Annotated in this window: 51 protein-coding genes and 1 tRNA gene (1 of these 52 running past the window's edge); 15 read left to right on the top strand and 37 right to left on the bottom strand. The window is 57.9% G+C overall.

The annotated features are described in order from the left end of the window. The 5 genes from E1297_RS29390 to cpdR form a co-directional block, all read right to left on the bottom strand. Positions 1 to 606, bottom strand: the 5' portion of a protein-coding gene (locus tag E1297_RS29390) for an alpha/beta fold hydrolase (protein WP_209016063.1). 414 nt of this gene lie to the left of the window's left edge; 606 of the gene's 1,020 nt are visible here — the first part of the coding sequence; it begins with the start codon at positions 604 to 606; the stop codon falls past the left edge of the window. A gap of 29 nt (positions 607 to 635) precedes the next feature. After that, complete coding sequence (locus E1297_RS29385; protein ID WP_209016062.1) at positions 636 to 1,364, bottom strand: hypothetical protein; 729 nt, start codon at positions 1,362 to 1,364, stop codon at positions 636 to 638. A gap of 4 nt (positions 1,365 to 1,368) precedes the next feature. Further along, positions 1,369 to 1,494 (bottom strand): type B 50S ribosomal protein L36, encoded by a 126-nt coding sequence (ykgO, locus tag E1297_RS29380; protein ID WP_006932207.1) that lies wholly within the window; start codon positions 1,492 to 1,494, stop codon positions 1,369 to 1,371. Positions 1,495 to 1,655: 161 nt separating this feature from the next. After that, a tRNA-Val gene (locus E1297_RS29375) sits at positions 1,656 to 1,730 on the bottom strand. Between the two features lie 135 nt (positions 1,731 to 1,865). Next, positions 1,866 to 2,225, bottom strand: coding sequence for a cell cycle two-component system response regulator CpdR (gene cpdR / locus E1297_RS29370; RefSeq protein WP_155144532.1), 360 nt, complete (start codon positions 2,223 to 2,225; stop codon positions 1,866 to 1,868). A gap of 277 nt (positions 2,226 to 2,502) precedes the next feature. Between cpdR and E1297_RS29365 the strand changes: the two genes are divergently transcribed. Both E1297_RS29365 and hisN read left to right on the top strand, forming a co-directional pair. Beyond that, positions 2,503 to 3,351 carry an N-formylglutamate amidohydrolase gene (locus E1297_RS29365; RefSeq protein ID WP_368669729.1) on the top strand — a complete coding sequence of 283 codons (849 nt, stop codon included), beginning with the start codon at positions 2,503 to 2,505 and terminating at the stop codon, positions 3,349 to 3,351. Between the two features lie 313 nt (positions 3,352 to 3,664). Next, complete coding sequence (gene hisN / locus E1297_RS29360; RefSeq protein WP_155144529.1) at positions 3,665 to 4,456, top strand: histidinol-phosphatase; 792 nt, start codon at positions 3,665 to 3,667, stop codon at positions 4,454 to 4,456. Here hisN and E1297_RS29355 read toward each other — a convergent pair. After that, positions 4,442 to 5,527, bottom strand: coding sequence for an alpha/beta fold hydrolase (locus E1297_RS29355; protein ID WP_155144527.1), 1,086 nt, complete (start codon positions 5,525 to 5,527; stop codon positions 4,442 to 4,444). The two genes, hisN and E1297_RS29355, sit on opposite strands and share 15 nt — an antisense overlap. A gap of 105 nt (positions 5,528 to 5,632) precedes the next feature. Continuing rightward, entirely contained in the window at positions 5,633 to 6,022 is a 390-nt protein-coding gene (locus E1297_RS29350; protein WP_196223437.1) for a hypothetical protein, read from the bottom strand. Positions 6,023 to 6,297: 275 nt separating this feature from the next. Here E1297_RS29350 and E1297_RS29345 point away from each other — a divergent pair, with 275 nt between their 5' ends. Next, positions 6,298 to 6,744 (top strand): Hsp20 family protein, encoded by a 447-nt coding sequence (locus E1297_RS29345; protein WP_155144524.1) that lies wholly within the window; start codon positions 6,298 to 6,300, stop codon positions 6,742 to 6,744. Between the two features lie 81 nt (positions 6,745 to 6,825). Here E1297_RS29345 and E1297_RS29340 read toward each other — a convergent pair whose 3' ends face one another. The 5 genes from E1297_RS29340 to E1297_RS29320 all read right to left on the bottom strand — a co-directional run bounded on the left by E1297_RS29340 (position 6,826) and on the right by E1297_RS29320 (position 10,650). Then, positions 6,826 to 7,890, bottom strand: coding sequence for a low specificity L-threonine aldolase (locus E1297_RS29340; RefSeq protein ID WP_155144522.1), 1,065 nt, complete (start codon positions 7,888 to 7,890; stop codon positions 6,826 to 6,828). A 50-nt stretch (positions 7,891 to 7,940) separates the two neighbouring features. Next, on the bottom strand, positions 7,941 to 8,525 hold the full coding sequence (locus tag E1297_RS29335; protein ID WP_155144520.1) for a DoxX family protein: 585 nt from the start codon (positions 8,523 to 8,525) through the stop codon (positions 7,941 to 7,943). A gap of 30 nt (positions 8,526 to 8,555) precedes the next feature. Further along, on the bottom strand, positions 8,556 to 9,347 hold the full coding sequence (locus tag E1297_RS29330; RefSeq protein WP_196223436.1) for a DUF2063 domain-containing protein: 792 nt from the start codon (positions 9,345 to 9,347) through the stop codon (positions 8,556 to 8,558). Continuing rightward, entirely contained in the window at positions 9,337 to 10,233 is an 897-nt protein-coding gene (locus tag E1297_RS29325) for a DUF692 domain-containing protein (RefSeq protein ID WP_155144516.1), read from the bottom strand. Before E1297_RS29325 ends, E1297_RS29330 begins: the two co-directional genes overlap by 11 nt. A 117-nt stretch (positions 10,234 to 10,350) precedes the next feature. Further along, positions 10,351 to 10,650 carry a DUF2282 domain-containing protein gene (locus E1297_RS29320; protein ID WP_155144514.1) on the bottom strand — a complete coding sequence of 100 codons (300 nt, stop codon included), beginning with the start codon at positions 10,648 to 10,650 and terminating at the stop codon, positions 10,351 to 10,353. Positions 10,651 to 11,256: 606 nt separating this feature from the next. Here E1297_RS29320 and gltB point away from each other — a divergent pair. Both gltB and E1297_RS29310 read left to right on the top strand, forming a co-directional pair. Continuing rightward, positions 11,257 to 15,993 (top strand): glutamate synthase large subunit, encoded by a 4,737-nt coding sequence (gene gltB, locus E1297_RS29315; RefSeq protein WP_155144512.1) that lies wholly within the window; start codon positions 11,257 to 11,259, stop codon positions 15,991 to 15,993. A gap of 87 nt (positions 15,994 to 16,080) precedes the next feature. After that, entirely contained in the window at positions 16,081 to 17,511 is a 1,431-nt protein-coding gene (locus tag E1297_RS29310) for a glutamate synthase subunit beta (RefSeq protein WP_155144510.1), read from the top strand. Between the two features lie 48 nt (positions 17,512 to 17,559). On the opposite strand, the gene E1297_RS29305 is transcribed toward E1297_RS29310, so the two are convergent. The 3 genes from E1297_RS29305 to E1297_RS50855 all read right to left on the bottom strand — a co-directional run bounded on the left by E1297_RS29305 (position 17,560) and on the right by E1297_RS50855 (position 20,399). After that, positions 17,560 to 18,660: a DUF459 domain-containing protein gene (locus E1297_RS29305; RefSeq protein WP_155144508.1), complete on the bottom strand. Its 1,101-nt coding sequence runs from the start codon at positions 18,658 to 18,660 to the stop codon at positions 17,560 to 17,562. A gap of 84 nt (positions 18,661 to 18,744) precedes the next feature. Further along, complete coding sequence (locus E1297_RS29300; RefSeq protein ID WP_244327931.1) at positions 18,745 to 20,004, bottom strand: lytic murein transglycosylase; 1,260 nt, start codon at positions 20,002 to 20,004, stop codon at positions 18,745 to 18,747. A gap of 272 nt (positions 20,005 to 20,276) precedes the next feature. Then, positions 20,277 to 20,399 carry a hypothetical protein gene (locus E1297_RS50855; RefSeq protein ID WP_256372790.1) on the bottom strand — a complete coding sequence of 41 codons (123 nt, stop codon included), beginning with the start codon at positions 20,397 to 20,399 and terminating at the stop codon, positions 20,277 to 20,279. 206 nt (positions 20,400 to 20,605) lie between these two features. On the opposite strand from E1297_RS50855, the gene E1297_RS29295 reads away from it, so the two are divergent. The 3 genes from E1297_RS29295 to E1297_RS29285 all read left to right on the top strand — a co-directional run bounded on the left by E1297_RS29295 (position 20,606) and on the right by E1297_RS29285 (position 23,476). Further along, complete coding sequence (locus E1297_RS29295) at positions 20,606 to 21,619, top strand: SIS domain-containing protein (RefSeq protein ID WP_155144506.1); 1,014 nt, start codon at positions 20,606 to 20,608, stop codon at positions 21,617 to 21,619. 154 nt (positions 21,620 to 21,773) lie between these two features. Then, positions 21,774 to 22,541 carry a motility protein A gene (locus E1297_RS29290; RefSeq protein WP_155144504.1) on the top strand — a complete coding sequence of 256 codons (768 nt, stop codon included), beginning with the start codon at positions 21,774 to 21,776 and terminating at the stop codon, positions 22,539 to 22,541. Positions 22,542 to 22,624: 83 nt separating this feature from the next. Continuing rightward, positions 22,625 to 23,476, top strand: coding sequence for a flagellar motor protein MotB (locus E1297_RS29285; RefSeq protein WP_155144502.1), 852 nt, complete (start codon positions 22,625 to 22,627; stop codon positions 23,474 to 23,476). Between the two features lie 15 nt (positions 23,477 to 23,491). Here the strand turns inward: E1297_RS29285 and E1297_RS29280 are convergent, their stop codons facing one another. The 10 genes from E1297_RS29280 to E1297_RS29235 all read right to left on the bottom strand — a co-directional run bounded on the left by E1297_RS29280 (position 23,492) and on the right by E1297_RS29235 (position 34,814). Next, complete coding sequence (locus tag E1297_RS29280; RefSeq protein ID WP_155144500.1) at positions 23,492 to 23,944, bottom strand: NfeD family protein; 453 nt, start codon at positions 23,942 to 23,944, stop codon at positions 23,492 to 23,494. Between the two features lie 2 nt (positions 23,945 to 23,946). Beyond that, positions 23,947 to 24,945 (bottom strand): SPFH domain-containing protein, encoded by a 999-nt coding sequence (locus E1297_RS29275; RefSeq protein WP_155144499.1) that lies wholly within the window; start codon positions 24,943 to 24,945, stop codon positions 23,947 to 23,949. A 138-nt stretch (positions 24,946 to 25,083) separates the two neighbouring features. After that, positions 25,084 to 26,115 (bottom strand): ferrochelatase, encoded by a 1,032-nt coding sequence (hemH, locus tag E1297_RS29270; protein ID WP_209016067.1) that lies wholly within the window; start codon positions 26,113 to 26,115, stop codon positions 25,084 to 25,086. A 211-nt stretch (positions 26,116 to 26,326) separates the two neighbouring features. Continuing rightward, positions 26,327 to 27,565: a phenylacetate--CoA ligase family protein gene (locus tag E1297_RS29265; RefSeq protein ID WP_155144495.1), complete on the bottom strand. Its 1,239-nt coding sequence runs from the start codon at positions 27,563 to 27,565 to the stop codon at positions 26,327 to 26,329. A 41-nt stretch (positions 27,566 to 27,606) separates the two neighbouring features. After that, the gene (locus tag E1297_RS29260; protein ID WP_244327930.1) at positions 27,607 to 28,467 is read right to left on the bottom strand and encodes an ABC transporter ATP-binding protein; all 861 of its coding nucleotides are present in this window, start codon (positions 28,465 to 28,467) and stop codon (positions 27,607 to 27,609) included. Positions 28,468 to 28,519: 52 nt separating this feature from the next. Then, entirely contained in the window at positions 28,520 to 29,851 is a 1,332-nt protein-coding gene (locus E1297_RS29255) for an ABC transporter substrate-binding protein (protein ID WP_155144494.1), read from the bottom strand. A 107-nt stretch (positions 29,852 to 29,958) separates the two neighbouring features. Beyond that, a complete protein-coding gene (locus E1297_RS29250; protein ID WP_155144493.1) occupies positions 29,959 to 31,035 on the bottom strand; it encodes a branched-chain amino acid ABC transporter permease in 1,077 nt (358 codons plus the stop codon). Positions 31,036 to 31,044: 9 nt separating this feature from the next. Next, on the bottom strand, positions 31,045 to 31,998 hold the full coding sequence (locus tag E1297_RS29245; RefSeq protein WP_155144492.1) for a branched-chain amino acid ABC transporter permease: 954 nt from the start codon (positions 31,996 to 31,998) through the stop codon (positions 31,045 to 31,047). A 15-nt stretch (positions 31,999 to 32,013) separates the two neighbouring features. Then, positions 32,014 to 32,832, bottom strand: a complete 819-nt coding sequence (locus tag E1297_RS29240) for an ABC transporter ATP-binding protein (protein WP_155144491.1) — start codon at positions 32,830 to 32,832, stop codon at positions 32,014 to 32,016. Further along, positions 32,829 to 34,814, bottom strand: coding sequence for an AMP-binding protein (locus E1297_RS29235; protein ID WP_155144490.1), 1,986 nt, complete (start codon positions 34,812 to 34,814; stop codon positions 32,829 to 32,831). The genes E1297_RS29240 and E1297_RS29235 overlap by 4 nt, the downstream gene beginning before the upstream one ends. A 204-nt stretch (positions 34,815 to 35,018) precedes the next feature. On the opposite strand from E1297_RS29235, the gene E1297_RS29230 reads away from it, so the two are divergent. Together E1297_RS29230 and E1297_RS29225 are read left to right on the top strand one after the other, a co-directional pair. Further along, positions 35,019 to 37,007 (top strand): PAS-domain containing protein, encoded by a 1,989-nt coding sequence (locus E1297_RS29230; protein ID WP_209016061.1) that lies wholly within the window; start codon positions 35,019 to 35,021, stop codon positions 37,005 to 37,007. 3 nt (positions 37,008 to 37,010) lie between these two features. Continuing rightward, complete coding sequence (locus tag E1297_RS29225) at positions 37,011 to 37,745, top strand: response regulator transcription factor (protein ID WP_155144488.1); 735 nt, start codon at positions 37,011 to 37,013, stop codon at positions 37,743 to 37,745. A gap of 10 nt (positions 37,746 to 37,755) precedes the next feature. Here the strand turns inward: E1297_RS29225 and E1297_RS29220 are convergent, their stop codons facing one another. The 4 genes from E1297_RS29220 to E1297_RS29205 all read right to left on the bottom strand — a co-directional run bounded on the left by E1297_RS29220 (position 37,756) and on the right by E1297_RS29205 (position 43,609). Beyond that, entirely contained in the window at positions 37,756 to 38,538 is a 783-nt protein-coding gene (locus E1297_RS29220) for a class I SAM-dependent methyltransferase (protein ID WP_196223435.1), read from the bottom strand. A gap of 167 nt (positions 38,539 to 38,705) precedes the next feature. Then, positions 38,706 to 41,372, bottom strand: coding sequence for a TRAP transporter large permease subunit (locus E1297_RS29215; protein ID WP_155144484.1), 2,667 nt, complete (start codon positions 41,370 to 41,372; stop codon positions 38,706 to 38,708). A gap of 19 nt (positions 41,373 to 41,391) precedes the next feature. Beyond that, positions 41,392 to 42,432 (bottom strand): TRAP transporter small permease subunit, encoded by a 1,041-nt coding sequence (locus E1297_RS29210; protein WP_155144482.1) that lies wholly within the window; start codon positions 42,430 to 42,432, stop codon positions 41,392 to 41,394. A 76-nt stretch (positions 42,433 to 42,508) separates the two neighbouring features. Then, positions 42,509 to 43,609, bottom strand: a complete 1,101-nt coding sequence (locus E1297_RS29205; RefSeq protein WP_155144480.1) for a TRAP transporter substrate-binding protein — start codon at positions 43,607 to 43,609, stop codon at positions 42,509 to 42,511. A gap of 190 nt (positions 43,610 to 43,799) precedes the next feature. On the opposite strand from E1297_RS29205, the gene E1297_RS29200 reads away from it, so the two are divergent. From E1297_RS29200 to E1297_RS29190, 3 genes are read left to right on the top strand one after another with little or no spacing between them, the layout of a single operon-like run. Beyond that, a complete protein-coding gene (locus tag E1297_RS29200; RefSeq protein ID WP_209016060.1) occupies positions 43,800 to 45,161 on the top strand; it encodes a cache domain-containing protein in 1,362 nt (453 codons plus the stop codon). 5 nt (positions 45,162 to 45,166) lie between these two features. Next, on the top strand, positions 45,167 to 45,838 hold the full coding sequence (locus tag E1297_RS29195) for a response regulator transcription factor (RefSeq protein ID WP_155144477.1): 672 nt from the start codon (positions 45,167 to 45,169) through the stop codon (positions 45,836 to 45,838). 42 nt (positions 45,839 to 45,880) lie between these two features. Then, complete coding sequence (locus E1297_RS29190) at positions 45,881 to 46,639, top strand: gamma-glutamyl-gamma-aminobutyrate hydrolase family protein (protein ID WP_155144475.1); 759 nt, start codon at positions 45,881 to 45,883, stop codon at positions 46,637 to 46,639. 2 nt (positions 46,640 to 46,641) lie between these two features. Here the strand turns inward: E1297_RS29190 and E1297_RS29185 are convergent, their stop codons facing one another. Beyond that, positions 46,642 to 48,471, bottom strand: a complete 1,830-nt coding sequence (locus E1297_RS29185) for a DUF1007 family protein (protein WP_368669728.1) — start codon at positions 48,469 to 48,471, stop codon at positions 46,642 to 46,644. Between the two features lie 238 nt (positions 48,472 to 48,709). Between E1297_RS29185 and E1297_RS29180 the strand changes: the two genes are divergently transcribed. Beyond that, complete coding sequence (locus tag E1297_RS29180; RefSeq protein WP_155144468.1) at positions 48,710 to 49,777, top strand: Glu/Leu/Phe/Val dehydrogenase dimerization domain-containing protein; 1,068 nt, start codon at positions 48,710 to 48,712, stop codon at positions 49,775 to 49,777. Between the two features lie 86 nt (positions 49,778 to 49,863). Here the strand turns inward: E1297_RS29180 and E1297_RS29175 are convergent, their stop codons facing one another. From E1297_RS29175 to E1297_RS29145, 7 genes are all read right to left on the bottom strand, one after another. Continuing rightward, positions 49,864 to 50,415: a hypothetical protein gene (locus E1297_RS29175; RefSeq protein ID WP_155144466.1), complete on the bottom strand. Its 552-nt coding sequence runs from the start codon at positions 50,413 to 50,415 to the stop codon at positions 49,864 to 49,866. 193 nt (positions 50,416 to 50,608) lie between these two features. Beyond that, the gene (locus E1297_RS29170) at positions 50,609 to 51,667 is read right to left on the bottom strand and encodes an alcohol dehydrogenase family protein (protein ID WP_155144465.1); all 1,059 of its coding nucleotides are present in this window, start codon (positions 51,665 to 51,667) and stop codon (positions 50,609 to 50,611) included. Continuing rightward, entirely contained in the window at positions 51,660 to 52,151 is a 492-nt protein-coding gene (locus E1297_RS29165; protein ID WP_244327933.1) for a TetR/AcrR family transcriptional regulator, read from the bottom strand. The genes E1297_RS29170 and E1297_RS29165 overlap by 8 nt, the downstream gene beginning before the upstream one ends. A gap of 87 nt (positions 52,152 to 52,238) precedes the next feature. Next, positions 52,239 to 53,150 (bottom strand): LysR family transcriptional regulator, encoded by a 912-nt coding sequence (locus E1297_RS29160; protein WP_155144461.1) that lies wholly within the window; start codon positions 53,148 to 53,150, stop codon positions 52,239 to 52,241. 40 nt (positions 53,151 to 53,190) lie between these two features. Further along, positions 53,191 to 54,783, bottom strand: a complete 1,593-nt coding sequence (locus E1297_RS29155; protein ID WP_155144459.1) for a gamma-glutamyltransferase family protein — start codon at positions 54,781 to 54,783, stop codon at positions 53,191 to 53,193. 131 nt (positions 54,784 to 54,914) lie between these two features. Then, positions 54,915 to 55,892 (bottom strand): WD40 repeat domain-containing protein, encoded by a 978-nt coding sequence (locus E1297_RS29150; RefSeq protein WP_155144457.1) that lies wholly within the window; start codon positions 55,890 to 55,892, stop codon positions 54,915 to 54,917. 13 nt (positions 55,893 to 55,905) lie between these two features. Further along, the gene (locus E1297_RS29145; RefSeq protein WP_155144455.1) at positions 55,906 to 56,985 is read right to left on the bottom strand and encodes a GTP-binding protein; all 1,080 of its coding nucleotides are present in this window, start codon (positions 56,983 to 56,985) and stop codon (positions 55,906 to 55,908) included. A gap of 243 nt (positions 56,986 to 57,228) precedes the next feature. Between E1297_RS29145 and E1297_RS29140 the strand changes: the two genes are divergently transcribed. Further along, positions 57,229 to 57,671: aminotransferase class I/II-fold pyridoxal phosphate-dependent enzyme (locus tag E1297_RS29140; protein ID WP_155144453.1), on the top strand; the 443-nt coding region annotated here is incomplete at its 3' end.

Here is a 57,671-nt window from a genome sequence, read left to right as displayed (position 1 = left end):
CGCGGGAAGGGCCAAGGTCCGGCAAAACACGGCACCAATGACCGGCCAGGATGCAAGGTTATAGTACCAGTTTACTCCACCGGGCCATGGATGGGTGGCAGGTGCCACGAATACCAGCCCCTTGACCACATCCGGCCGCAACAACCCGAGTGCTGCAGCCGTCGCTGCTCCGAGAGAGTGCCCCACAACAATCGCGTTTGTGATCGCCAGTTCATCCAGAAGGGCGGCGATCCGCATCGCCTGCGCTTTTGGAGAAGCATCCGCTCTCAATTGGCGTTCCGAGTACCCGAGACCGGGGCGGTCAATGAAAAGCCTGGGAAACCGAGCTTCCAGCTTCCCGTCAAAAGCCAATTTCTGATCATGAAGATTACCGCTCGCCCCATGCAGAAAAACCAGAACCGGCAGCGTTCCGCCGCCGCCATCAAGCCCCTCTGCCACAAAATGAAGACGGCTCCCGGGACGCCCGCTTGAAAACCGACCCGATGGCGGGAAACGGGCCGCTATACGACGGCAACGAATAACCGTGTATATGAAAAGGCCACCAAGGAGTGCCAACAGAAGTACCGGAATGAACATAGCCGCAAGCTGAACAGGTGTTTCAGTCATTCAGGGAACAATAAGAAAAGGGAGCTGGATCAAATCGGCTCGCCCTGTTCCTCAAGCTCGAGTTCCTCAACCGCAGTCCTGGCGTTTTCCAGTCCCGGATGAATTTTGAGAGCTTGCCGGAACGAGTCCAGCGCACGATCCTCGACGCCTAACCGTCGTTGTATGATGGCCAGACCGGACAAGGCTCCCCAATGGCGCGGCTCCAGCGCCAGAGTGCGTTCAATATCGGCAAGTGAGCTTCCATAGTCCTGGCGCATGTAAAACACGGTCGCCCGGCGGTTCCAACCTTCCGCAAAATCCGGTTTGAGGGTCACGATCACATCCAGCAGGTCGAGGGCCAGCCCGTGATCATCCGCCTGCATGGCCTTGCTTGCGCGCTGCATCAACACGTCAACCGTGTCGCTGCCGCTCTTGAGCCAGATTTTCTGGATTTCGTTGGCAATCGCCTCGGTGGTTTGCGGGTCCCCGGAAATGGCCAGCTGCTCAAACAAGGCATCAAGCACTTCGAGATCCCGGCTGCCGTCCGCAACGGTTCCGGCACCTTCTTCAATCTCAAGCTCGGGCAACGTGTCCAGATCGTCAACCGACGGAAGCTCGGACTCCGGGCCAAGGTCGGGTGTCGGCTGCGCTTGCGCGGCCAGCGCGCTCACAAAAACAAACAGGATAAACACAGAAAACCGCATACATGCCAGTATGGAGGCTTGTATGCGGTCGTCAATGTCAAAAACGGAAAAACCGGCCGCGCCGACGGGGCGCAAGGGATTACCCCTGACGAGCCTTGAAGCGCGGGTTCTTCTTGTTGATGATGTATACGCGGCCCTTACGGCGAACCATGCGGTTGTCGCGGTGGCGGGTCATCAACGCTTTGAGCGAGTTCTTGATCTTCATTGCACTGTTTCCCTGAAAGGGCCTGTTTCGTCTAAACCTGAAACGAGCGCCGAAGCGCTCGCACGTGATGATGGCTATCCCGAAAACAGCAGCACAAGAACCTTTGCGCTATTTTACCGGTCACCACCGCGCGCCTCTCAGAGACCTAAAAAGCGCAAAAATGGTGGGCGTGACAGGGATTGAACCTGTGACCCCTTCGATGTCAACGAAGTGCTCTCCCGCTGAGCTACACGCCCGAATTCCTCGGTATCACCGCGCCGCAGCGCCGTGGTGGGGAGCGATATAACGGGGTTCGGTATGGTGTGCAAGTCCCCATTTTCAATTCTGCCGTATAAAATTCACAAGTCCGGCAGAACTTTCCACAGGCGGGATCAAGCCGCCAGCATGCGGTCCACTTCCTTCACCAGATCCTTCAAATGAAACGGCTTTGACAGCACTTTCGCGTCCTTGGGAGCTTCCGATTCCGGATTGAGCGCAACGGCGGCAAAGCCGGTGATGAACATGACTTTCAAATCCGGGTCCAACTGGGTCGCCCTGCGCGCCAGTTCGATGCCATCCATCTCGGGCATGACGATATCGGTCAAAAGGAGCGAGAATGGTTCTTCCTGCAAACGCTCATACGCGCTTCGGCCATTGTCGTAGGAAACGACGTCATGTCCGGCATTTTCCAGCGCCTTGGCCAGAAACCTGCGCATGTCGTTATCGTCTTCCGCCAGAAGGATTCGTGGCATGTCACGCAACCATTTGCTTCGAATTGTGAAAGTTCGGCAATGTGGGGATCCCCGCTGGATCTTTGCCGGTTATAGTCTGAATCCTAAGTAAAGATAGGGTGAATTCAGCCATCCAGGTCCTCGCTCTGCTTTTTGTGGACTGGCCGGGAAATTCTTGGCACCATGGTGCCATATCAAAAGAGGGCATGTCTTGGCAGAAAACCAGATTGATGAGCTCCACTCCGACCGGCCCGGCGAAACCGCGCGTGCCGATTTTAACGGCCAACCCGCTTTCGAGATCCTTTCCCCAGCAGACCAGCACCTGCCTTTCGTATTCAACTCCCCCCATTCAGGCAGGCAATATACTGACGCTTTCCTTGAAGCCTCGCGCCTGGATGAGGTCTCCATCCGGCGTTCGGAAGACGCATATGTCGATGATCTGTTTCGATCCGTGGTCGAAATAGGTGCCCCGCTCCTATGCGCGCATTTCCCCCGGGCCTATCTTGATGTCAATCGCGAGCCCTACGAACTCGATCCGAAAATGTTCGACGGGCGGCTGCCATCCTATGCCAACATCCGCTCTATCCGTGTTGCCGGCGGCTTGGGGACTGTCGCGCGGGTGGTTGGCGAGAACCAGGAAATATACAAGCACCGCTTACCGGTCGCCGAGGCGTTGAACCGTGTGGAAGACATCTACAAGCCCTATCACTCGGCGCTGCGGCGGCTGCTCGCACAGACACATGTCACGTTCGGCCACGCGGTCCTGATCGATTGTCACTCCATGCCCTCCTCGGTGAAATGCCAGTCTTCGAATACCCGGCCCGATTTCGTGCTCGGTGACCGGTACGGCACGAGCTGTTCCGAAGACCTGACGAATTTCGCCGCCGGGCTGCTGCAGGATCTCGGGTACAGGGTCAGCCGCAATAAACCCTATGCTGGCGGATTTATAACGGAGCACTATGGCCGGCCTGCACGGGGGCTGCACGCGCTCCAGATCGAAATCAACCGGGGTCTTTACATGAACGAGGCGACACAGCGCCCGCACTCGGGCTTTTTGGAACTCTCCAAAAACCTTCGAGCCTTTGTCATGGAGCTGACCACCACAACGGACTCCGATTTCGTCACCGAAGCGATCGCCGCCGAATAAACCGAATAAATTGTGGAACCAAAAAAAAGGCCGCACTCAAAAGAGGCGGCCGGAGTCTAGGGAGGAAACGCCCAAGGAGGGCGGCGCAGCCAGGACACATATCCTTTCGCGCTGCAACAAATTCGCACCGCAGCGCACAAACGTCAAGTCTGAGCATTAATTTAACCTGCATGAATTATTTGCAATCTGCCTTTTTGTTATACAAATCGCGTCAATTTTCCGGATAGTCATTGCTGAAGGACGCAATTCTCGTACAAGAAGCGCCGAAAGTATTCCAAAGCTCGGTCAGCCATTCAAAAAAGAAATGTCAGATATGCAGAAAGAACATAGCTTACCAGAGTTTCTTGTCCGGCTTGCCGATGCGTCTTCGAAAGCAATCATGCCGCATTTTCGCTCGGGCTTCGCGGTCGAGAACAAACTGGACTCTGGTTTCGACCCGGTCACAGTTGCAGATCGCAACGGCGAAACCGCCATCCGGACGCTTATCAACGAGGTTTATCCCGGTCACGGTATTCTTGGCGAGGAACACGGCTCCGAGAACCTCGATGCCGAGTATGTCTGGGTGCTGGACCCGATCGACGGCACCCGGGCGTTTATCACCGGCTTGCCCACATGGGGCACACTCGTCGGTCTCAAGAAAGACGGAAAGCCGCATTTGGGCATGATGGCACAGCCCTATGTCGGCGAGCGCTACTTCGGCGACACACAACGCGCATGGTACGAGGGCCCCATTGGTAGCCGGGAGCTCGGCACACGTCCATGTGACGACCTGAAGGACGCCGTAATGTGCACGACGTCTCCGGATCTCTTCACAAACACCGAACGGCCCAGGTACAATGCCGTGGAATCTAAGGTCAAATTGGCCCGGTACGGGACGGACTGCTACGGCTACTGCATGGTAGCAGCGGGTCAAATGGATCTTGTGATCGAATCCGGCCTGCAACCCTATGACATTGTAGCCTTGGTCCCGATCGTTGAAGGGGCTGGTGGCGTTGTCACCACCTGGACAGGTGGCAATCCCGCTGATGGTGGACAAATCCTTGCCAGCGGCGATCCGCGCTTGCATGACAAGGTTCTGACAATGCTTGCATCAGCCGCCTTGTGAACCGCCTGATGCCTTCAATTCCGCTTCCATCTCTACGCCCGGGATGAACGCATCGAAGGCTGCGAAGAACTGCTCGCGAAAGCGGTCTTGCTCCATCAGGATTTCATGCTCAGAACCGGCAATCTCGAGATAGCCGGCATTTTTCGTGCGCGAACACAGCTCTTCGGTCGCCGATGTGGAAACGATCCGGTCGTGGCCGGCCGTAATAACAAGGCAGGGCAACACAACCGATGGCCCGAATTGACGCGCTTTAAAAGAGCGGATCGTTTTTGCAGCCGCATGCAACCATCCGATTGTCGGGGCCCCGATACCCAGCTCAGGGTGCGCTTCTAGAACACCGTTAAAACGCCGAAACCGGACCGGGTCCGAGGTTTGCTTGTTCTCGTCATATGGAACAAGTACGTTTGAATTGCCTCCAGGAACGAAAAAACGCCCAAGACCAGCCCAATACAGACACCGGGCCATAAAAAACGCCAGCCTCTCAGAAACGGTCAAGGCACTGTCCAAGCCTTCCGGTGTCCTGGCTCGCCCCAAGAGCCCAAGGCTGATCCACTTTACGACCATTCTTGCCGACCGGTGCAAACCTACGACAATTCCAAAATCGGGCAATCCGGTAAGCGGCGCGCAAATCACCGCCCGATCAAGCAGTGTGCGCAACCGCTGCGTATCCGACAGCAAAACCGCCCCACCGGTGGAATGCGCCAGCGCATAGTGCGGCCCCGCATACTCTGCCAGAGACACGTCCCTCAAAATGGTACGAAGATCTTCGCGGTACTTTGCAAAATCCGGCACATGCCCTTTCCAGCGGTTCTTCAACAACCGATCGGAACCACCCTGCCCGCGCCAATCAAACGCCACCACGGCGAAACCACGTGCCCGCAGGTCTGAAACCATCTCGAAATACTTTTCGATGAACTCTGCGCGGCCCTGAAGCAAGGTCACTGTGCCCTTGCGTCTGCCACCCAAAGCCGGCCAATGCGCAAACCGCAGCGAGACGCCATCCGGGGTCTTCACAAGACCGGACGTCGCCCCGGGAGGAACCGGATTATCGGGATGGTGAACCAGGCTCATGCGTAATCGGACCGCTATCCACTATTGCTTTCGATAAATAACGGCCCTTGTCCGGCATCACAACACCAAAGCACGCCGCATGATTGCGAGCCTGCTTCACTTACCTCACCAATGACGCCTCTTTCCAACCGGACGCATCCGCAGGATTTCAGCGTTGTGGGCATCGACCACCATCCTCACGGGATGACCGCGCCAGCCACGCGCACGAACGATGTAGACACTTCGTTTACGGTCCAGGATTTCGATTTTCCGGAAACCCCGGTGGCGGAGACTGCGGCGAACCTGCCGGGGCTTCAAGCGCTCATAGTGCCAGCCCGGCCCGGCATACCAGCCACGCTCACCTCCACGCCGGTAGTCAACATCCATGATGGCTTGCTGTTGTTTGGCACCCCGAATGCCTTGCACATCCGCCTGAGCCGGACCGGACATCAGGAGTGCAAGCGCTACAAGACCTGCTGCAACCGAACCCGAAAACACCGATTTTGAACAGTTCATCATTCTTCTCCCCTGCAACGGCCGGCCAACCTGCCAGCGATGCTCAGGAAGATGGCATCCGGCCTTTGAACGGGACCGGAAAGACTTGTTCATGTGCGGTTCACGTTCCCGGACCACACCTGTCAAAAAACCTCTTGAAAGAAAAAACGGGCACACCCATCTGTAGTTTGCGGATGCCAGACGGGTCTGCGCCACTCGATCTCCCGCCGTGGACTAGGGGGAGCTTCGGGAACCTAACGCTTAAACCTTGTTGCTCAAAGAAGAGGACAATCAAAATGCGTCATTTCGACTTTACCCCACTCTATCGCTCGACCGTTGGATTTGACCGGCTGTTTTCCATGCTTGATTCAGCTGGATCGGATACTCCGAGCTATCCTCCCTACAATATCGAACGCACAGGCGAAAACGCCTATCGCATCACGATGGCTGTTGCCGGTTTCGGTGACAAGGACTTAACTGTCGAGGCCAAGGAACACGTTCTCACCGTCAAGGGTGAAAAAGCTGAAGACGATGATGGCCGCGAAGTCCTGTACCGCGGAATCGCGTCCCGGACTTTCGAACGCCGGTTCCAGCTTGCCGAACATGTGCGTGTGGACGGCGCCAATCTCGAAAACGGCCTCTTGCACATTGACCTTGTGCGCGAGCTTCCCGAAGCGATGAAGCCCCGCAAGATCGAAATCGGCTCAGGCGCTCAGAAACAGATCGAGACCAAGGCTCATTAAAGGCCTGTAGGCAAAGATACACATGAGTTGGCGCCCGAAAATTCGGGCGCCTTTTTGCTGGCGAGTACCGCAAACCTGCAACTATCCGGATTTGTCTTCGGAAAGAACGCCAAGAAAGGCATCTATTTCGGCATCGGTGGTGGCGAAACTGGTGACCATCCGCAGACAGGTCTCATCAGCAGCAGGCTTTTGCTCTTCCGGCAAATCATCGGCTGGCCATTCGTAGAGCTGCGCGCCGGCGGCTTGAAGAGCCGAAAACCGGCTTTTGTCTAAAATGGGAAACACTTCATTGGCCTCGACCGGCCAGGCCGTGCGCCCTCCAGCAGAACGTATTCCGGCTGCAAGACGGGTCGCCATCGCATTGGCATGACGGGCGGTTTCCAGCCAGTGATCCTCTGAAAAATACCCGTCGAATTGTGCCGCGATGAACCGGCTCTTGGAAAACAGATGACCGGCGCGCTTGCGGAAATACTCAAATCCGCGTGCCGCGTGAAGATCAAAGAAGACGACAGCCTCCGCGCACCAGCAGCCGTTTTTCGTTGCCCCGAAGGACAACACGTCCACACCGGATTTCCAGGTCATGTCCGCAGGCGACGTGTTCAGGGAGACGAGCGCATTGGCAAACCGCGCACCATCCATGTGAAGAGGCACATCGCGCTCTCGCGCCACCTCCTTCAGGTTTGCGATCTCGTCTAGAGTGTAGACAGTTCCCGATTCCGTTGCCTGTGTGATCGAAATTCCTGCAACCTGCCCATGATGGACGACACCATCTGGGAAGGCCGCCATGGCCTTGCGCAAATCGTCCGCCGCTATCTTGCCGTTTTGCCCCGGAACAGACACCAGCTTGCTACCGCCGGACATGAACTCCGGACAATTGCATTCATCGACCTGAATGTGGGCGTTGCGATGGCAAAAGACCGCACCGCCGGGCCTGGCGTAGGCCGCGAGTGCCAATGCATTCGCGACCGATCCGGTGCCAATAAAAAACACCGCCACGTCCCGTTCGAAGATCTCGCTGAAACGATCCGTTACGGACCGGGTGAGCCGGTCCGCACCGTAGGCCGGGGCAGCACCGTTGTTATGCCGGGCCAGAGCATCCATGACAGGCTGCGTGGCGCCGAACCAATTATCGCTTGCAAAGTTCATGGCCCGGTTTTTCGCAGCATTGCCGCAGAGCCACAAGCCGGTTTTTGCGCTCAGACGCCGCGCGGCCCTTTGCGATAGAAATGCCCCAGCAAGGCGTCGACCGAAATCACACCCGGGCCTTTCAGCATCGGTACCAGCAGCACAAAGCACCACAGCAGCCGGTCATCCGAAATGATGCTGTAGGGATCGCCATCAAAGAAGGCTCCGATGGTCTTGGCATCGACCCCATGTCCGGTGATGTCGACATATGTCATCACACAAATAAAGACGATCATACCGAGGCTGGCCGCCCGGGTGAACAGACCCACCACCACGAGGATCGGCAGAACCAACTCACCCCAGGTCCCAAGAAGCACAATCAAGCCATACGGAAAAAATGCGATCTGGCTCGTATCATAGCTGACCTGTTCCATGAGTTGCGGGAACATTTGCGCATATGCCCCCGTGCTTGGGGCCAAAAAGCCAAAAAAACCCGCTCCGATTTTTGTCAGAGCCGAGTTCCAGAAAAAAACGAGAAGGATCGACGCAAAGACCAACCTTGCAGCCAATCCCAGAAACCAGCCGCTCGTCAAACGTTCAAGGCCACCGAAAATTCCCCAATAGAGCCGAATAAGAAAATTGATCAAGGCAGACATAAAGCACTCCCACTTCCACTCGACAATTTATTAGCCGTCCCGATCCGGAAGGCGAAAACCTGTCAGCGCTTCCGACCCTAGAACACTCTGAAACGACTGCTCAAGGTTGAATTCTTTCACATTCTGCTCCGCATGGATTGCGGAATTCTGCAGAGTCTGACCTGATGCTAGCGCATCCCAGAACGCAGCCCCCCCAGGCGGCAACAAGGACAGCTGGACATCAACATCCGGCCGGGACACCAAAACGGCTTCCGCGCAGGACAGATCTATCTCCGGCGGCGCGTCCCGCTCGAAGCGGTTGGCCCTCAGCAAGGACAAGACCGGCCACCGGGAGGCCAGGCAAGCGGCCGCCGGATGGCGCTCAAAAGTCAAATGACCAATGTCACCGGGATCAATTTCCGCAAGGCGCATCGGGTTCAGCACCGCCCGGTCTTCAGCGTGATAGGCTTCCACCCAGAGCCACTCCAGCCGCGCGACATCTGCAAGATACGGATAGTCCGCCAGCGGCGGAAACGCCTCCACGAACCCGGGAAATGCCGCACCGTACCACATCAGCACCGGCGATTCGGGCGGGTGCCGGGCAATGAAAGCCTTGGCGAGTGCCCGGAAATACTCTTCCCCGAGAAGTTCCATGATAGCCGGGAAAGTCTGGGACAGAGCGTCAATCAGGCTCACCAGAACATTGTTGCGGTAAACGTTAAACCGTTTGGGAGCCGGCTTGCCACCGGGACCGATAACGCCTTCCGGCATATGTCTTTCAGGGTCGAGCAAAGCTGCGGCGAAATCGGATTGATCCATATGCAGTCGCGGGTCAGCCGGCATTGTGCAGCACCTGACGCCTGGACGTTTCAAGGACAGTCTCGGCCCGCCGGACTTCTTTAAAGAGCACAGGCCATGACGGGACATCATTGTCCCACTCGATCAATGTCGGCGTTGCACCGAGGTTCGCAACCACGTCCTGATAGAGTTTCCAGACTGCCTCGTCGACCTCGCGGTCATGGGCATCAATCAGTAGCGGCCGACCCTCATCATCCACATCGGGTGCATGGCCGCCCAAATGAATTTCGCAGACCGCGTAAAGAGGGAACTCAGCCAGATAGTCTTCCGCAGAACCTTGATGATTGACGCAAGAGACGTGCACATTGTTCACGTCCAGAAGCAAGCCGCAGCCTGTCCGGGTCACGATTTCGCGCAAAAAGGCAAGTTCACTCATGTCGCTTTGGCGGAATGCGGCATATGTCGAAGGGTTCTCGAGCAGCATCCGACGCCCGACCGCCTCCTGAACCGCGTCGATGTGATCACAGACCCGGAGCAGCGTTTTGCGATTGTAGGCAACCGGCAGCAAGTCGTTCAGATACACCGTGTCATGGGTTGACCATGCAAGATGTTCTGAAAACAGACCCGGTTCATATCGGCGGTTGAGCTCCCGGAGCCGGGCAAGATGTGCCTTGTCGAGCGGTCCGTCTCCGCCGATGGACAGCCCGACACCATGCAGGGACAGGGGATATTCCGACCGGATCGCTTCCAGTTGGCGATGCGGCAGGCCTCCGGCTCCCATGTAGTTTTCCGCATGCACTTCGAAAAACCCGATATCCGCACGGGTTTCCAGAATTTCCGGCACATGTTCAGGCTTTAAGCCCGCACCAGCCCGGCAGGGAACCGGACTTGCAATGCGCGTGCGGGTGTTCAATTGAGAAATCTGGGTCATAGCACGGCCCAACCGTAGCCCGTGTTCAGTCTATTGATCGGGAACCGGTGCACCGGGCCTCATGGCCCGGCTCACTGATTACACTGTCATGCGGGAACACATGAACAGGCTGTGTGATCAGGCTTCCGGCAGGTCGCGGTTCAGTTCGGTCAGGGAACCCTTGCGGTCTCCCGGCAATGCCATGGCCGTGCAAGTGCCTTTAGGAACAAGTGTCCAAGCATTGCCCTGATAATCGACCGTGGACGTGCCAGCGCATGTCGTTCCCGCACCAGCCTTGCAGTCATTCTGGCCTTTCAGGGAGACGCCATAGCATTTTTCCTTGGCTTGCGCGTTTGCTGCTGTTGAAGCTGTCAAACCGGCAACAGCCGTTGCCACAGCACCGGCAACAATGGCGGCGGACATAGCCTTATGCTTCATTTTTTCCACTCCTCTACCTTGGATAAGTTCCTATATTCGACTTGGTGGCGTGACGCTTTCGGGCGCCGGACCACATTCCGAAAATGATCAGTTGGAAGTTCAATGTGAAATCAAACGCATGTGACCAAAACGCGAGGCCCGGTTGACCTCAACGTCACACGTGAAAGATTGTTGCAAAACGTAAGGTCAAACGAACCATAAAGACCGATTGTCACTCTCCGGATGAAACATTTATAATTCGCCGGTGGATAATCGCTCTTGCCCATGGTTTCCAAATCTGGCATGGTCGCGCCACTCGGAATAGGACAGGATCACTGTCCCTTTACCGCCCGGACAACAAGAACAGATCACGGGTGGCGAGAACAGTGAAACGGGGCAGCCAGGGAGGATCTTGAACGGCAGCCTTGGGGAGGCAGCGGTATCCGGCCGGATTACCTGCTGCGGCAACAAAGCGGATCACCGGTTTGGACAGATCCGCTGAAAACTTCGACAGAGCCGAGGCTTGAGGCCAGGGTCGTCGCACGAGCCGCATCTCTGACGAGATGCGACCCGAACGCAACCCGACCGCCCAAACCGAGGCAATCAGTGGGAACTATGAGGGCGCTTATGAATATGACAGAGCTGACGACCAGCACCGCATTGCAGGCCGGGGCATTGAATACGGACAAAACGGCCGTATTGCCGACAGCTCTTGCCAAACGACGTAACGCTGCCACTGAAAACGGGCTCTATAACCCGTCCAAGGAACATGATGCCTGCGGCGTCGGCTTTATTGCGCACATGAAGGGCGAGAAGTCTCATCGTGTTGTTGCCGACGGCCTGCAAATCCTTGAAAACCTTACCCACCGGGGCGCTGTTGGAGCCGACCCGCTGATGGGCGATGGTGCGGGGATGCTGGTACAAATCCCCCACGACTTCTTTGCCGGTCAGCTGTCCCAACAAGGCGTAACGCTGCCGGAATCCGGGCACTACGGGGTCGGGTTCCTGTTCCTGCCCCAGTCCGGCGACCTGCGGGCCAAGTGCCTCGAGATTGTCGAACGTGTGATTTCCCAGGAAAACCAGTCGCTGATCGGATGGCGCGACGTACCGGTCGACAATTCGAGCCTGTCGAAAGCCCCGGACATCGCTGCCACCGAACCGGTTTCCAAACAGGTCTTTATCAAGAGGGCCGAGACTGAAGATCAGGACGCGTTCGAACGCCGCCTCTATGTGCTGCGCAAGGTGATTTCGAACACTGTTCGCGCCGAAACCGATGCCGTCGACCATGGCTTTTATATCGTTTCGATGTCGAGCCGCACCATTGTGTACAAGGGCATGTTCCTCGCCTATCAGCTCGGTGCCTATTATAATGACCTGAAAGACGAGCTGTTCACCTCGGCACTTGCCCTGGTACACCAGCGGTTCTCCACCAACACATTCCCGTCCTGGGACCTGTCGCACCCCTATCGTATGGTCGCGCATAATGGCGAGATCAACACGCTGCGTGGCAATGTAAACTGGATGGCAGCGCGTCAGGCGTCGGTGTCCTCGGCGCTGATCGGAGACGATATCTCCAAGCTTTGGCCGATTTCCTATGAAGGACAGTCCGATACGGCCTGTTTCGACAATGCGCTGGAATTCCTCACCATGGGCGGTTACTCGCTGGCCCATGCGGCGATGATGCTGATCCCGGAAGCCTGGGCCGGCAACCCGCTGATGGATGACAACCGCCGCGCCTTCTACGAGTATCATGCAGCCCTGATGGAGCCGTGGGACGGCCCTGCCGCCGTGGCCTTTACCGATGGCCGCCAGATCGGCGCAACGCTCGACCGCAACGGTCTGCGCCCCGCGCGTTATATCGTGACCGACGAAGGCTACGTGATCATGTCTTCGGAAGTCGGCGTCTTGCCGGTCAAGGAAGAACAGATCGTCCAGAAGTGGCGTCTGCAGCCGGGCCGCATGCTGCTGATCGACATGGAAGAGGGCCGCATCGTTTCCGATGACGAGATCAAGCGCCAGCTGTCGACGGCAAACCCTTACAAGGACTGGCTGCACCGTTCGCAGATCGTGCTTGAGGACATGCCGGCGGTGCGCGGCCGTGCGCCGGTTGCAGGCGAGGCCCTGCTCGACCGCCAGCAGGCCTTTGGCTACACGCAGGAAGACATCAAGCTCCTGATGCAGCCGATGGCCACCATCGGTCAGGAAGCCATCGGATCGATGGGAACAGACACCCCGATCTCCGCGCTCTCCGACAAGTCGAAGCTGCTTTACACCTATTTCAAGCAGAACTTCGCACAGGTGACCAACCCGCCGATCGATCCGATCCGCGAGGAACTGGTCATGAGCCTCGTGTCCTTCATCGGACCACGGCCGAACCTGTTTGACCTGAAGGGGCTTTCGACACGCAAGCGTCTCGAGGTCCGTCAGCCGATCCTGACCAATGATGATCTGGAAAAGATCCGGGCAATCGGCGACATCGCAGACAACCAGTTCTCGGCCAAGACGCTCGACATCACCTATTCCGCTGATCGCGGTGCGGATGGCATGGAATCCGCGCTTGCTGAATTGTCTGCCAAGGCGGAAAAGGCTGTTCTGGACGGATACAACATCATCATCCTGTCCGACCGGCTGATCAACCGGACCCGGATTGCGATCCCCGCACTTCTGGCAACGGCTGCGGTTCACCATCACCTGATCCGCAAGGGGCTCAGGACATCGGTTGGTCTTGTCGTTGAAACCGGGGAAGCACGCGAAGTTCATCACTTCTGTGTGCTGGCAGGCTACGGTGCCGAAGCGATCAACCCCTATCTCGCCTTCGAAACCCTGATGTCGCTCCATGAGGAAATGGACTTCCCCGAGCAGGTCGTAGCCGAAGAAGTGGTCGCCCGCTACATCAAGTCGATCGACAAGGGGATCCTGAAGGTCATGTCCAAGATGGGCATCTCGACCTACCAGTCCTATTGCGGCGCACAGATCTTCGATGCGGTGGGTCTGTCGACCGAATTCGTCAACCAGTACTTCTTCGGCACCGGCACCCAGATCGAGGGAATCGGGCTTGAAGAAGTGTCCCTCGAAACGGTTGAGCGTCACCGGGCCGCTTTCGGAGATGCAGCGATCCTGCGCCGCTCGCTCGACATTGGTGGCGACTATGCTTACCGGATCCGGGGCGAAAGCCACATGTGGACCCCGGACTCCATCGCCGTGCTTCAGCATGCTGTCCGCTCCAAGCTGCCCGATACCTATCGCGAGTTTTCCAAACTCGTGAACGAGGAAAGTGGCCGCTATGCGATCCGGGGCATGTTCCGGCTGAAAAGCGCGGAAGAACTTGGCCGCGCGCCAATTGATCTTTCCGAGGTTGAGCCCGCCGAAGACATCGTCAAGCGCTTTGTCACCGGGGCCATGTCGTTCGGATCCATCTCGCGCGAGGCCCATACCACGCTGGCGATTGCCATGAACCGGATCGGCGGCAAGTCCAACACCGGTGAAGGCGGCGAGGAACTGGAGCGGTTCAATCCGCTGCCGGATGGCTCCTCGAACCCGGCCCGCTCCTCGATCAAGCAGGTGGCTTCGGGCCGGTTCGGCGTGACGACCGAATACCTTGTCAATTCCGACATGATCCAGATCAAGGTCGCCCAGGGTGCCAAGCCCGGCGAGGGCGGTCAGCTGCCCGGCCACAAGGTCGATGCGGTGATTGCCAAGGTTCGTCACTCGACACCAGGCGTCGGCCTGATCTCGCCGCCACCGCACCATGACATCTATTCGATCGAGGATCTGGCACAGCTGATCTACGACCTGAAGAACGTCAATCCGGCAGCCGATATTTCGGTCAAGCTCGTCTCCGAAATCGGCGTCGGCACCGTTGCGGCCGGCGTTGCCAAGGCACGTGCGGATCACATCACCGTTTCCGGCTATGACGGCGGCACAGGCGCTTCGCCGCTGACCTCGATCAAGCATGCTGGCAGCCCTTGGGAAATCGGCCTGGCCGAAACCCAGCAGACACTGGTCTTGAACGGCTTGCGTTCCCGCGTGGCGCTTCAGGTCGATGGTGGTCTGCGCACGGGCCGCGACGTTCTGGTCGGCGCGCTTCTGGGGGCGGACGAGTTCGGCTTCTCCACGGCGCCGCTGATTGCCGCAGGCTGCCTGATGATGCGCAAATGCCATCTCAACACCTGCCCGGTCGGCATCGCGACCCAGGATCCGGTCCTGCGCAAGCGCTTCAAGGGTACTCCGGAGCATGTGGTCAACTACTTCTTCTTTGTGGCCGAAGAGCTGCGCGAACTGATGGCCGCACTCGGGGTTTCCAGGCTCGACGAGATCATCGGCCGCTCCGAGTTCCTCGACAAGAACGCGGCGATTGCCCACTGGAAGGCGAAGGGTCTCGACTTCTCCCGGATCTTCTTCAAGCCGGATGCAAATCCGGAAGAAATCCGCTGGACCGAACGCCAGCAACACCCGATTGACGATATCCTCGACAGGCGTCTGATCGCGGCGGCGGCTCCTGCTCTGGATCACAAGGAACCGACCGTGATCGAAGAAACGATCTGTTCCGTGGATCGCTCGGTCGGTGCCATGCTGTCGGGAGAGATCGCCAAGCGCTACGGCCAAAAGGCTCTTCCGATTGACACTCTGACAATCAATCTCAAGGGAACAGCCGGTCAGGCCTTCGGTGCGTTTGTCGGCAGAGGGGTGACCTTCAACCTGCAGGGCGATGCCAATGACTATGTCGGCAAGGGCCTGTCAGGCGGGCGGCTGATCGTGCGGCCTCCTGAAAACGCCCGGATCGTTCCCGAAAATTCGATCATCGTCGGAAACACGGTTCTGTACGGCGCGACGGAAGGCGAATGCTACTTCCGCGGTGTTGCCGGCGAGCGGTTCGCGGTTCGAAACTCCGGAGCAATGGCGGTTGTCGAAGGCGTTGGCGATCATGGCTGCGAATACATGACCGGCGGCGTGGTTGTCGTGATCGGCCAGACCGGCCGGAACTTCGCCGCAGGCATGTCGGGCGGCATCGCTTATGTTCTGGACGAAGACGGCAGTTTTGGCAGCCGATGCAACCTTGCCATGGTCGACCTTGAACCCGTCAGTGAGGAAGATGATCTCCTTGAGGAGCTTCATCACCATGGCGGCGACATTGAACACAAGGGCCGGGTTGACGTGTCGGCGGACATGACCAGACATGACGATGAACGCTTGCGCAGGTTGCTGTCCAACCATGTCAAACTGACGAGCTCCACGCGCGCTCAGGAGATCCTGGACAATTGGGCAAGTTACCGGCCGAAATTTGTCAAGGTGATGCCGCTTGAATACAGGCGGGCCTTGCGCGAAATGGAAGAGCAGCGCCTTGGCATGGTCGCGGCCGAGTAACTCAGAAACGACGACAGCACGCACGGCTCTCCGGCGCCCGCCGCCGGATTGCAGCCGACCTGAGGATTAAGAATTGAGGAGGTTACCTTGGGCAAGGTTACCGGTTTTTTGGAAATTGACCGCCAGGAGCAAAAATATCAGCCGGCGTCCGACCGCATCCGCCACTTCCGGGAGTTCACGATTCCCTTGAACGATGGCGAGGTGGCCAATCAGGCCGCCCGCTGCATGGATTGCGGCATCCCCTTCTGCCACGGCCCAACCGGCTGCCCGGTCAACAACCAGATCCCGGACTGGAATGATCTGGTCTATCAGGGCGACTGGGATCTGGCGCTGCAGAACCTGCATTCGACCAACAATTTCCCGGAGTTTACCGGGCGGATCTGCCCGGCACCGTGTGAAGAGGCCTGCACGCTCAACCTTGAAGATGTGCCGGTGAACATCAAAAGCATTGAGCAGGCCATCGCCGATAAGGGCTTCAAGGAAGGCTGGATCGTCCCTGAACCGTCAGCAACGAAAACCGGCAAGGCAGTCGCAATCATCGGTGCAGGTCCCGCCGGTATGGCGGCGGCGCAACAGCTTGCCCGGGCTGGTCATACCGTCCACCTGTACGAGCGCGAACCCAAGGCGGGCGGCCTGCTGCGCTACGGCATTCCGGACTTCAAGATGGAAAAGCACTATATCGACCGGCGTGTCGTCCAGCTTGAGGCGGAAGGCGTCACCTTCCACTACGGGGTGAATGTCGGCGTAAACGTATCGCTTGATGAATTGGCAGAACGCCATGATGCGGTGATCCTGTGCGCCGGTGCCGAACGCCCCCGCGATCCGGGTGTCGGCGGCATGGAACTGGAAGGCTGCCACTGGGCCATGGACTATCTCGTCCAGCAAAACCGCCGTGTTGGCGGAGAACCCGAAGGCGACGCTGCACCAATCTGGGCTGGCGGCAAGCATGTGGTTGTTATCGGCGGCGGTGATACGGCTTCCGACTGCGTGGGCACATCATTCCGTCAGGGGGCCTTGTCGGTCACCCAGCTCGATATCCGTCCGATCCCTCCTGTCAAGGAAGACAAGCTGACGATCTGGCCCTATTGGCCAACCAAGTTCCGCACATCCTCCTCTCAGGCAGAAGGGGCCGAACGCGAGTTCTCCGCAGCAACGCTTGCCCTCGTCGGGGAAGACGGTCACGTCACAGGCGTCAAATGCGCCCGCGTGGACGAAAACCGCCGCCCGATCGAGGGGACGGAGTTTATCTTGCGCGCAGATCTGGTGCTGGCGGCCATCGGCTTTTCAGGGCCGTTGCTGGAGACGTATATCGCGCAGGCCGATGGCAAGCTCGAACTCGATGGCCGGACAAACGTCAAGGCCGACACTGAAAACTACAAGACCAGCATCGACAAGGTGTTTGCAGCCGGAGACGTGCGCCGCGGACAGTCCCTTGTTGTGTGGGCCATTCGCGAAGGCCGGCAAGCCGCACGTGCAGTTGATGAATTCCTGATGGGTTCCACCAACTTGCCGCGCTGAAGACAGCCACAATTCTGGAACAGGCAAAGGCGGCGCAAGCCGCCTTTTTCACAAGCCGGACGGCAATGGCTCGCCAGGGAGACGGATCGCGTTATCGACCCGGCCGGGCACCTGGGGCAAGGGCTGCCCTTCGATCAGAAACTTGTAGCCAAGCGTTTCCCGGTCCGCATCTGGTGTTTGTAGGTCGGCGCCGAGAAGCTCGACTTCCGGAGATGACGTGCGTCCGGTCAAGACGATAAAGTCGGGATCATCTTCGATGCCTTCGAACGCAAGACCTCCGTAGCCTCCCAAAAGCCTGGACAACTCGCGCTCGACAAAAAAGGCGACCTTCCGATATCCCGCCCAGGAAAAATCAATCTGGTTTTTTGTTCTGAGCCGGGTGCGCTTGCCGTCAACATCCGGCCCGAAGGAACTGTATCCGCTTTCATCGTCTAAAAAGACATCCCAGATATCAATATAACGAACCCGGGAATCCGATGTCTGAAGCTCGCTCAAAACATTCAGCTTCTCGAAAACCAGATTGACCCGATCGGCTCCTGTTGGTGGCATGCCCACAAGGACCACAGGCAACCGCTCCCGGCGGATCGCCCGGACCAGATTTTCAAGCTTGCGTTCATATTCGGAAAACCAACCGGCGGACGCATAGCCGATTTCCGGATCTCCGGGAAACGGTTTGTCCAGATCTGCCCGCCCGATCATCACGACAACAGCCTTGACATCCGCTCCGCGAATGCGAGCCAGTGTCTTGGCGATCCAGTCGGCCGGTTCGGCGCCGGCAAAGCCCTGTTCATCTTCGGTGAGCGGGTCTGTCCGGACGTTTGGCTGGTCAGAAAAATCGTAGCGCAACCCGGCTTCCAGCCCACGTGCCATTCGATCTCCGACAACAAGGATGACACCGGCATTCTCGTCCTTGGGCACTTCCACAAAAACGGGTGGCGCAGTGGAAACGCGCCGCTCCGCACGCGGCGCGGAACTGCGTGCCGGCCTTTGCTGAGCCGGAATGCGCCGTTCAACCCGTCGCGGTTCCCGCGTGAGCATCTTTATAATCGGCCTGAAAGGATTTATCCGTTGAAGGCGTTCTCCGACCCCTTGTGCCTCCGCCGGGCTGGCGATCAGAGCTGGCGCAACAAGAACGACCGCAGCGGTCATGCAAACCGCAACGGCAAATGACGCCAGTTTCCGAAGCACTCTTTTCACAACCCAACCCGGACACTGCTGAAATCCAGGTACAGTTTAGCTGTCGCGTCTGATTTTGGCCAGCAATACGACCGAAGGATAGCCGTCCGGGATTAATCCACGCGCGCGCTGATAGGCCCGGATGCCTCGCCGGGTTGCCGGACCGACCCTGCCATCGACGTCTCCGACATTGAACCCCCGCCGGTTGAGAGCTTGCTGCAATTCCGCTGTTTCCGAGCGATTGAGCGGCAAGTGTTCGCGTGACCAGTCGGACGCCAGCGGTCCGCCGCCAATGATACGGTCTGCAAGATGCCCAACGGCCAACGCATAGGCGGTCGCATTGTTATATCGCTTGATCACGTAAAAATTCCGCAACATCAAGAATGCGGGACCGTTGACCCCTGCTGGCATGACAAGAACAGCCCGGTCATCGGGACGTGGAAACCCTGCGCCATTGGCGCGGGTAATGCCGCGCCGCCGCCACTCTGCCAATGTCAATGTGGTGTCGTCATCGGCAAGGGTAAAATCAAACCCGGCGGGGAGGCTCACTTCGTAGCCCCACGTTTTGCCAGTCTGCCATCCGTGCTTTTTCAAATAGTATGCTGTGGAGGCAAGCGCATCTTCCACTGAAGTCCAAATGTCGCGCCGGCCGTCGCCATCATAATCCGCCGCATAGGCCTTCCAGCTTGATGGCATGAATTGGGTATGTCCCATGGCCCCGGCCCAGGAACCTTCCATGTCTTCAAAACGCACATGCCCAGCCTGTACGATGGACAAGGCGGTAACCAATTCACGCCGCCAGAACTCCTGACGGCGGGGAGCTGCATATGCCAGCGTTGCCAGCGCCTGGATTACGTTGTGACGCCCCATGAAGCCACCATAATTGGTCTCCATGCCCCAGATTGCGAGGACCGCCTCACGATCAACTCCATATCGCGCCTCGATGTTTCTCAGAGCGCGGTCATATTCGACCAGAAGCTCGCGGCCACGTTCCACCCGCGTATCGGAAACAGCAGATTCGAGGTATTCCCAGATCGGCTTGACGAACTCCGACTGCTTGTTCATCAGCCGCAAAGTATCGCTGTCAGGCTCCATTCCCGAGAATACGTGATTATAAGTTTGACTTGAAATTCCCGCAGACCGCGCTGTCGGCCAGAAGTCAGCGACAAACCGGTCGAATCTTGGATCGGCAAAAGCGTTTTCGGCGAATGCTCCCACACCACAGGCGAGAATGACCGCGATACGAAGGCCGCGCGCCAAAGCTGAAACGCGCGCATCTTTTCGGGGCATTTGACCTGATACCTCACAACTCTTCATCCAAGGCCTCCTGCTGCCCATTGATGTGAAGCCGACGCAAGATGTGATCGGCTTTTGTCAGTTTTCAGCGGCGAAATCATGACAAAACTCAATGCCGTCTCCTGAATCCGGCTTCGAATGTGATGGACGTGTAGCCGCAATTTAATTCTGCACTGCCAACAGTTCGGACGGTATACTGCGTCTCAAATTACGCGTTCTTTTTGCAAGAGCAAATCAAGGGGACTAGTTCCTGCAATGTCGGCGCAATCATTTCCAACTTGAGCATTTTCCGGTCAGTCGAGCTTGTTGCCTATCAGACCTCCGTTCCGAGTGTTCAGGGCCAGAGTTTCCGCAGCATCAGCCTCAAGGCACAACACTCCAAAATCGACATTGGCAATGTGCAACACCTGTAGCATTCTTGGTCCGTCAGCAACCTTTAGACATCTCGTCGCCTCCGGCCAGCCTCGCAAAACATCGTTAACCAACGGTTTCTGACCATGTTGCCAAAGCCACACTCCCCCGAAAATACAACAGCCTGCATTGTCTCGACACTTGATACAAAAGCATGCCGGGCGTAGAGACTGGATTAGATGATTTAAATTGATTTCAGAGAGACGTTCGGATGGTAGATCCCTTTGCAGTTGAGCAGCGTGAGTATGAAATGACGCGCGAATTTCAGAGTCTGGTATCAGCTGAACGGACATTGGAAACGGAAGTCGCGGGATTGAGTGCCCTGCGAGCTGCGCTCAAAGACGGTTTGTCTGGTCCATTTGTCCAAGCCGTCGAGCTTATCTCCAAGATCACTGGCCGGGTGATTATATCCGGCATCGGCAAGAGTGGTCACATTGGTACCAAGCTGGCCGCGACACTCGCTTCGACCGGGACACCGGCCAATTTTGTGCATGCCAGTGAAGCGAACCACGGTGATCTCGGGATGATCACTGAGGAAGACGTTGTAATTGCCCTGTCTTGGTCCGGTGAAACACAAGAACTTGCCGGGATCGTGGCCTATACCCGGCGCTTCAAGGTTCCGTTGATCGCGATCACATCGCGGGCGGACAGTACCCTCGGCAAGGCATCCGATGTTGTTTTGAAATTGCCCAACGTGACCGAGGCCTGTCCTCATGGTTTGGCACCGACGACCTCTGCCATTGTGCAGCTCGCAATTGGCGATGCCTTGGCGATAGCGCTTTTAGAATCGCGCGGTTTCACCGCTCAGGATTTCCGCACCTTTCATCCCGGCGGGCGATTGGGCGCAAGCTTGAAAACCGCAAAAGATATCATGCATTCCGGCACTTCCTTGCCCTTGGCACATGCGAACACTCCGATGCGGGACGGCCTTGTTCTGATGACACAAAAAGGCTTTGGTGCTTTGGGGGTTACGGACGAGCTGAACCGTTTGATCGGCGTGATTACAGATGGCGACCTGCGCCGCCATATCTCAACCAATTTTCTGGAAATGACGGTCGGTGAGATCATGACCAAAGACCCGAAAGCCGTCTCCGAAGACATGTTTTCGGCAGCCATTCTGGAGCTTGTCAACGCGACCCAGATCACGTCGGTTTTCGTCGTGGAGGACAACCGGCCAATCGGGATCATCCATTTGCACGACTTGCTTCGGATAGGTGCCGCATAACCCGCAAACACCTTTACTCCGGCTCTAAGGAACTGTTAATTTTGAACCCTAAACCGCAGGTTTTGGATGTGCGGTTAGGGTTTGATTAGTTTCAGCCCTTTTACAATGCTCAGGTCTGGCCGGACATCTCCGGACAAGCTAGCTGGTGTGCGGTATGGATATTGCGACGCTTATTGGGATTATCGGCGCGTTCGTGATTGTGATCACGGCAGTCTTTATCGGCGGCAGTTTTGCGCAATTCATTGATTTGCCAGCCGTTCTGATCGTGTTCGGAGGTGCGTCTGCTGCGACTTTGGTGCGGTTTCAGCTTTCCGACATCACGACGGCGTTCAAGACCGGGTCCAGGGTTGCGCTGGCAGGAAAAAGCACTACTCCCAGAGATCTGATCGCGGAAATTGCGCATCTTGGCGAGATTGTCCGCAAAACCGGACCGCTCGGCCTGGAAAACGTCGATGTCTCCGATCCGGTCCTTGCCAAAGGCGTGCAGTACATCGCAGATGGCTATGAGCAGGCGTTTATCCGCGAATCAATGGAGCGCGAGCGCGACCTGCAGTTGTCGCGCCTGTCCGAAGGACGAAGGGTGTTCAAGGCTCTGGGCGACTCGGCACCGGCCTTCGGAATGATCGGCACGCTGATCGGACTGGTCCAGATGCTGGCCAACATGGACGACCCGGCCGCAATAGGTCCATCCATGGCAGTAGCGCTTCTGACAACACTTTACGGAGCACTTTTGGCGAACGTCGTCTTCTTGCCTTTGGTTGACAAGCTTGATGCCAAATTCGACGCCGATGAACTGAACCAGACCCTGATCATTGATGGCGTGATGCAGATCCGGGAATCCAAAAGCCCTGCCCTTATCAAGGAAATGCTGGTGGCATATCTGCCGGAGAACCACAGGTCCGAGTTCGAAGACGCAGCATAAACGCGCAAGCGATGCGAATAGGGCGTGGAAGCCAAGACCGACAAGAGAACCGTTTCCAGCTTTCGGCAACAGGATAATTAAACATGGCACGAAAAAAGCCGCAGGATAGAGGAGCGCCCGCATGGCTCGTGACATTCGCGGATCTCATGTCTCTTCTTGTGTGCTTTTTCGTACTGATCATTTCCTTTTCGATCCAGGACAAGGAAAAACTGCAGGTCGTTGCCGGCTCGATGCGCGAAGCGTTCGGGGTCAAGGACACCTCCCGAAAAACCGGGATTATTGAAGTCGAAGGCATTCCGATCCGCAAATACATGAAGGATATCAGCCAGGTTCCTCAGGAACTGGATTCCGACTTTTCCGCCGAGCGCCACGACAAGCAACGCAATCAGGGACCAGAAGCCAACACGCATGAGGCCTCCGAGGCGGACATCGAAAAACCGCGCCAATTCGCAACAGCTGCGGCATCACTCCGGCAGGCTTGGCAGGAAATGCCAGAGATCACGGAGCTTTCGACCAATATCATTCTGGAAGAAACCGAAGACGGTCTAAACATCATGCTGGTGGATCAGGATGGCCGGTCGATGTTTCGTGAGGGATCCAAGTATCCCTACGAGACCACGCGGCGTCTGATTGCAAAGATGGCGCCCATCCTGTCGCAAATGCCGAACCGGATCGAGATTACCGGCCATACAACGGCCGGGCGGCAAAGCATCAATCCGGGCTATACGAATTGGGATCTGTCGAGCGAACGGGCCAACAGTGCACGGCAGGTGCTGACCGAATACGGTGTGCCCGGCAACCAGTTCTTTGCCGTTGTCGGCAAGGCGGACACCGAGCCGCTCTTCCCGAATGATCCCTATCTCGCGTCAAACCGGCGGATCGAAATTCTCCTGAAAGCGGAGGACCCGCCAATTCCGCCGGGGCACCGGCCCTGATCAGGGTCACCTAACTCACTTTGCCGCCAGTTCGACTACCAGCTTGACACCGTCGACACGGATCACCGTCACCCGTGTTCCGGCTGGCGCATCCGGACCGGTGATCCGCCAGACCGTATCGTCTATGGAGAGCTTGCCTTCGCCTTGCGAAATCGGGGCCGCCAGTACAAATTCCCGTCCTACATAACGGCTTCCCCGCCGGTTCAGGGCCGGATCGCCTCCCTTTTTCGCAGCTTTGCGCACCCATCTGCGCCCGACAATCAGGCTGGTGATTGCCAGAACCAGAAAAATGATAACCTCTGTCTGCCAGGACAAGTCCACGAACAGGGCAACCGCGCCAACCAGAATGGCCGAAATACCGAACCACAAAAAGATCGTTCCCGGCGCAAGAACCTCAAGCGCCAGCAGCAACAGTCCAAGGATCCACCAACTCCATGGGCCAAGCTCGTTTATGAGTCGCAGCACCATGATCAATCCTGGCGATCATTGCGTGGGGTATTTGTCACCGGTACACCGGAGCCTGTCCGGTCTTGCTTGACCGAACCTTCGCCAAAGGTTTCCTTCGCGATCTCGCCGATCCCCGCCAGACTGCCAAGCAGAGACGACGCCTCCATCGGAAGGATCAGGGTCTTCTGGTTTCTTGACGTCGCCAATTCCTTGAAGGCCTCGACATATTTGCTGGCGACAAAATAGTTGATCGCCTGCACGTCGCCATGCGCGATCGCCTCACTCACCATCTGGGTCGCCTTGGCTTCGGCTTCCGCCTGACGTTCACGCGCTTCCGCGTCGCGATAGGCAGCCTCCCGGCGGCCTTCCGCTTCCAGGATCTGGGCCTGTTTCTGACCTTCCGCCTGTAGGATTTCGGCCTGACGGCGCCCTTCCGCGTCGAGGATCGCCGCGCGTTTGTCACGCTCGGCCTTCATCTGGCGCGCCATCGCGTCCACGAGATCGCGCGGCGGGTTGATGTCCTTGATTTCGATGCGCGTGATCTTGATGCCCCAGGGCTCGGCCGCCGCATCGACAACCTTCAGGATCCGCGCGTTGATCTCGTCCCGATGGGACAACAGCATGTCCAGATCCATAGACCCCATCACGGAGCGGATGTTGGTCATGGTGAGGTTCAAAAGCGCATTTTGCAGACCCATGACCTCATAGGCAGACCGGGCAGCATCAAGAACCTGATAGAATGTCACGCCGTCGACCGTCACGGTCGCATTGTCGCGCGTGATGATCTCCTGGGAGGGCACGTCGAGCACCTGCTCCATCATGTTCATCTTGTGTCCGACACGATCGACAAAGGGAATGATGAAATTCAGACCTGGTGTCAGCGTCTTGCGAAACCGCCCAAAGCGCTCGATCGTATAATTAAATCCCTGGGGTACGGTCTTGACCCCGGATATGATCACGAGGATCACCAGCACCAGCAGAACAAGAATCACGATATCCGAAGCGTGTAGGTTCAAGGGCATGAAAAGTCTCCGCAATTAGCCACCCGGACGGGACGGGAGTATGCCGCGCCTTGGGTGTACACACCAGATTTAGTATGCGCCTTCATACAAAAAAGGAGCGCCTTGCGCCCCTTTTACAACCCATCCGAGATCCAACTTCTAGATCCAGCCCGACAGTTCCCGCCGGACAATGTGATCGATCACCTTCATTCCGAGGTCGCTATCGTTGAGACAAGGGATATGGGTGAAGTGCTCACCGCCGTTTTCCTCGAAAATCTCACCAGCTTCGCCAGCGATCTCTTCGAGCGTCTCAAGGCAATCCGAGACAAAGCCGGGGTTCATGACGGCGATTTTTTTGACGCCATCCTTGGCCATCTGTTCTACCGTTTTGTCAGTGTAGGGTTGCAGCCATTCCTCGGGGCCAAAACGCGACTGGAAGGTCGTCTGAAGCTTTTCCTTATCCCAGCCAAGTACGTCCCGCATAAGGCGCGTGGTCTTGTGGCAATGACAGTGGTAAGGGTCGCCGCGCCGGAAATAGGACTGCGGAATGCCGTGGTAGGACGTCAGGACGACATCCGGCTGGAAGTCCAGCGTGTCGAGATGCCGTTTGACCGATTCAGCGAGAGCCTTCACATAGACCGGATCGTCGTGATAGGGCGGCACCGTGCGGATCGCAGGCTGCCACCGCATGTCGAGAAGGGCTTTGCATACTTCGTCGTTGACGGTCGCGGTTGTGGTTGCCGAATATTGCGGGTAGAGCGGAAACACCAGAATCCGGTCGCACCCCTGCTCCCTGAGCGCTTCCAGACGCGAGCGGATCGACGGATTGCCGTACCGCATCGCCCAATCGACATGCAGTTTGCCGTCGCTTGTGCCCATCATGCCGGCCAGCTTGTCCGACTGGCTGCGTGTAATGGTGCGCAGGGGCGACTCGTTCAGCTCATTGTTCCAGATTTCCTCGTAAGCCTTGCCGGATTTTCCGGGCCGGGTCATCAGAACGATCCCGTACAAAATCGGATACCAGACGGCTTTCGGCCATTCGATCACCCGTTTGTCTGACAGGAATTCGCGCAAATAGCGCCGCATTGGCCAGTAGGTTGTTGCGTCCGGGGTGCCGAGATTGACCAGCAGAACCCCGACCTTGCCCGTTTTCACTTTAGGGTGGCCGTCGGGAAGGTGCACATCCCGCATCTCCAGGTCCGGATCGGCGGAAAGCGGGGCGGTTGGCTGGACGTTCATGGTCATTCCACATACTAGCGGGTTTGTTTGGCGCATAGATAGCGTTTTGCACTCCACACGCCAAGTGTCGCTAAGCTTACGCATACCGGCCCGGCCAGATCATGCGGAAGCACCACAAATCGTCCATGCCTGCCCACGCGCACGGGCCCGACCGGTTTCGCCCCTATCCGTAGTCCCTCTCGTCGGAAATCACCTTGCCATCATTCGGCAGCGAGCCGGAAGGCACAATGTCGACGTCACCCCGCAAGCTCGTGATATCGCGCAAACTGTCTGCAAGACCGTCCTTGTTCACCGCGTCCGGTTCATTCGCTTCCACCGAAAGCGTCATGACATCGCTTTCGCCTGCCCGGCTCACAACGAGACGCGCCTTAATGACGGCTTCATAACGGGCCACCAACTCGGCAATCTGGCCCGGGTCAACAAACATGCCCTTGACCTTCGTGCGTTGATCGGCACGGCCCATCCAGCCAGCAAGGCGGATATTCGTCCGGCCGCACTCCGATGGGCCTTCAAGCACCTTGGACAAGTCTCCGGTTCCAAAACGGATCAGCGGATAAACCGGGTTGAAATTGGTGACAACCAGTTCGCCGACTTCGCCGTCTTCGACAGGATCGCCAGTGCCCGGACGAACAATTTCAACGATGTAGTTTTCGTTGACGATCATGCCCTCTCTGGCACTGCTTTCATAGGCAATGACGCCCAGGTCTGCTGTCGCGTAACACTGTTGAACGCGAATACCACGGTTTTCGTAGTCTTCACGCAGAGACGGAAACAATGCGCCCCCGGACACCAGAGCCTTGGTGATCGATGACAGGTCCCTGCCCTGCTCCAAGGCGCGGTCAAGCAGTACCTTGAGGTAATCCGGCGTGCCGATGAAGCCGCTGGGTTTCAGGGTTTCGATTGCCTCGACCTGCATGTCGGTATTGCCGATCCCGGCGGGAAACACGGTGCAGCCCAGCGCCCGCGCGCCACTGTCGAGGATGAAGCCCCCCGGCGTAAGGTGATAGGAAAACGCATTGGCGACCAGATCACCTTTCCGGAACCCGGACGCGTGGAGCGCTCTTGCACCATTCCACGGATCATCGCCCGGGGCTTGCGGCTCCCAAATCGGCCCCGGAGACATGAAAACCCGCTCGACTCCCTCCAGTGTTCCGGCAAGAAAACCACCAAATGGCGGATCGTCCTTTTGCCGCTGCATCAGTTCGGACTTTCGCAAGACCGGTAACCCGGCCAGGGCCTTACGCGACGTGACAGCGTTCAAGTCTGATCCCTCAAGATGCACCGCCCAGCCGGGCGCGGCTTTGGCCGCTTTTTCCAGAAACGCCGGCAATTTGCCAAACAGGTCCTGTTCGCGCTCATCACGGCTTCGCCGCTCGAGCGCGTCATAATGTTCACTGGTCATGGTTTACTCCGCGTGTTGAGCAGCCCGGGGCCCGAAGGTCCTCAAGCCAGCCAGCGCTTCCTTCTCTTGTAATGCTTGACGTTCTTGAACGATCTGCGGCCCTCACCGCCAACGCCGAGATAGAACTCCTTGACGTCCTCGTTCTCCCGCAAGGCCTTGGCATCCCCGTCAAGAACAATCCGGCCGGATTCGAGAATGTAGCCATAGGTCGCGTATTTCAGGGCGACATTGGTGTTTTGCTCTGCGAGCAGAAACGACACACCTTCATGCTCGTTAAGCTGGCGGACGATTTCGAAGATCTCTTCGACCAGCTGCGGCGCGAGCCCCATGGAGGGCTCATCCAGCAGGATCATCTTCGGCCGGCTCATCAACGCCCGGCCAATGGCGCACATCTGCTGCTCCCCGCCCGAAGTATAGCCCGCCTGGCTCTGCCGCCGCTCCTTCAGACGCGGGAAATAGGTGTAGACCATTTCAAGATCGGACCGGATCGCGGAAGCCCCGTCCTTGCGCGTATAGGCACCGGTCAGAAGGTTTTCTTCAATGCTGAGGTGCCCGAAACAATGACGGCCCTCCATCACCTGAATGCAACCGCGCCGGACAAGATCATTCGGGGAAAGGGCCTGCACCTCCTCCCCCTCGAACAGGATCTTGCCTTTCGTAACTTCGCCACGCTCGGCCCCAAGCAGGTTCGAAACGGCTTTCAGGGTTGTTGTCTTGCCGGCGCCATTCGCCCCGAGCAGAGCCACGATGCCGCCCTTGTCCACGGTCAGCGAGACGCCTTTCAGGACCAGGATCACGTGGTCATAGATTACTTCGATGTTATTGACCGACAGGATCGTCTCGGACTGCGCGAGCGGCGCCGTTGATTTGCCCGGGCCTGCCATTTCATGTGTTGCGGTCATCTCACCCTCCGGAAAGGTCCCGCCGCTCTCTTGCGGCGGGACAGGCTGCCGATCAGTTGTTCGGGCAGGGTTCGGTGCGCTTCGGCCAGGGCGCGTTTTTCTCCGCATATTCCTGGGCCGCTTCCACAAGCAGCGGACGCACCACATCGGTCATCGGTTCGATCCAGTCGGTGACCTTGACGAATTTTTCGCCATCCCATTCCTGGATGAAGACCGGATTGCTCCCTGAATGGTCCTCACAGGTTACCTTCATCGGATGGGCAAACCCGGAAAGCCCGAGTTCGGCAAGACGCTCTTCCGTGAGATCAAGCGCTTCCAAGCCCATCCTCATGTCTTCACCTGTAATGACCTGCTTGCCGGTCAATTGCTGAGCCGTGCGAATGCCCTCGGCAACAATCACTGAATTCAAGACCCCGCGATTGTAGATAGTCCCGCCAATGCTTTCGGGATCTGTCTGGCTCTTGTTCGCGTCAACCACATAGGTCTTGATGTCCTGGATCGCCGGGAAGTCCGATCCCACCCCGGAGAAGTTCAGCGCCTTGTATCCGGCGGCCGCCTGCCCTCCGGCGGCTGCATCAGCTTCACCGGCAGACCACCAGACACCAATGAACTTGTCCATCGGGAAACGTGTCTTGACCGCTTCCTTGATCGCGGTCGGGTTCATTGCACCCCAGCCCCACATCACCATGTAGTCCGGACGGTCCCGGCGCACATTCAGCCACTGCGAGGACTGGTTTTGCATTTCCTTGCCCGGTACCGGATATTGCAGGAGCTCGAAGCCGTACTTGTCTGCAAGCTGCTCCAGAAGGGGGATCGGCTCCCTGCCGTATCCGGCATCCAGAAAGATGTAGCCGATCTTCTTGCCCTGAAGGTTCTCAAGCCCGCCTTCCTGTTCGCCGATATACTTGACGACCACCGATGCGCCGTCCCAATAGGTGTCCGGTACATTGAATATCCAGGGAAACACCTCGCCCACGGCTGCCGCAGACAGGCCGTAGCCCATGGACAGGACCGGGATCTTGTCAACACCGGCTTTCGGGATCAGCTGCAAGGTGATGCCGGTGGAATAGGGATTATAGACCAGAGCCCCCTTGCCCTTGGTGGCCTCGTAGCACTCTACGCCTTTCTGGGCATTGTAGCCGGTCTCGCATTCCTCGATATCAAGCTTGACGCCACCGATACCGCCATCGCGTTCGTTAAGCATGACGAGATAATCGCGCATGCCGTTGGCAATCTCGATACCGGATGCGGCAAATGGCCCCGTGCGATAGGTCAGCAGCGGCACATAATTTGTGTCCTGCGCGGCTGCGGGCAGACTGAAACCTGTGGCGCCAAGGCTGAGCGCAAGGGCCGTTCCGAGCGCCAGTTGCTTGATCTTCTTCATCTCTTTCCTCCCATTTGGGTGTTGGCACCCCAACTCCGTCGAGCCGTCTTTGCCATTCCTCCCCGAACCGGCCCGCAGTTCGGATGGCATATGTCCGGGCTTGGCCGTCAATAAGGGAAAGGCCAGACCCTCAGCTTCTGCTTTCCGATCTGCCAGAGCCTTGCAAAGCCATGAGGTTCGACAATCAGAAAGAAGATGATCAGCCCTCCGACCACCATGAAGGTCAGGTGCTCGACCGTTTCAGCAGCCACATCCAGTCCGATCATTCCGGGAATGAATTTGAGGAACACCGGCAAGATCCAGATGAAGGCTGCCCCCAGAAAGGACCCGCCGAGACTGCCAAGCCCACCCAGGATCACCATGAACAGGATCTGAAACGAAAGAGTGATCGAATAGGATGACGGCTCGGCCGCATTCAGCCAGAAGAACACCATCATCGCCCCCGCTATACCGCATATGTAGGAAGACACTGCAAAAGCCATCAACTTGGTCTGTAGGGGGCGGATTCCCATCAGTTCGGCGGCAATATCCATGTCACGGATCATCATCCATGATCGTCCAATCCGGCCGCGCAGAACGTTTGCGACCAGAAATGCAATCAGAACCGTGACCGACAGCACCACGAAATAACGCGCCAGGGGCGTTGCTTCGGCCCCGGAAATCGCGATCCCGAACATTTCGCGCTTCGGCACTTCGATCGCTCCGGACGCATTGGAGTTGTAGAGCCACGGGATCCGAATGAAGCACCACTCCAGGAAGAACTGCGCCGCCAGTGTCGTCACGGCAAGATAAAGCCCCTTGATCCGGAGGCTCGGCAACCCGAAAACAGCACCTATCGCGGCTGAAAACACGCCTGACACGAGGACGAGGAAAATCACATTCACGTCCGGAAAGATCGTCGTCAGCTTGTAGGCCGCATATGCCCCTACCCCCATGAACGCGCCGGTTCCAAGAGACAGCTGGCCGCAAAACCCGGTCAGAACGTTGAGCCCGATTGCCGCAAGCGAGAACACAAGGAACGGGATCATGATCGAGTTGAGAAAGAAGTCGTTCCCGGTCAGGGGAATGACCACGAAGGCAACGGCAAGGATGACGGCAATGCCGATGCGGTCCTGCCGGATCGGGAACATCGCCTGATCGGCCTGGTAGGATGTCTTGAACTGACCTGCTTCGCGATAGAACATGTTGCTGCCTTACACCCGCTCAATGATTTTTTCGCCGAAGAGGCCTTGTGGCCGGAACAGCAGGAACACCAGCGCGATGATGTAGGCGAGCCAGGATTCGATCCCGCCGCCCACAAGTCCGCCCCAGTAGATCTCGCCGATCTTTTCGCCAAAACCGATGATCAATCCGCCAATAATCGCCCCCGGGATCGAGGTGAAGCCGCCGAGAATCAGCACCGGCAGCGCCTTGAAGGCGACGATCTCAAGCGCAAAGGACACATCCGATCGCGCGCCCCACATGATGCCCGTTGCCAAGGCGACAAGGCCAGCGGCGAACCAGACAATGGCCCAGATCTGGTTGAGCGATATCCCGACCGACAAGGCCGCCTGATGGTCATCGGCGACAGCCCGAAGTGCCCGTCCGATCCGGGTCTTGTTGAAGAACACCGCGAGTGCTCCCACCATCAGAACCGCAATGACGGCAGCTGCGATATCGATGTGCTGGAGAATGACCAGCCCGCGTTCGCCGAACTCGAAAGCCGTCGATCCGGTCGGCAGTCCGAGTTCTTCGGCAATCATCCGTTTCGGCTCACCGCCAAACACGAATTCTCCAAAACCGATCAGGAAGTAGGTCAGTCCGATGGTCGCCATCAGCAGAATGATGTCCGGCTGGTTGACCAGGGGCCGCATGACCACCCGCTCCACGCCATAGGCAAGAACTCCCATGACGCCGATGGTCAGGATCAGCGCGAGGATCGCCGGAACCCCGCTTTCATGCAGCCCGACCAGCGTCAGGCCCGCAAACACTACCATGATCCCTTGCGCGAAATTGAAAACGCCGGAGGCCTTGAAGATCAGGACAAACCCGAGTGCAATCAGCGCGTAGAGAATACCGGACACAAACCCTTCCCAGAGCACCTGCAGGAAGAAGTCCGGCATCTCGACCATCTGCACGAAGGGATCGACAAAGATTTCGTAAAGCATGCTGGGTTCCCTCCCCTAGTGGCTCACGCCCAGATAGGCATCGATCACGGCCTGACTGGCCTGCACGTCCTCGGGAGGGCCGTCGGCAATCTTCTTGCCGTAATCGAGAACCACGACCCGGTCGGACAAGTCCATCACGACCCCCATGTCATGTTCGATGAGCGCGATGGTTGTGCCGAATTCCTGGTTCACGTCGATGATGAAGCGGCTCATGTCCTCTTTTTCCTCAAGGTTCATGCCCGCCATCGGTTCGTCCAGCAGCAACAGGTCAGGCTCCATGGCAAGTGCCCGGCCAAGCTCGACCCGCTTTTGCAGACCGTAGGGCAGCTTGCCGACCGGTGTCTTGCGGATCGCCTGGATTTCCAGAAAGTCGATGATGTCTTCCACCTTGCGGCGGTGTTCGATCTCCTCACGTTCCGCCGGTCCCCGCCAGAGCAGCTGCCAGAAGAAATTCCGATGCATCTTCAGCGACCGCCCGGACATGATGTTGTCGAGCGTGGTCATGCCCTTGAAAAGCGCAACATTCTGGAACGTCCGGGCAATCCCCTGGCTTGCCGCCTCGTAGGGCTTCATTTTCCGCCGGACTTTGCCCTGCCAGGTAATGGTGCCTTCCTGAGGATGGTAGAAACCGTTGATGACATTCAGCATCGACGTCTTGCCCGCGCCATTCGGACCGATGATCGCCCGGATTTCCCCCTTGAGAATATCGAAAGAGATATCGGTAATGGCTTTCACGCCGCCAAAGGACAGGGAGACATTGCCGACACGTAAGAGTTCCTCGCGCTCGGACGGGGCGACTTCAGGCAGCATGTCCTGACCGACATAGGCGTTCATTCCGCTGCCTCCTGCATTCCCGCGCTGCTGTCATGAGCCGGCATGTCCCTAATCTCGACCGTTGCCTCGATTGCCCCCTTGCGGCCGTCCTCGAAGGTCACTTCGGTCTTGATGTGTTTGCTGACCGAACCGTCATAGAGCGCTTCGATCAGGGGCTCGTAACGCTCCGCAATGAAGGACCGGCGCACCTTCTGGGTCCGGGTCAGTTCCCCGTCATCGGCATCGAGTTCCTTGTGCAGCACCAGAAACCTGCGGATCTGGGCCCCGGCCATCATCGGCTCCTGCGACAAGTCCCGGTTCACCTGATCCACATGACCCTCGATCATCTTGTAGACATCCGGGTGGGCGGCGAGTTCCTGATAGCTCGCATAATTGACGTTGTTGCGTTCGGCCCATGACCCGACTGCCGTCAGGTCGATGTTGATGAACACACAGACCTGATCGCGCTCATTGCCGAAAGCGACCGCTTCCTTGATGTTCGGAAAGAACTTGAGCTTGTTCTCGATGTATTTCGGCGCAAACAGAGACCCGTCTGTGAGCTTACCGACATCCTTGGCCCGGTCGATGATCTTCAGATGCCCATTGTCGGCGATGATCCCCGCGTCCCCGGTATGGACCCAGCCATCTGCCGTCTTGGTCGAACGGGTCGCTTCGTCGTTCTTGAAATAACCGACAAAAACCCCGGGAGACCGGTACATGACCTCGCCTGTGTCGGCGATTTTCAGCTCCACGTCCGGCGCGGGCTTTCCGACAGTGTCGCCAAAAATCTCGCCATCAGGCTGCAGCGTGATATACACGCTGGCTTCGGTCTGGCCGTAAAGCTGCTTCAGATTGAGGCCAAGCGACCGGTAGAACCTGAAGATTTCCGGCCCGATTGCTTCGCCGGCCGTATAGCCTACCTTGAGGCGCGTGAACCCCATCCGGTTTTTCAAGGGGCCGTAAACCAGTGTCTCGCCAAGCCGGTAGAGAAGCTTGTCGGAGAAGGCGACCTGTTCTCCATTCAGGATTTTCTCCCCGGCGCGCTGCGCGACACCCATAAAGATGTCGAACATCTTCTTCTTCAACCGGCCCGCATCTTCCATGCGGACCAGGATCCGGGTCAGCATCATCTCGAAGACACGCGGCGGGGCAAAAAAATAGGTCGGGGCGATCTCAAGCCGGTCGACATCAATGGTGTCCAGACTTTCCGGGCAATTGACGCAATAGGCAGCCGTAAAAGCCTGCGCCAGCGAAAAGACGTGATCCCCGATCCACGCCATCGGCAGATAGGCGAGGACCTCCTCACTCTCATCCAGCTTGTCAAAGGCATTGCCGTTGCGGGCGGAGATGATCAGATTGTCGAAGGACAGCATCACGCCTTTCGGCCGTCCAGTGGTGCCGGAAGTATAGAGCATAACCGCAAGGTCGGAGCCTTTTGACCGGGCTAGCCCCGCTTCCCATAGGTCCACGGCACCCGGTGTACTTTCCAGAGCCTTCCGTCCCTGTTCCTGCACGGAAGCAAACTCGTGCAGATGCGTGTGGTCGTAGTCTCGCAGGCCCCGTGATTCGTCATAAATGATCTCGGTGAGGGTGGGCACCTGCCCGCTCATACCGAGCAGCTTGTCGACCTGCTCCTGATCCTCGACGATGGCAAAATGCACTTCGGCATGGCCGAGCACATAGGCCATCTCTTCGGCAACCGAATCGGCATAGACCGGCACCGGAACGGCCCCGATCGCCTGGGCAGCAACAATCGCCCAATAAAGGCGCGGCCTGTTGGCCCCGACAATGGCAACCTTTTCACCGGGTTTCAGGCCCAGCTGCTGCAATCCGACTGAAAATGCACGTATTTCATCCAGCACCTCGGACCAGGTCCAGCTTTGCCAGATCCCGAAGTCCTTTTCCCGAAACGCTGTCCGGGCTCCGAAGTCCCGCGCATTGCGCAGGAGAACCTTCGGAAAGGTGTCCTCACCGCCTGAAGCGGCACCGGCCATCCCTGCCATAGCGTGTTCCATCCCTCAAGGTTCGCCCCGTTTGCCGGGGTCGAATTTTGGATTTCATGAAACTACCGCTCAGTCCCGGCATCAAGCCTTTTGTTGTCAAAGCGCTCGTTTCAAGTGTCCTTGAAGAAAATGCTAGGGATCCGTCATTTCGCCAGTATGTTTCAATTGTGACGAATTGTTTCAAATGCCGCTGGCCAGACGGCTGTGCGTCTGTTTACTCTGGGTACCATGGAGGAAACACATCACCTCAGGGAGCAGCTTGATCTGATGCAGGCTGCCCTTGATCACATCAATCAGGGCTTCTCGGTTTTCGATGCCAACTTGCGGCTTGTGGCCTGGAACCGCGGGCTTTGGGACATGCTTGATTTCCCGCAACATCTGGCACAACGCGGCACCCATCTGGGAGACTTCTTGCGGGTCAATGCGGAGCGCGGCGAGTATGGTCCGGGTGATATCGAGGGCAAGATCGAGCGGCGGCTGGAACGGGCCAAGCTGTTTGTTCCGCACTATTTTGAAAGGATCCGCCCAAATGGGCAGGTGATTGCCGTCAGCGGCACACCGCTGCCGCAAGGCGGGTTCGTCACCACCTATTCCGACATCACCACAGAACGGCACCGGCAGGAAAAACTGGAGCGCACGGTAGAGGAACGTACCCGCGCGCTCCGGCAGAGCGAGGACTGGCTCCGACTCGTCACGGACAATATTCCGGCCCTGATTGCGTATCTCGGTCCTGGTCCCCGCTTCCGTTTTGCCAATCGCCGCTATGCAGACTGGTTCGGACAATCCGTCACCTCGATTGTGGGACGCACGGCTGAAGAAGTCGCCGGAACCGAACTCTATGCGGAACTGGAACCGCATGTTTCCCGAGCGTTCGAAGGGCAGGCGGTGTCTTATGAATACAACCGCCGTACGCCCGACGGCGCCACCGTTTGCATGCGTTCGACACTCATTCCCGACATCACACAGGATGGCCGGACCCTCGGCATATTCGTTCTGTCTCTGGACGCCACCGAACAAAAACGCAGTGAGGCCGCCCTTCTGCAGTCCCAGCGGATGGACGCGGTCGGAAAGCTCAGCGGCGGCCTGGCCCATGACTTCAACAACCTCCTGTCGATCCTCATGGGCAACCTGCTTGCCCTCAAACGGCACGGTGACACGGTTCCGGCACAAACACTGGACCGCCATGTCGATCCGATGCTCAAGGCAACCCGGCGCGGAGCCGATCTGACCCAACGGCTGCTGGCGTTCAGCCGCGGAAAACCGGTCGACCCGAAAGTGACCCGCCTCGACCGGCTCGTCGAGGAAGCCGCTGCTCTGCTCTCCGGCTCGCTGCCTGCAACGATCTCTCTTTGCATGCAGACCGAGACACCGCTTTTGACCAGGATCGACCCGGCGCAGCTGGAAACGGCGTTGATCAATCTTGTCTTCAATGCGCGCGATGCCATGCCGGAAGGAGGCGCCATCAATATCCGGCTTGAAGCGATCAGACTCGACAGCAGCGAATCGGGCGCGATTGGCCTGACGGCAGGAGACTATGCGGCGATCCATGTTTCGGATGACGGAACCGGCATGGATGACGAAACCCGCCTCAGGATCTTCGAGCCGTTCTTCACCACCAAATCCTTCGGAACGGGCAGCGGGCTGGGGTTGTCCATGGTTTATGGCTTCATCCGTCAATCCGGCGGATCGGTTGCGATCCAGTCGGAACCGGGACATGGAACAACCGTGACACTGTACCTGCCGCTCCAGCCGGCAGAGACCGGTCCTCTGTCCTTATGCGAGCCGGGTTCGGATCTTGCCCCCTCTCCCAGAGGCGATGGAGAGCTGATCCTGCTGGTGGAAGACGACAGTGATGTCGCCGTAACGCTCGCAGAGCAGCTTCAGTCTCTCGGTTACGCGACCTTGCGAGCCGAAAGCGTCGCGGATGCCTATGCGCTCGCCTCAGACCTGCCGGAGCTGCGGCTGATGCTGAGCGATATCATCATGCCCGGTCAGATGAATGGCCTGGCACTGGCGCAAAAGGTACATACCCAACGCCCGGACCTCGGGATTGTTCTCATGACAGGGTATGCTGACTGGAACAGTCTCGCCTCGCAGGCTTCGGATTGTCCGTTTCCGGTCCTGTCCAAACCGTTCGACAATGCCGAACTCGCCGACGTTCTGCATGTTACGCTTTTCCGGGAAACGACGTGAGCCATGACCCAGACATCCCACGCCTCCGCTGCAAGCCCGACACGGGCGTTCATCGTCGATGATGAAGCCGATATCTGTGCACTGCTCAAACAGAACATGGCTCCTTACGGCATCACGTCCGACTGCTTTTCGACGGCAGGCGACATGCTGACAGCCCTTGATCTCGAGAACCCGGATGTCTGCCTTGTGGATCTCGGATTGCCGGACATGGAAGGCATGGAGCTGATCAATTCGATCCGCAAGCGCTCGTCGGTGCCGATCATCGTGCTCTCCGCAAGAAGCCATTCCTCGGACCGGGTCATGGGGCTGGAACTGGGCGCCGATGACTACGTCGTCAAACCCTTCGATCCGCGCGAAGTAGTTGCACGCATCCGGTCCCTGTTGCGCAGGTCCGGCCCGTCATCCACTCAACCGGCCAAAACGGCCGAACAAAAGGCCCGGTTTTCCGGATGGGTGTTTGCGCCGGGCTCCCACAGCCTGATCTCTCCGGATGGCGAGGAGAGTTTTTTGTCAACGGGCGAAGCCTGTTTGCTTGAGGCCTTGCTGCGCGCGCCAAAACGGGTCCTGAGCCGCGATTACCTGCTGGAACACGGCGGACGGGACGAGAGCCTCGACCGCTCGATCGACGTGCGGATTTCCCGTATCCGGAAAAAGATCTCCGTGCCCGGTGAAGCCCCCTTGATCAGGACAATTTACGGGTCGGGCTACATGTTGAGCGCAAGTGTCGACTGGAGCTGACGCAAACCGCTTAACCTGTTTGCCTGACGGCCTGTACAATCACACCCTCCAGCCGCCCCTCTTCAAGGGCCGCAAGAAGGGCTTTGTAGCGGCTTGCCACAAAGGCGAAGCCATCCGCCCCGGCAATTCCTTCGATTTGATCCCGTTTGTCGTCAATGCGCTTCACAAGATCCCGGTACCAGCGCACATAGTTCCCGGTGACATCCCGATAGGTGTCCAATCGCCAGCCAGCCCTGTCCAAGAGATCTGCCAAAGCCGGTTTCAGTGGCGGGTTCGGCAAGAACGGAGCCCGGTCGCCTGCAATCGGATTGGCGGAATAGTCATGCGGATCAATGTAGTCGAACAGGATCAGTTGGCCATCCGCCCTTGCAAGCTGCGCCAATTGGCGAAGAGCGGTTGCCTGGTCGGTAATCGCATAAAGAACATTGAACAGGGTGATCAGTCCAAATCCTCCATCCAGTTCTTCGGAAATGGTCAGGGCATCGCCCGACAGAAACGACCCTTCCGGATAGGTTTTCTGCGCATGGAGAATGGACCCGCCGTCAAGATCAAATCCGGTCACGTGCCCCCATCCCTGACGATACATGTAGTTTGCAGTGCCACCGCGCCCGCAACCGACATCCAGAATGGCCCGGTCCGGGGTCTTGGGAATGCCTTCAAGCGCCAGATCAATGGCCTCGGCTTCGCCTGCATGCGCAAAGTCTTCGTCCCGGACCAGAGCCAGAATGGATTTGCCTGTGAAGCTGTTCATCGAAAACGGCATGCAAGACCCGCCATCTGTTCCGGGTGCCACGCGTTTTGACCCGCAAACTTTAATGTTCCTGGCCGCACGACAAACCCGGATTGCTGATTTGTGGCCAGCAGATAGTAACATCCGCATCATCGCATGACAGCACATGAAACGCATTCGGGGGAAGAGTTGCCTCTCCCCCCGATCGGATTGTGATGACCCATGCTGCCTCAGAAGTTCAGGGAGATATCCCTGTGATCCGAGAGACAGCCTGCCACTTCGAGTGCGATATCGTCCGGTAACCGCGGCTGCTGACGCAGTCCGATGTTCCGCTTGATCGCCTGATCATAGGCCTCAAGCCCCGGAAGCAGCTCTTGGGCCCCACGAGACCGCCATGCGAGATCCGCATCAAGGGCTGCCAGGGATTGGTCGATATCGGCAATCGCATCGTCGATATTCGGCTCCCGGCTGCGCATGATCCTGCGGGCATCGGTCAGGCCCTGGCGAATGTCGCTTGTCCCCTCGATGCTTCCGACGGTAGAGCGCATCTCACCGATCAGGTCAGAGGCCGCCCGTGGTTCCATGCCCTGGATCTGTTGCTTGAGCGCCTCGATTTGCGGTCGAAGGGCCTCAACCTGATCCGACGCCTTCAACGTGGCAATAACCTGTTGAAGCGGTTCATAAGCAGCATCCACCGTGCGCCGGTAGCTCATGCGGGCCTGATTTTCCCGACGCTGGATCAGGGCAAAGGCTTCGTTCTGGTCGTCCCATTCAGCCGGAATCTCCGCCAGCAGTGCATCGCGTTGTTCTTGCAGCTCTTCGATGCGGGCAGCTGCCCGGTCTCCCTGCTCCTGCGTGTAGATGCCATTTGGCCCCGAACGCTGGACAATCACTTGCAGTTCTGAAATGCGCTCGTCGAGACGGCGGGCATCCCGTTCAAGCCCGCGAACCCTCACGTGCAATGGCCGGTACTCGCCCGATGCTTCGCCAACGGCAATCTCTGCCGCATGGATCGCTTCCATCTGGGGCAAAGCATCGCGTGCCTTTTCGAAGGCTTCTGTCAGATCCTTCTGCAGGTCTTCCGGCAGATAGCTCATGTCCAGATCTTCCGCATTCTGGATTGCAGCGAGCACGGTCTGGCCGTTTTGCCGGAAATCCTGATAGACGATCTTTTCCATGCAGAATTGCAAACGCGGATTGCGCGGCGGCGGCGCCGTCTCGGACAAGAGATTGGACCGGTTCGGCAAGTAGTTCACCAGCTGCGGATAGAAGCCCACGATTGCGAGTGCCACCAGCTGCAAACCGATGAAAGCGATCACGCCCTTGTACATGTCGATGGTTTTCACCACCGCAGGCGCGACCCCACGCAGGTAAAACAGCGCAAATCCGAATGGAGGCGTCAGAAACGACGTCTGAATGTTCAGGCCGATCATCACGCCGAGCCAAACGGCGGTGACATTTGCAGATGGATCCGCCAACAGGATCGGAGCGACAATCGGCACCACGACCACGGCAATCTCGATAAAGTCGAGGAAGAAGCCGAGGATGAAGATCACCAGCATGACAATCACGAACTGCGCCCAAAACCCGCCCGGCAAGCCTTGCAGGAAGTCCTTGACCAGTTCCTCACCACCGAATGCCCGGAAGGCGGAGGTCAGCATCGCCGCCCCCAAAAGGATGATGAAGACAAGCGATGTGGTCTTGGCCGTCTCGATCATGACACCGCGCAGGGTGTCCTCGAACTTCAGGGTCCGCCACCCGGACCAGAAGATCGCAATCAAAAGCAGGGACACCGCAATGACGGCAAGCACAAGGCCCAGCACGTCCTGGCTGGTGTTGATCAACTTGACGTTCACAGCTCCGATGAAACTGATCACGACGGCCAGCCCAAGCAAGGCGACAATGGCCAGGATTGCCGGCGTGTAAGCGCCTTTTTCACCATCCCGCAGACGATAGCCGGCCATGACCATCGCACCGACAGCGCCAATCGCACCAGCCTGGTTCACGGTCGCAACCCCGGCGATAATCGATCCGAGGACAAGGAAGATCAGGGCCAGCGGCGGAACAAGGGTGATAACCACCTTGACTGCAAACTGGCGCGTGAAGGTCCCTTCCTCATGGACCGCAGGTGCGGACTTCGGGTTGAGCAACGCAAAACCCAGAATGAACAGCATGTAAAGGCCGACGAGCACCAGCCCGGGCAAGAACGCACCGAGGAACATTTCCCCGGCGCTGGTCGAGACCACCGAGAAATCCGAGGGCATCGACAATTCACCCGTCGAGTCCTTGTAAAGGGTCTGACGGAGAGACCCTGCCTGATCGACGGCACTGGCCAGCTGGTCGGCCAGAATGATCAGAACGATGGATGGCGGGATGATCTGACCGAGCGTTCCGGACGCTGCGATCGTGCCGGTTGCCAAGGGAACAGAGTAATTGTTCCGCAGCATGGCGGGCAACGAGATCAGGCCCATGGCCACAACCGTCGCTCCGACAATCCCGGTGGTTGCGGCCAGAAGCGCCCCCACAAAGACCACTGAAATGCCAAGGCCGCCCGGTACAGGCCCAAACAACCGTGCCATGGTCACGAGCAGGTCTTCCGCGATCTTCGACCGCTGAAGCATGATGCCCATGAACACGAACAGGGGAATCGCGATCAGCGTATCCCGCTCGGCCTCCCAATAAATCCCGCGGAAATTTGTCACACCGGCACTCAGCCATTGACCCGGTCCGCCGTGGGAAAAGAAGGCATCAATGCTGCCGCCGAACAGAAGTCCCGCAGCTGCTGCAATGCCGATGGTGATGATGGCCGACCCGGGCAGCGCGAAGGCAACCGGAAAACCGGAGCCCAGCGCAAACGCCATCAGGAGGACCAGGAGAAGAAGGAAAAACAGTTCCATATGAAGGTCCCGTCAGGCTCTACTGGACAGAATGGCTGTCATGTTCCCGGCCGCCCGGCTCGCCGCGAATGTCGGCAACCCCTTCCAGGAAATAGGCCACAAACTGGATCATCATCGTCACGGCAAACACGCCGAGGAAACCGGCCATGAGGTATTTCACATAAAGGCCAAAACCGGCCTGAGTGGTCTCATAGGTCAGGATCGGACTGTTGATGATGTTTTGCTTGCCGCCCATGCCGATGACAAGGATCACGGTGCACAGGCTCATGCCCAGAACAACCGATCCGATTACGTTTACATAGCCCTTGGTTTTCGGCGACATCCCGGCATAGAACACATCCACACGAACGTGCCCTTCCTCCAGAAGCGTGTAGGCGCTGGCAAACAGGAAGAGCGCCGCGTACCAAAACCGGACCAGGTCCGCCAAAAATGCCTGTTCGTAGGAAAACACAAAGCGTCCGATGACGATGAGCAGCTCGGCCGCCACCACCAGCAAGGCAAGCCACGGAAACCCGAGCATCCGCCTCGTGAAGGCCGCGATGATGACCGAAAGGCCAATCAAGGGCATGTGCACATACGCGCCGCGGAACCTCGATTTGCCCAGTTCGTCGGCGAGATGCTCTCCGACCAGGGCGGGTAACAACCCTTCGATCCGCGCAAAGGATATGACGCTGTCAACAAGGCCGACAATCAACACGGCAAAGAACGCTGCCCGGACAATAAACGTGTTGATCTGCGTGATACGTACGCTGTCGTCACGCAGGCTTGTCCGGCTGGTTCCCATGACATAAGCGGCAGCCCAAAGCACCAGAAATGCGTAAAGCCCAAGCTGGATCCACGACCAGAACATCGGCAAGTTGCCGTTCGCCCGTCCGCCGAAAATCGGCGAAATCCCGGGGAGGTCCTGCCAGTAGGTCAGATAGTTGTTGGCCACAAAGGCCGCCATGATGGCCAGGATGATCCACCCGATCAGGCGAAAGATCCGGGCGCTTCCAGCTGATACCGGGTCACCGGGCGTCATGGCAGGCGGGCCATCTTGAACAGGGTTCAAGGCCGTCATGCTGGCTATGCCTTTTTATGTTAAGTCAATGAAACAGGGACGGGAATGCTCCCGCCCCTGAAAACCTGCTCGGGATTTATTCCGGCAAGCCGAGGAATCGATTCCGCTTGTTGCTGTAGGCAACGTCGGAGATCGCCATCCAGCTGCCGATTTCCCGGCGCGCGGTGATGAAGCTCTCGAAGATCCGCTTGGACAGGTCCGAATGGTCCATGGCTTCTTCCAGGACTTCCTGCGCCGCTTCTCCAAAGGAATCGTAGATCTCGTCGGAGAATTCCTTCAGCTCGACGCCATGCTCGTTGATCAGGCGGTTCAGGTAAACACCGTTATTGGCGTTGGTTTCCGCCATGGTCAGCAGGTTTTCCTCGTTACAGGCCGCCTCGATCAAAGCCTGATCCGTCTTGGTCAAACCATCCCACCAATTCCGGTTGACCCCAAGCGCCAGCTGTGCGCCCGGCTCATGCATGCCCGGGTAGTAGTAGTACTTCGCTGCTTCATAGAATTTCATGAAGTAGTCGTTGAACGGACCGACCCACTCTGTTGCGTCAATCGCACCGGAGACGAGGTTCTCGTAGATCTGACCACCCGGCAGCGACACGGGCGACGCTCCAAGCTTGGCAAGAACGTCACCGCCCTGCCCCGGAATACGCATCTTCAGACCCTTGAGGTCGTCAGCGGTTTCGATTTCCTTGTTGAACCAGCCGCCCATCTGAACGCCGGTGTTGCCCATGGCAAAGTTTTTCAGGCCGAATTCGCCTGCAAGCTCATCCCAGAGTTCCTGGCCGCCACCAAACTTGATCCAGGCATCCATTTCCGTTGCGGTCAGACCGAACGGCACAGCGGTGAAAGCCGCCCAGCCCGGGTGCTTGCCCTTCCAGTAATAGTCAGCGCCGATATAGGCCTGCGCGTTGCCTGAAGCGACTTCGTCGAAGGAATCAAATGCGCCGACGCGCTCGCCAGCAGCAAAATACTGAACATTGATCCGGCCTTCGGTCAGCTCGGCAATCCGGGCTGCCAAACGCTGTGCCGGAATGCCAAGCCCGGGGAAATCCCGCGGCCAAGTTGAAACAATTACCATGTCAGTCGTCGACTGTGCGATGGCGGGCGCGGCCAGCGAAGACGCTGCAACAACACCACCAGCCCCGATGCCAGCCTTTTTGATAAACGAACGACGATCCATTAAGTTATCCTCCCAAATCGGACATACATCCAACCGGCGCTTACACTTGCACCGAATGGCAAACATGTCTAGGTGATCACGTTAAGGTCACGCTATTCGTGGTTCTGCGCAGCTTCTCAGTAGTACTACGCAAGGGCAAGTAAGACTCATGCGCAGATTGATGGGCTGACGTAATTTCAGGATGGTTTTGGTGACCTTTAAAACCAAATTAGTGCTTATCACGATCCTGCCGCTGATCGCCGTTTCACTGCTGATCGGCATCGCAACGTATTTTCAGGCACGGCACCTGATCGAGGTTGAAACCAAAGCGGTCGAGCAACGCATTCTTGCGGCCAAACGCCAGGAACTGCGGAACTATATCAGTCTGGCCCTGACCTCGATCGCTCCGATCTACGAAACCGAACCTAACGGACGCGAAGCGGCGCAGAAACAGGTCAAAACCATCCTGCACAACATGACGTTTGGGCAAGATGGCTACTTCTTCATCTACACGCTAGACGGAATAAACCTCGTCCATCCCAAACTTGGTCATCTGGTCGGAAACCAATTGTGGGATCTGCAGGACCCGGAGGGCGACTTCGTCATTCAAAACCTGATTGATGCGGCCCAGGCTGGCGGCGGTTTTCACGAGTATGCCTGGCACAAGCCGTCCACCGGCCTTGTCGAAAACAAGCTTGGTTATGCCATCCTTCTCGACAAGTGGGGATGGATGCTGGGCACCGGCCTTTACACGGACGATATTGATCGGGAGGTGGCCGCCATCCGCGCCGATTTTGCACAGAGCATCCGGCAGACGCTTCTGGTCATTGTCCTGATTGCCCTTGCCGCCGTGGTTGTTACCGGCACCTTCATCGCTGGCGTGCGGTTTTCCGAGCAGCGGTTTGCCGACAGCAAACTGAAAGAACTCACCAACCGGATTTTCGAGATCCAGGAGCAGGAGCGCAAACGCGTCTCCACGGAACTGCATGACAGCATTTCCCAACTTCTTGTCTCCGTCCGGTACGGGATCGAGATGATCCACAGTGAGGCTTGCCGCGTCCCGCAACTTCAATCCCAGGCCACCAAGTGCCTCGGGATCCTGGATCGTGCAATTTCCGAAGTCCGGAGGGTGTCGCGTGACCTGCGCCCCAGCGTTCTGGATGACATGGGCCTTGCAACGGCGCTCGTCAGCCTCGGGAACGAATTCCAGACCCACTCAGGCATTAAAGTGTCTGTTGCAGCCGAACGCGGGCATGACCGGCTGACCGACAACGCAAAAACGGCACTTTACCGGATCGTTCAGGAATGCATGACAAATGTCGCAAGGCACTCGGATGCAAGTGCTGTGGAAATTGCCCTGAGTTATGGAAGTGACAGCTTGTCATTGACAATCCGCGACAACGGGGTCGGGATTGAATTGCCTCTTCCGAAAGCAGGTGGGCTCGGTATTCGAAATATGCGCGAACGCATTGAGACACTAGGCGGCCGCTTGCGGATCGCGCGGCATATATCTGGCGGCACACAGATCACCGTCACCATTCCGCTGATGAAAAAACAACTGGAAGCTGCCTGATTTCAATGACGACTTATTCTGCACCGGTTTCGAACCTGTCCGGCAAGACCATCCGGATTTTGCTCGCCGATGACCACGAGTTGGTGCGCGACGGCATCCGCGCGCGCCTGCAACGCTTTGACATGCTCGAAGTGGTCGGTGAAGCAACGAACGGTGCCGAAGCCATTGAGTTGGCAGCAGCACTCCTGCCTGATGTGATCCTGATGGATATTTCAATGCCGGTCAAAAACGGTCTTGAAGCGGCCGCGGAAATCAAGGCCCGCTTTCCACGCACCGCCATCCTCGTCCTGTCGATCTACGACAATCCGGAATATGTGCATGGCGTGGTTCAGTCCGGCGCGCGCGGATACATTCTCAAGGACATTTCCGCCGGCGAGATGATCACGGCGATCACGAGTGTGGCCAATGGCGGTTATTATTTTTCGGCCGCTGTCGGCCCGACACTTGTCGGCGGCAACACGGCCTGCGCCGTCGAGGACCCCTATGGTCTGACCGACCGGGAAAGGCAGGTTCTGAAAGCGGTTGCTCAAGGTCAGCCGAACAAGGAAATTGCCAAGCGTCTGGGCATCAGCGTGCGCACGGTCGAATCCCATCGCTTGAACTTGCGCGAAAAAGTTGGCAGCAAGAACGCGGCCCAGCTGTACAAGGTCGCGCAGGAACTTGGACTGCTTGCGTAAGTTCCACGACTTTTCAGGACCGCTACATTTGTCAGGTGCCTCATGACCAAACCACTGATCCTCGTCACCGCCGACGTCAAAACCATTGATGGCTACAACTGGCATGCGGCGCCGTCCACTTATCTGCAGGCCGTCCTCGCTGGCGCAGATGCAGTCCCGGTGATCCTGCCATCTCTCGGGCCGGACATTCCGCTTGATGATGTGCTGGACCAGATAGATGGGGTTCTTGCGACCGGATCGCGCTCAAATGTGAACCCCGGGCTCTACGGTGAAGACGCGACACTCGAAAACGGTCCCTATGACCCGGACCGGGACGCAACCACTCTGCCGCTGCTGCGCCGGACGGTGGAGCGGGGCATTCCGCTGTTTGCGATCTGCCGTGGCATGCAGGAGCTGAATGTTGCCATGGGCGGCGCTTTGCTGACCGAAATACAGGACCTGCAAGGCCGGAGTGATCACCGCGCACCAACATCGGAGCATCAAGACGAACGGTTCCGGATAGCGCATCCGATTGAGATAAAGGATGACAGCGGCCTCGCGAAAATCCTCGGATCAGAGCCGGTTGAAGTCAATTCACTCCATCGCCAGGCGCTTGGGGCACTCGGCACGTCGGTCGTGGTCGAAGCCCTGGCAACCGACGGCACCATCGAAGCCGTGTCCGTGAAAGACGCCAGGGGCTATGTGGTCGCAACCCAGTGGCATCCGGAATATTGGGTGCGCAGCGACAGTCCGTCACAAAAACTCTTTGAAGCCTTTGGCCGCGCCGCAGCCGGCTATCGCGTCAAGCGGTTGGGCTTGTAACACTACCTCCAGCCGAGCGCGGCAATCAGCAAGGTCGCGCCGAGCAGGAATACGACCAGTGCGCCACCGATCTCGATCGTCCGGTGCACCCGTGCCGCCATGACGCTGCCTTCCCCGAAAACACGGACCGCGACATCCTTTGCGCCTACGGCAAGTCCGGCCAAAAGGGCAACGGTAAGCCCTGTCCCGACCGCCATTGCCAGGGTCGAGGCAATGCCTGCCGCGATCATGCCCTGTGACAGGGCAAACACCAAGACGACCAGCGCACCGGAACACGGCCTCAATCCGACCGCCAGAACAATCGAAGCGGCTTTGGTCAGTGTCAGCCTGCCCTGAACCATGTCCGGTGTCGGCGCATGTGCGTGGCCGCAGGATGAGCAGACACCATCGGAACCAATTTCATGGTGGTGATGCCCATGATGATGGTGATGTGCATGATCATGGTGACCGAGGTGAGCATGGGCATGCGCGAGGGCGGATTCCCTTTGGAGAGCCAGAACAGCGGGCCGCACCGCTTTCATCCACAGCAACCAGCCGCCCAGCGCGGTGACAAGTGCATAAGAACCGATCTCGAACCAGCGCGCCGTATCCTGGATCGCAATCGACGTGAGGTTCAACAGAACGGCCGCCCCTCCGACCAGAGCGATCGCCGTGACCGCCTGTGCGAGCGCGGAGACAAATGACAGCGCAATACCCTTCTTCAGGGTTTCGTTGTTCGCAACCACATAGGACGAGATGATTGCCTTGCCGTGCCCCGGCCCTGCAGCATGAAACACGCCATAGGCAAACGACAGCCCGATCAGCAGCCAGCCTGCATTGGGGTTCGCCCGGAAAGCCCGCAGTGCTCCGACCAGTTTCTGGTAGAACTCCGTTTGAAGCTGAGCGATTTTTCCGAAGAAACTGCTGGCAAGACCCGGCTTCGAGATTTCAAGCGCGGTGTTTGTGGTGCGTGTCAGCGGGGTCACGGGTGCCGCCTTTTCAATGGCTTCGAACCCGTTGGACGCTTGGGCCCCGGCCCCGGTGTCCGACACTCCGGCAGAGACATGTCCGGCCGCCATGGCAGTTGGACATGTCACGATCATCTGGTTGACCTGGCTCGCGGCAGCCGCTTGCAACTCGGGTGGCACGTCCCGTTGGTCCGGACCGATCTGAGCCAGCGCATAGGCAGCCGCGCTGTCGAGCGGCGGAGGTTCCTTGCGAACGATTTCACAGGCCCCCGGAGCGTTCTCGACAGTGAGGGCATTCCTTGCCTCGCTGAACCGGAAATCGACATAGTAGGTGGGATCGTACACGTCAAGTGTGATCGGCTGGGTGGCGTCGCTCGGATCCTTGAGCGGAAGTCTGAAATGCAGCTCCAGAAGCTTGACGGTCTCAAGCATTGCGCCGCCATTCATCTCGATGTCTTCCTTGATGGCCTCGATGTCTTCCGGCTTCATCGCCCAATAGTCATCCAGAGGGACATCCGCTACCTCGAGCCAGTAGGTTTCCGGCGCAGAAAAATCGAGCTCTACCCTCGTATTGTCCCCGAAAGTAAAATAGCCGAAATCAGCCATGCTCTCGATATTGACCTTGGCGAGTTCGGCGAGCCCCTCACGGGTGTAGACGCCGTCATTGTTGGTATCAAAACCCTGGATCGCAAAGGCCGTAAACGCGTCGTCTAAGCGAAACACGTGATCGATTGCAACGGCATTGCCGTCATCGTCAAAAACCAGTTTTGTCCGTGCCTCGACGAAGACATGCGGGTGCGCGGCAGCGGGTGTTGCCTGCATGACTGCAACAGCAAATATCAAAGCTACCCAAGCGAATAATGATCTCAAATCCGGCCCCAACACTTCAAACGCGGTCTCATTTTCCGGTCTTTCATTTCCGACACAATTGCCCCCGGATCGGGGCAGGATCAAGGCGCATTTCGTTTGCGGGGCGTAAATATGTAAGAATAAATCATCTCAATGAGCGCCATTTTTCGGATCAATTCCGTCAGGTTTTCCTATTGATTGAGAACAAAAGAGACATTTTTCCGCTAAAAAAGAGCACATTTATACCATAGCAAATCAACTTTCGGGCAGGGCCATGAACGCCATTACAAAACCTCGCCAAGCGACCGCCGTTTTTGATCATCCCGAGTTCGATGACCATGAAGATGTCATGTTCATTCGAGATCGAGCGACCGGCCTTTCCGCGATCGTTGCGGTTCATAGCACGGCTTTGGGCCCCGCGCTTGGCGGATGCCGGGTCTGGCCCTATGCACATCCAACCGAGGCGCTGCAGGACGCTCTGCGGCTGTCGAAGGGCATGACCTACAAGAATGCCCTTGCAGGTCTGGACCTGGGTGGTGGCAAGGCGGTCATCATAGCCGACTCCGGGAAAGACAAGACCGAAGCCATGATGGAAGCTTTCGGGGCCCATGTCGACCGGCTGAATGGCACCTATATCACGGCGGAGGATGTCGGCGTCACAACGGATGACATGGACGCTGTCGCCCGCAGGACCACGCATGTGCGTGGCACCAGCGCAATCGGGCTTGGAGATCCGTCCCCCTACACTGCGCTTGGCGTCTTCGAAGGTATCAAGGCAGCTGCCCGTCATGTGTACGGCACCGATGACCTGAGCCAGCGAACCGTCTCGGTCCAGGGCCTTGGTCATGTGGGTTTTGACGTCGCCCGGCACCTGCATGAAGCAGGTGCTCGCTTGATTCTGTCCGATATCCGGGATGCCCAGGTTGACAACGCCAGATCAAGGTTCGGCGCAGAAGCCGTATCGCCGGATCAGGCCCACGCGGTGGATGCGGACATCTTTGCCCCTTGTGCCCTGGGAGCCGGACTGAACCATCGCACCATTCCAGACATCAAGGCCAGGATCGTTGCAGGTGCGGCCAACAACCAGCTGGAGACGGCTCAAGATGGCGTCTCCCTGAAAGAGCGTGGCATCCTCTACGCGCCCGATTATGCCATCAATGCCGGAGGGGTGATCTCGATTGCACTGGCAACCGAGAAAGGTCATGAAACGGAAGTACGCGCAAAGACGCTTCAGATCGGGGCAACGCTGACAGAGATATTCAACCGTGCCCTCGGCAAAGACGAAACGCCTGAAACAGTTGCTGACGAAATGGCCGAGGAACGCCTGAAGCACGCAGGCTGAAGTTTCCGCCTGAACAGGTGACGGGTTGAAAACCATGAAAGCGGGGCAAAGCCCCGCTTTTTGCGTTGGGCACACCGCTGCCGACGTTATTGCGACGTTGTGCTGGAGCTATCTGACTGTGACGGTTGCTGCGGACTATCGCTTTCGTCCGAAGCTTCCCAGGCTTTCACCACTTCTTCATAAGCGCTGGTAAAACCGGTCTTCAATTGATCCCACGCGTTTTGGGCCCCGACCTGAAGTGCACCGTATTTTTCGCTCAGATTGTTGCGGGCAGTTTGAAGCTGCGCAATTTTCTCGCTGGCTTGCTGTTTTGCTGCCGCGCTCATCTGGGCCCAATTATCCCTGAGCTGTTCTTGCTGCTGCGCTATTTCGACATCCAGCTTGGCCATTGCTTCCTTGGCAGCCGTGACTGCCTTGTCCCTTTCCTGTGCCGAGTAGGTATTCACGGCGGCAATGGCTTCCTGCAGCTCTTGCTTGACCTCCCCGGAAGATATTTGCTGATTGTTCCCGGTGTCCGGCGCGTTGGTGGTTGTAGTGTCAGAAGCCGAAGGGGGAGTGTCCGACGTTTGTGCATAAGCCACCGGTGCGAGCATCACACAAGCGACCACAGCCGCAGCAATCTTTCTTACTGACAACATCCATCTTCTCCCCTCAAGATACTGACGCTCACTCTGACACCCTGACGCAAGGGCAAAGCTTGGCAGAAATTCAGAAGTCGTACTTTTCCAATTGAACCGGCATCAAAGGCGGTACTCGCCTATTGCTCGGCTCTGGAGCCAGCATTTGCATTCAAGAACCAAATCGGGAAACAATCAAGCTCGAACGCAGGATTTATGCCAACACACCGACCTCAAGAACAATCTTGCCGATATGTTGCTTGGCAAGAAAAGCTTCTTGCGCCGTGGTAATTTCGTTCAAGGGATAGGTCGCAGCAACAAGCGGACGTATCCGATTTTCCTCGATTAGCCTGACGAGATTTTCAAAGACGCCTGCATCCAAGGCGGTGCACCCAAAAAAACTCAGGTCTTTCAGATAGAGGGTTCGCATGTCCAGCCGCGTAATCGCACCTCCGATGGCACCGGCGACCGCATAGCGCCCGCGCCACTTCAGGAGATCAAGAAGGACAGGAAACAGGCCGCCCGCCACAAGGTCGATCACCACGTCGACCGAGTTACGCCCCAACGAGCTGATCAAATCGGCAGAGCGATCCACCATATGATCTGCCCCTATCTCCCGGATACGCGCCATCTTGTCGGAGCTGCTGACAGCGATCACCACCGCCCCGCGCGCCCTGGCCAGCTGAACGGCTGCCGAGCCAACACCTCCGGATGCCCCGGTAATCAAAACGCGTTCGCCGGATGTGACACCTGACCGCGTGAGCAGGTTTTCTGCCGTGGAATAGGAACACGGGAACGACGCCAGCTCTGTGTCGCTCAGGTCAGATTCAATCCTGAAAGCATGGCGTGCGGGAACGGCGACATATTCGGCAAAGCCGCCATCCCGTTCCGACCCCAGAAACTCGGGAATGGTGAGCGCGGTTCCCTCCCGCTCATAAAGGCAGGGCTCAACCAGGACACGTTCCCCCACCCGGGCAGGATCGCTTCCCTTGCCAACAGCGACAATCTTTCCGCAAACATCAATACCCTGAATACGCGGCAACTCGATCGGGGCTCCGGTCCAGCCCGCATCGGCAGCCGACTGCTCCCCCTTGGAATACCAACCGGAACGTGTATTGATATCGGTGTTGTTGACTGCGGCCGCCCCAACCTTGATCAAGACTTCGTCTTGCTTCGGAACCGGCAAGGGAAGATCGTCCCGATATTCAAGGCACTCCAAACCTCCGTGCCCCGTCAGCAGGACGCCGGACATTTGCGGTTTCGGATCAATCATTGGCAGCCTTTTTGAAGATCCCGAAGACGAGCGGCGCGGCACTGGTCAATGCGCTCTCACCCTGGGCGGACCATGCGGCGGTTATCCCTTCATGGATGACAAACAGCTGCTGACCGCGTTGCGGATCGCCACAGACTTCAGTCAGAAAATCCAGAATTTCGGCCTTGTGTCTCATGACCGTGCTGGTGATCTGCGTGCTTTCGGGGTGGGCAGACATTGCCTGAAAGAACAGACATCCCTTGGGGCTGTGTTCCGACATCCAGACACCCAGTTGCCGGACAACATGAAAAGCAGCCTCTATGCCCGGTTTGGGCATATCCTCGGCCAACGATGCCAGATAGCGCTGATGGCGATAATCGAGCGCTCCGATAACCATGTCTTCTCGCGACGGAAAATACCTGTAAAGCGTTCGCAAGCTCACGCCAGCACCTGCTTTAAGGTCTGGAACACTCGGTTCCGCGAAGCCCCGGGAATTGAAAACCATCTCAAGGCCCGCTGCGATTTCTGCGCGTTTCCTGTCCATTTGCGGATGGTAGAATAAGCATTCTACCCTGTCAAACCGGGAAATTTATCAGCGCGCATCTGCCTCCGGCTTTTTTGCGGCAGCAAACCATCCGACCAGAAAATCGACCAGAGCGCGGACCTTGCCACTCAAATGCCTGCGATGCGGATAAACCGCATGGATCCCCCGCTCGGGCGGCTCGTAGTCTTCCAGGACCACTTCCAGACGGCCGGCACGAACATCTTCCGCAACAAAGAACAGCGGCGTTCTCAAAAACCCCAGATCCAGCAGGGCCGCCTCCCGGGCAGCGGCAGCGCTGTTGACCTCGACCGGCCCTTTTACCGCGACGGTGGCCCGCTGGCCATTCTGGCCAAAGCTCCAGTTCTGTTTGAAGCGGTAGTTGGTATCAATGATGCAAGGGCGCTCGGCCAGATCCTGAGGCACGCGCGGCAGCCCGTATTTCTCGATCACTTCGGCGGTCGCGACGACAACGGTCCTGAACGGCGCTATGCGCCGGGCAATCAGACTGGAATCCTCCAGATCCGTGACCCGGATCGCCAAATCGAAGCCTTCTTCGACCAGATCCACAAACCGGTCTTCCAGCCGCAGATCCAGCACCACTTCGGGATGTTCCTTCAGAAACTCCATCATGGCCTGATTGAGCATCTGATCGCCCATTGAGCGCGGGGCGGAAATGCGCAGACGCCCGCGCACATCGCCATGCACCGACTGGACCGAAGCCTGCAGGTCATCGATCCGTTGCAGGATCTCGACCGCCTCCTTGTAGTAGGCCTCTCCCGTTTCCGTAAGCGACACCTGCCGGGTGGTGCGGTTCAAAAGCCGTACACCCAGTTCGTCTTCCAGTTCGCCGATGTATTTCGAGACCAGCGCCTTGGATCGGCCTATGTCCCGGGCGGCGGCGGAAAACCCCTTGTGTTCCGCGACCTTGATAAAACACCGCATGCGGGTGATCGTGTCCATTGCCCCTCCTAGAGCGTGTCTCGGGTGCGGTTGCCCAAAATCAGGCCACTGCCGCGCCTCCGTCGGCACGCGGATCATGCGCGCCTTCAAGCCCTCCGCGCATATTCCGGACTATCATGCCGGCATGTCCCATCATGTCGGAATAGGCTTCATCCAGTAAAACCGCCTCATGACCAAGCCGGTCAAGGACACGAACCAGATCCGGATCGAACCTGTTCTCGAGCCGCAAGGCCGTCGATGCATCACCCCATGTCCGGCCGAGCAGCCAGCGGGGGGCGTCGATCGCTTCGCCGACCGGCATGCCAAACAGGACATGACGCGCGAAGATAGCCGCCTGGGTTTGCGGTTGCCCTTCCCCGCCCATGGTGCCGTAGGTCAAAGTTCGCCCGTCACCGAGACGCGCCATGGCCGGGTTGAGCGTGTGAAACGGCAAACGGCCCGGCGCAAGTGCCCTGAGGTCTTCGGGGTGGAGTGAAAAACCCGCGCCCCGGTTTTGCCAAATGATCCCCGTTTTCGGCAGGACGCATCCAGATCCGAACTCCCAATAGTTCGACTGGATAAAGGACACACTCATCCCATCCTTGTCGGTAGCCCCCATCCACACGGTATCCCCCGCCGCTGGCTTGGCAGGCCAGTCGAGGGCACGGCGCATCGAGATCTGAGCGGCTTCCCGGTCCAGCCATTGTGCGCCCAAAAATGTCTTTGGTGGCTCCGGTGCCTGCATGGGATCGGCAATGATCCGATCGCGAACCAGAAACGCCCGTTTCGTCACCTCCACAAGCGCATGAACAAAGTCCGGATGATTCGCCGAGGACACCTTCAAGCGGTCGAACAGCCCGAGAATGATCAAGGAGGCAAGCCCTTGCGTCGGCAGCGGTGTGTTGAACACCGTACCGGTCTTGAGCCGGACCTTGAGCGGTTCCCTGAAGCGCGCTTCGAACCGGGCCAGATCGGTCTCGGTTACCGGCGCTCCCATCCGGTCAAGGTCATCCGCAATGGCCGCCGCAACATCGCCCTTGTAGAACTCCTGAAGGCCGTCATGGGCCAGATGATCCAGCGTGTCGGCCAGACGTGCCTGTTTCAGGAGGTCCCCCTCTTTCGGCGGTTCGTCGCCGATCAGAAAGACATCTGCAAAACCCGGCTGCGGTTTCAGTTCGGCTAGTTTTTCGCGTGTGAGAGCCGCTTGACTGTGGGTGACCGCAATCCCTTCCTTGGCATGGCGGATACTGGCTGCAAGAAGATCCTTGAGCGGCATCCGTCCCTTGCCAATCCGCTTGATCGCCTCGTGGGCGGCATACCATCCGCCGACGGTTCCAGCCACCGTCAGGGCGGCCTTCGCCCCCCGGGCCGGGATCTCGCCAAATCCGGCGTTGTGATAAGCGGAAATGGTCGCCTTGGTCCCAGCCGCGCCACAGGCCATCAGGGCCTTCGGATCCTTGCCCGGCTCCGCTATCAGCCAAAACCCGTCCCCGCCTATGGAGTTCATGTGCGGGTAGACGACTGCAATCGTACTGGCTGCAGCGATCATCGCCTCAACAGCCGACCCGCCTTCGGCAAGGATTTCGGCCCCCGCTTGCGCGGCAGCCCTATGCGGGGCAACGACCATGCCCCCGGAGGAAGTCACCGTATCCATCTCATTCCCAAAATTTCAGGCCAGACACCAGGATTGCATCGCTCAAGTGAAACCAAATGACCGAGACGCGCTCGAGTGAATGAGCGCCGTTTAAGCGGGTGCCGAATGCCTTGACCTGCGCACGAACGTCTCTAGGCCTGCAAGGATATCATCCCCGCTTCGCCTTCCTCAGACCCGAAGGCAAGCCGCAGCCCGGCGTCATCCCAGCCAAGCGCCGAAATGGCACCCTTCCCCGCCCGGCGCAACAAGACCTCGGCATTATCCTCGAACCGGCACATCATCACCATGCCATCGCTGTATCCGATCGCGGCCACCGCCTCTTTCGGGTGGCAGGAGACATGCGTGACGAGCACGTCACTCCTGGTGCCGAGCTGCAGCGGATTTTGCCCCATTGGTCCGGTTTTGCCGAAGAAGGGCCACAGGATCGCGGCGTTCGCACCGGAAGTCGCCAGATATTTTCCCTTGACCGACCAGCTCCAGGATTTGACCTTGGCAGGATAGCCGGTCATGCGCATGTCCTGAGCATCGGACAGCCGCCAGCCATGCAGAGCGTTTTCCTGCATGGTTGTCACGAGGTACTTGCCATCGGGCGAGAAGGCGATGCCCAGATGCGCGCCTTTCCAGCTCAAATCGACCGGTTTTCCTTGCGTATTTGCCCACCAAAGGGTTGCGCCATCGTAGCGCGCGACGGCCAGCCGCAATCCCTTGGGCGCAAACGCCAGCCCGCCGACGGCCCGTTCATGCGCAAACTCTTTTTCCGTTCCATCCTTAAGGCGGACCCATGCCGTCCTGCCCGAGGCGAAGGCAACCGCGCCACCAGGTCCGGTGGCCAGAAGGTCTATCCACTTGCGCGGACGTTCCGCGAGCGTTTCGCAGGCCCCGTCCGGAGATACCCGCTTGATCAGCCCGTCGTCGCCCGATGTGACCAATCCGGACCCGTCTTGAGCAGGCTCGGCGGCCAACAATCCACCCTTGTGAGCCTGATGCGCGGTTTCCCCCTGACCGGCAAACCGAACCGATCCGTCGCCCAGTGCGAAATAGGCAACGCCCTTGAGATAGCCGCAGCGGACGACATAACTATCCGCTTCAACCCTGGCAATTACTGGCAATGTTCCAAATTCCCTATTCGGCAGCACAGGCCGCAAAGCTTTGTTTCAGCGTGCCCCAGTTCAGATCGCGGCCAATGAAGACAAGGCGGCTTTCACGCGGTTCTCCATCCTTCCAGTCCCGCTGATGATCCCCTTCCACGATCATGTGCACGCCCTGAATGACATAGCGCTGCGGGTCGTTCTTGAAGGCAAGAATGCCCTTCAACCGCAAGATATTCGGTCCCTGAACCTGTGTGACCTGATTGATCCAGGGAAAGAACATCTCCGGATCGAGGTCACCCGCTGTCAGTGAAATGCTTTTTACCGAATGCGGATCGGCATCATGATTGTGGTGGTGGTGACCATCATCATGATGGTGATGGTCGTGGCCATGATGATCATGGTCATGATCACAGTCCGGGCCGCATTCATGCTCGTGGTGGCCATGTTCCAGGAAATGCGGGTCAAGCGACAGGATCCGGTCAAGATCGAAGGCCCCCCGATCAAGCACGGCCTTCAGATCAACGGCGCAGCGCTCGGTTTTCTGGATCACCGCGTAAGGGTTGATCGACCGGATCCGCGCTTCCACGCCTGCAAGTTCTTCCGCCGTGACCAGATCGGTCTTGTTGAGCAGGATTACATCGGCAAAGGCGATCTGGTCCTGCGCCTCTTCCGTGTCTTCCAACCGCTGAAGGACGTGGCGTGCATCTACAACGCCAACCACTGCATCCAGCTTTGCAGCCGCCCGGACATCGTCATCCATGAAGAAGGTCTGCGCGACCGGCGCCGGATCGGCCACTCCAGTGGTCTCGACAATGATCGCATCAAACGCGTTCCGGCGTTTCATCAGGTTTTGAACCGTGCGGATCAGATCGCCCCGCACGGTACAGCAAATGCACCCGTTGTTCATTTCGAAGATTTCTTCGTCGGATTCGACCAGAAGATCGTTGTCGATGCCAACTTCGCCGAATTCGTTCACGATCACGGCATAGCGCTGGCCATGATTCTCGGTCAGTATCCGGTTCAAAAGGGTTGTCTTGCCGGCTCCGAGATAGCCGGTCAGCACGGTTACCGGGATCTGGCTTTTTTCTGTCGGGGTTTGCGTATCGGACATTTCTACCGCCTTTCGCGGGTCTTCTTGATCTCTTGGTCCACGCCGTTCAGCTGCGTGAATTGCCGCCCAATATATGGGGCATACTCAAAAGGCACGAGACCTCTCATGTTTCTTCTTGTTGCTTCATCCCAAAACCGCAGGCCAAGCGCAAGCACGGAACGCACATCAGCCACATACGGCTTTCCAACAGCCGGGTTTGCCGCTTAAGTCATGGCCACAGGAACCTGAATCGGGGGAGTGGTCATGCTCAAAACTGTTGCCGGTTTCGACCGAATGGGCGAGGAAAACGCGTTTGCCGTTCTGGCCCGCGCCACAGCACTGGCTCAGCAGGGCCGGGACATCATCAATCTCGGGATTGGCCAGCCGGATTTCAAAACGCCCGGTCACATCGTGGAAGCCGCCATCAAGGCCATGCGCGACGGCCATCACGGCTACACCCCGGCAACCGGCATTCTTCCTCTCAGGGAAGCGGTTGCCGCGGACGTTGCGAAGCGTGCGGGATTTGCTCCAAACCCGGACAACGTGCTTATCGTGCCGGGCGGAAAGGTCACGATGTTCATGGCCATTTTGATGTTCGGAGAGCCGGGAAGCGAAATCCTGTATCCCGATCCGGGTTTTCCGATTTACCGCTCGATGATCGAGTATACCGGCGCCAAGCCCGAGGACGAAGCCGCTCGCGCGGCAAT

Source organism: Roseibium sp. RKSG952 (genome assembly GCF_009711355.1).
This window is presented reverse-complemented; position numbering and strand designations above follow the sequence as displayed.

Excerpts from the sequence above, each read along its gene's own strand:
- ykgO (WP_006932207.1), bottom strand. The coding sequence starts at position 1,494 with ATGAAGATCAAGAACTCGCTCAAAGCGTTGATGACCCGCCACCGCGAC.
- cpdR (WP_155144532.1), bottom strand. The coding sequence starts at position 2,225 with ATGCCACGAATCCTTCTGGCGGAAGACGATAACGACATGCGCAGGTTT.
- hisN (WP_155144529.1), top strand. The coding sequence starts at position 3,665 with ATGCAGAAAGAACATAGCTTACCAGAGTTTCTTGTCCGGCTTGCCGAT.
- E1297_RS29355 (WP_155144527.1), bottom strand. The coding sequence starts at position 5,527 with ATGAGCCTGGTTCACCATCCCGATAATCCGGTTCCTCCCGGGGCGACG.
- E1297_RS29350 (WP_196223437.1), bottom strand. The coding sequence starts at position 6,022 with ATGAACTGTTCAAAATCGGTGTTTTCGGGTTCGGTTGCAGCAGGTCTT.
- E1297_RS29345 (WP_155144524.1), top strand. The coding sequence starts at position 6,298 with ATGCGTCATTTCGACTTTACCCCACTCTATCGCTCGACCGTTGGATTT.
- E1297_RS29340 (WP_155144522.1), bottom strand. The coding sequence starts at position 7,890 with ATGAACTTTGCAAGCGATAATTGGTTCGGCGCCACGCAGCCTGTCATG.
- E1297_RS29335 (WP_155144520.1), bottom strand. The coding sequence starts at position 8,525 with ATGTCTGCCTTGATCAATTTTCTTATTCGGCTCTATTGGGGAATTTTC.
- E1297_RS29330 (WP_196223436.1), bottom strand. The coding sequence starts at position 9,347 with ATGCCGGCTGACCCGCGACTGCATATGGATCAATCCGATTTCGCCGCA.
- E1297_RS29325 (WP_155144516.1), bottom strand. The coding sequence starts at position 10,233 with ATGACCCAGATTTCTCAATTGAACACCCGCACGCGCATTGCAAGTCCG.
- E1297_RS29320 (WP_155144514.1), bottom strand. The coding sequence starts at position 10,650 with ATGAAGCATAAGGCTATGTCCGCCGCCATTGTTGCCGGTGCTGTGGCA.
- gltB (WP_155144512.1), top strand. The coding sequence starts at position 11,257 with ATGAATATGACAGAGCTGACGACCAGCACCGCATTGCAGGCCGGGGCA.
- E1297_RS29305 (WP_155144508.1), bottom strand. The coding sequence starts at position 18,660 with ATGACCGCTGCGGTCGTTCTTGTTGCGCCAGCTCTGATCGCCAGCCCG.
- E1297_RS29300 (WP_244327931.1), bottom strand. The coding sequence starts at position 20,004 with ATGAAGAGTTGTGAGGTATCAGGTCAAATGCCCCGAAAAGATGCGCGC.
- E1297_RS50855 (WP_256372790.1), bottom strand. The coding sequence starts at position 20,399 with ATGCTACAGGTGTTGCACATTGCCAATGTCGATTTTGGAGTGTTGTGC.
- E1297_RS29295 (WP_155144506.1), top strand. The coding sequence starts at position 20,606 with ATGGTAGATCCCTTTGCAGTTGAGCAGCGTGAGTATGAAATGACGCGC.
- E1297_RS29290 (WP_155144504.1), top strand. The coding sequence starts at position 21,774 with ATGGATATTGCGACGCTTATTGGGATTATCGGCGCGTTCGTGATTGTG.
- E1297_RS29285 (WP_155144502.1), top strand. The coding sequence starts at position 22,625 with ATGGCACGAAAAAAGCCGCAGGATAGAGGAGCGCCCGCATGGCTCGTG.
- E1297_RS29280 (WP_155144500.1), bottom strand. The coding sequence starts at position 23,944 with ATGGTGCTGCGACTCATAAACGAGCTTGGCCCATGGAGTTGGTGGATC.
- E1297_RS29275 (WP_155144499.1), bottom strand. The coding sequence starts at position 24,945 with ATGCCCTTGAACCTACACGCTTCGGATATCGTGATTCTTGTTCTGCTG.
- hemH (WP_209016067.1), bottom strand. The coding sequence starts at position 26,115 with ATGCGGGATGTGCACCTTCCCGACGGCCACCCTAAAGTGAAAACGGGC.
- E1297_RS29265 (WP_155144495.1), bottom strand. The coding sequence starts at position 27,565 with ATGACCAGTGAACATTATGACGCGCTCGAGCGGCGAAGCCGTGATGAG.
- E1297_RS29260 (WP_244327930.1), bottom strand. The coding sequence starts at position 28,467 with ATGACCGCAACACATGAAATGGCAGGCCCGGGCAAATCAACGGCGCCG.
- E1297_RS29255 (WP_155144494.1), bottom strand. The coding sequence starts at position 29,851 with ATGAAGAAGATCAAGCAACTGGCGCTCGGAACGGCCCTTGCGCTCAGC.
- E1297_RS29250 (WP_155144493.1), bottom strand. The coding sequence starts at position 31,035 with ATGTTCTATCGCGAAGCAGGTCAGTTCAAGACATCCTACCAGGCCGAT.
- E1297_RS29245 (WP_155144492.1), bottom strand. The coding sequence starts at position 31,998 with ATGCTTTACGAAATCTTTGTCGATCCCTTCGTGCAGATGGTCGAGATG.
- E1297_RS29240 (WP_155144491.1), bottom strand. The coding sequence starts at position 32,832 with ATGAACGCCTATGTCGGTCAGGACATGCTGCCTGAAGTCGCCCCGTCC.
- E1297_RS29235 (WP_155144490.1), bottom strand. The coding sequence starts at position 34,814 with ATGGCAGGGATGGCCGGTGCCGCTTCAGGCGGTGAGGACACCTTTCCG.
- E1297_RS29225 (WP_155144488.1), top strand. The coding sequence starts at position 37,011 with ATGACCCAGACATCCCACGCCTCCGCTGCAAGCCCGACACGGGCGTTC.
- E1297_RS29215 (WP_155144484.1), bottom strand. The coding sequence starts at position 41,372 with ATGGAACTGTTTTTCCTTCTTCTCCTGGTCCTCCTGATGGCGTTTGCG.
- E1297_RS29210 (WP_155144482.1), bottom strand. The coding sequence starts at position 42,432 with ATGACGGCCTTGAACCCTGTTCAAGATGGCCCGCCTGCCATGACGCCC.
- E1297_RS29205 (WP_155144480.1), bottom strand. The coding sequence starts at position 43,609 with ATGGATCGTCGTTCGTTTATCAAAAAGGCTGGCATCGGGGCTGGTGGT.
- E1297_RS29195 (WP_155144477.1), top strand. The coding sequence starts at position 45,167 with ATGACGACTTATTCTGCACCGGTTTCGAACCTGTCCGGCAAGACCATC.
- E1297_RS29190 (WP_155144475.1), top strand. The coding sequence starts at position 45,881 with ATGACCAAACCACTGATCCTCGTCACCGCCGACGTCAAAACCATTGAT.
- E1297_RS29180 (WP_155144468.1), top strand. The coding sequence starts at position 48,710 with ATGAACGCCATTACAAAACCTCGCCAAGCGACCGCCGTTTTTGATCAT.
- E1297_RS29175 (WP_155144466.1), bottom strand. The coding sequence starts at position 50,415 with ATGTTGTCAGTAAGAAAGATTGCTGCGGCTGTGGTCGCTTGTGTGATG.
- E1297_RS29170 (WP_155144465.1), bottom strand. The coding sequence starts at position 51,667 with ATGATTGATCCGAAACCGCAAATGTCCGGCGTCCTGCTGACGGGGCAC.
- E1297_RS29165 (WP_244327933.1), bottom strand. The coding sequence starts at position 52,151 with ATGGTTTTCAATTCCCGGGGCTTCGCGGAACCGAGTGTTCCAGACCTT.
- E1297_RS29160 (WP_155144461.1), bottom strand. The coding sequence starts at position 53,150 with ATGGACACGATCACCCGCATGCGGTGTTTTATCAAGGTCGCGGAACAC.
- E1297_RS29155 (WP_155144459.1), bottom strand. The coding sequence starts at position 54,783 with ATGGATACGGTGACTTCCTCCGGGGGCATGGTCGTTGCCCCGCATAGG.
- E1297_RS29145 (WP_155144455.1), bottom strand. The coding sequence starts at position 56,985 with ATGTCCGATACGCAAACCCCGACAGAAAAAAGCCAGATCCCGGTAACC.